Source organism: Thiothrix sp. UBA5583 (genome assembly GCA_002425225.1).
Taxonomy (GTDB): Bacteria; Pseudomonadota; Gammaproteobacteria; order Thiotrichales; family Thiotrichaceae; genus Thiothrix; species Thiothrix moscowensis.
The window spans coordinates 155,894-213,564 of record DILV01000031.1 but is presented as its reverse complement, the minus strand read 5'-3'; the positions used below and the strand labels follow the sequence as shown (position 1 = coordinate 213,564).

At 52.1% G+C, this 57,671-nt stretch carries 42 protein-coding genes, 1 pseudogene and 1 CRISPR repeat array (1 of these 44 cut by a window edge); of the genes and pseudogenes, 17 read left to right on the top strand and 26 right to left on the bottom strand.

Annotated features, from left to right (window positions below; translation table 11 throughout):
- Both glcF and B2U47_RS13630 read left to right on the top strand, forming a co-directional pair.
- On the top strand, positions 1 to 814 hold the 3' portion of the coding sequence (gene glcF / locus B2U47_RS13635; protein ID WP_296678120.1) for a glycolate oxidase subunit GlcF. 407 nt of this gene lie to the left of the window's left edge; 814 of the gene's 1,221 nt are visible here — the last part of the coding sequence; its start codon lies off the left edge, out of view; it ends in the stop codon at positions 812 to 814.
- Between the two features lie 145 nt (positions 815 to 959).
- A complete protein-coding gene (locus B2U47_RS13630; RefSeq protein WP_296678117.1) occupies positions 960 to 2,702 on the top strand; it encodes an ABC transporter ATP-binding protein in 1,743 nt (580 codons plus the stop codon).
- On the opposite strand, the gene B2U47_RS13625 is transcribed toward B2U47_RS13630, so the two are convergent.
- Positions 2,699 to 5,554, bottom strand: coding sequence for a response regulator (locus tag B2U47_RS13625; protein ID WP_296678115.1), 2,856 nt, complete (start codon positions 5,552 to 5,554; stop codon positions 2,699 to 2,701). The genes B2U47_RS13630 and B2U47_RS13625 overlap by 4 nt on opposite strands.
- 156 nt (positions 5,555 to 5,710) lie before the next feature.
- Here B2U47_RS13625 and B2U47_RS13620 point away from each other — a divergent pair, with 156 nt between their 5' ends.
- The 10 genes from B2U47_RS13620 (at position 5,711) to phoR (ending at position 15,387) form a co-directional block, all read left to right on the top strand.
- Positions 5,711 to 6,676, top strand: a complete 966-nt coding sequence (locus tag B2U47_RS13620; protein ID WP_296678111.1) for a hydrolase — start codon at positions 5,711 to 5,713, stop codon at positions 6,674 to 6,676.
- A 36-nt stretch (positions 6,677 to 6,712) separates the two neighbouring features.
- Positions 6,713 to 7,435, top strand: a complete 723-nt coding sequence (locus B2U47_RS13615) for a class I SAM-dependent methyltransferase (protein WP_296678108.1) — start codon at positions 6,713 to 6,715, stop codon at positions 7,433 to 7,435.
- Positions 7,436 to 7,469: 34 nt separating this feature from the next.
- Positions 7,470 to 8,036 (top strand): thermonuclease family protein, encoded by a 567-nt coding sequence (locus B2U47_RS13610; RefSeq protein ID WP_296678104.1) that lies wholly within the window; start codon positions 7,470 to 7,472, stop codon positions 8,034 to 8,036.
- Between the two features lie 131 nt (positions 8,037 to 8,167).
- Positions 8,168 to 8,968 carry a GNAT family N-acetyltransferase gene (locus B2U47_RS13605; RefSeq protein ID WP_296678102.1) on the top strand — a complete coding sequence of 267 codons (801 nt, stop codon included), beginning with the start codon at positions 8,168 to 8,170 and terminating at the stop codon, positions 8,966 to 8,968.
- A 125-nt stretch (positions 8,969 to 9,093) separates the two neighbouring features.
- Entirely contained in the window at positions 9,094 to 10,485 is a 1,392-nt protein-coding gene (gene pstC / locus B2U47_RS13600; RefSeq protein WP_296678099.1) for a phosphate ABC transporter permease subunit PstC, read from the top strand.
- An 11-nt stretch (positions 10,486 to 10,496) separates the two neighbouring features.
- The gene (gene pstA / locus B2U47_RS13595; protein WP_296678098.1) at positions 10,497 to 11,780 is read left to right on the top strand and encodes a phosphate ABC transporter permease PstA; all 1,284 of its coding nucleotides are present in this window, start codon (positions 10,497 to 10,499) and stop codon (positions 11,778 to 11,780) included.
- Between the two features lie 43 nt (positions 11,781 to 11,823).
- The gene (gene pstB, locus B2U47_RS13590) at positions 11,824 to 12,660 is read left to right on the top strand and encodes a phosphate ABC transporter ATP-binding protein PstB (RefSeq protein ID WP_296678095.1); all 837 of its coding nucleotides are present in this window, start codon (positions 11,824 to 11,826) and stop codon (positions 12,658 to 12,660) included.
- Positions 12,661 to 12,671: 11 nt separating this feature from the next.
- Positions 12,672 to 13,388 carry a phosphate signaling complex protein PhoU gene (gene phoU / locus B2U47_RS13585; RefSeq protein WP_296678093.1) on the top strand — a complete coding sequence of 239 codons (717 nt, stop codon included), beginning with the start codon at positions 12,672 to 12,674 and terminating at the stop codon, positions 13,386 to 13,388.
- A gap of 5 nt (positions 13,389 to 13,393) precedes the next feature.
- On the top strand, positions 13,394 to 14,095 hold the full coding sequence (gene phoB, locus B2U47_RS13580) for a phosphate regulon transcriptional regulator PhoB (protein WP_296678092.1): 702 nt from the start codon (positions 13,394 to 13,396) through the stop codon (positions 14,093 to 14,095).
- Complete coding sequence (phoR, locus tag B2U47_RS13575) at positions 14,095 to 15,387, top strand: phosphate regulon sensor histidine kinase PhoR (protein WP_296678089.1); 1,293 nt, start codon at positions 14,095 to 14,097, stop codon at positions 15,385 to 15,387. The genes phoB and phoR overlap by 1 nt, the downstream gene beginning before the upstream one ends.
- Here the strand turns inward: phoR and B2U47_RS13570 are convergent.
- The 5 genes from B2U47_RS13570 to B2U47_RS13550 form a co-directional block, all read right to left on the bottom strand.
- Positions 15,384 to 16,646 carry an inorganic phosphate transporter gene (locus B2U47_RS13570; RefSeq protein ID WP_296678088.1) on the bottom strand — a complete coding sequence of 421 codons (1,263 nt, stop codon included), beginning with the start codon at positions 16,644 to 16,646 and terminating at the stop codon, positions 15,384 to 15,386. The genes phoR and B2U47_RS13570 overlap by 4 nt on opposite strands.
- A gap of 11 nt (positions 16,647 to 16,657) precedes the next feature.
- Complete coding sequence (locus B2U47_RS13565) at positions 16,658 to 17,335, bottom strand: TIGR00153 family protein (protein WP_296678084.1); 678 nt, start codon at positions 17,333 to 17,335, stop codon at positions 16,658 to 16,660.
- Positions 17,336 to 17,419: 84 nt separating this feature from the next.
- Complete coding sequence (locus tag B2U47_RS13560; RefSeq protein ID WP_296678082.1) at positions 17,420 to 18,151, bottom strand: UDP-2,3-diacylglucosamine diphosphatase; 732 nt, start codon at positions 18,149 to 18,151, stop codon at positions 17,420 to 17,422.
- Between the two features lie 22 nt (positions 18,152 to 18,173).
- On the bottom strand, positions 18,174 to 20,498 hold the full coding sequence (locus B2U47_RS13555; protein ID WP_296678080.1) for a hypothetical protein: 2,325 nt from the start codon (positions 20,496 to 20,498) through the stop codon (positions 18,174 to 18,176).
- Between the two features lie 116 nt (positions 20,499 to 20,614).
- Complete coding sequence (locus B2U47_RS13550) at positions 20,615 to 22,909, bottom strand: DNA internalization-related competence protein ComEC/Rec2 (protein WP_296678076.1); 2,295 nt, start codon at positions 22,907 to 22,909, stop codon at positions 20,615 to 20,617.
- A 53-nt stretch (positions 22,910 to 22,962) separates the two neighbouring features.
- On the opposite strand from B2U47_RS13550, the gene B2U47_RS13545 reads away from it, so the two are divergent.
- Positions 22,963 to 23,493 (top strand): DUF2062 domain-containing protein, encoded by a 531-nt coding sequence (locus B2U47_RS13545; protein WP_296678073.1) that lies wholly within the window; start codon positions 22,963 to 22,965, stop codon positions 23,491 to 23,493.
- An 11-nt stretch (positions 23,494 to 23,504) separates the two neighbouring features.
- Here B2U47_RS13545 and pgl read toward each other — a convergent pair whose 3' ends face one another.
- The 11 genes from pgl to B2U47_RS13490 all read right to left on the bottom strand — a co-directional run bounded on the left by pgl (position 23,505) and on the right by B2U47_RS13490 (position 43,376).
- Positions 23,505 to 24,206 carry a 6-phosphogluconolactonase gene (pgl, locus tag B2U47_RS13540; RefSeq protein ID WP_296678070.1) on the bottom strand — a complete coding sequence of 234 codons (702 nt, stop codon included), beginning with the start codon at positions 24,204 to 24,206 and terminating at the stop codon, positions 23,505 to 23,507.
- 8 nt (positions 24,207 to 24,214) lie between these two features.
- A complete protein-coding gene (eda, locus tag B2U47_RS13535) occupies positions 24,215 to 24,847 on the bottom strand; it encodes a bifunctional 4-hydroxy-2-oxoglutarate aldolase/2-dehydro-3-deoxy-phosphogluconate aldolase (RefSeq protein ID WP_296678067.1) in 633 nt (210 codons plus the stop codon).
- Between the two features lie 2 nt (positions 24,848 to 24,849).
- Positions 24,850 to 26,673, bottom strand: a complete 1,824-nt coding sequence (gene edd / locus B2U47_RS13530; RefSeq protein WP_296678064.1) for a phosphogluconate dehydratase — start codon at positions 26,671 to 26,673, stop codon at positions 24,850 to 24,852.
- 15 nt (positions 26,674 to 26,688) lie between these two features.
- Positions 26,689 to 28,158 carry a glucose-6-phosphate dehydrogenase gene (zwf, locus tag B2U47_RS13525; RefSeq protein ID WP_296678061.1) on the bottom strand — a complete coding sequence of 490 codons (1,470 nt, stop codon included), beginning with the start codon at positions 28,156 to 28,158 and terminating at the stop codon, positions 26,689 to 26,691.
- A 15-nt stretch (positions 28,159 to 28,173) separates the two neighbouring features.
- A complete protein-coding gene (locus tag B2U47_RS13520; protein WP_296678058.1) occupies positions 28,174 to 31,671 on the bottom strand; it encodes a hypothetical protein in 3,498 nt (1,165 codons plus the stop codon).
- Between the two features lie 42 nt (positions 31,672 to 31,713).
- Positions 31,714 to 32,871, bottom strand: a complete 1,158-nt coding sequence (locus B2U47_RS13515; RefSeq protein WP_296678055.1) for a hypothetical protein — start codon at positions 32,869 to 32,871, stop codon at positions 31,714 to 31,716.
- 20 nt (positions 32,872 to 32,891) lie between these two features.
- Positions 32,892 to 35,915: a glycoside hydrolase family 2 TIM barrel-domain containing protein gene (locus B2U47_RS13510; protein WP_296678052.1), complete on the bottom strand. Its 3,024-nt coding sequence runs from the start codon at positions 35,913 to 35,915 to the stop codon at positions 32,892 to 32,894.
- A gap of 122 nt (positions 35,916 to 36,037) precedes the next feature.
- Complete coding sequence (locus B2U47_RS13505) at positions 36,038 to 37,060, bottom strand: hypothetical protein (protein WP_296678050.1); 1,023 nt, start codon at positions 37,058 to 37,060, stop codon at positions 36,038 to 36,040.
- A 6-nt stretch (positions 37,061 to 37,066) separates the two neighbouring features.
- Entirely contained in the window at positions 37,067 to 38,686 is a 1,620-nt protein-coding gene (locus B2U47_RS13500) for a glycoside hydrolase family 30 protein (protein ID WP_296678047.1), read from the bottom strand.
- Positions 38,687 to 38,700: 14 nt separating this feature from the next.
- Positions 38,701 to 40,176 (bottom strand): MFS transporter, encoded by a 1,476-nt coding sequence (locus tag B2U47_RS13495; RefSeq protein ID WP_296678044.1) that lies wholly within the window; start codon positions 40,174 to 40,176, stop codon positions 38,701 to 38,703.
- Between the two features lie 98 nt (positions 40,177 to 40,274).
- Positions 40,275 to 43,376 carry a glycoside hydrolase family 16 protein gene (locus B2U47_RS13490; protein ID WP_296678040.1) on the bottom strand — a complete coding sequence of 1,034 codons (3,102 nt, stop codon included), beginning with the start codon at positions 43,374 to 43,376 and terminating at the stop codon, positions 40,275 to 40,277.
- Positions 43,377 to 43,770: 394 nt separating this feature from the next.
- Between B2U47_RS13490 and B2U47_RS13485 the strand changes: the two genes are divergently transcribed.
- The gene (locus B2U47_RS13485; RefSeq protein WP_296678037.1) at positions 43,771 to 44,838 is read left to right on the top strand and encodes a GntR family transcriptional regulator; all 1,068 of its coding nucleotides are present in this window, start codon (positions 43,771 to 43,773) and stop codon (positions 44,836 to 44,838) included.
- A 23-nt stretch (positions 44,839 to 44,861) separates the two neighbouring features.
- On the opposite strand, the gene B2U47_RS13480 is transcribed toward B2U47_RS13485, so the two are convergent.
- The 5 genes from B2U47_RS13480 to B2U47_RS13460 form a co-directional block, all read right to left on the bottom strand.
- Complete coding sequence (locus tag B2U47_RS13480) at positions 44,862 to 46,286, bottom strand: MFS transporter (protein WP_296678034.1); 1,425 nt, start codon at positions 46,284 to 46,286, stop codon at positions 44,862 to 44,864.
- Positions 46,287 to 46,521: 235 nt separating this feature from the next.
- Positions 46,522 to 47,529, bottom strand: coding sequence for a glucokinase (locus B2U47_RS13475; RefSeq protein ID WP_296678032.1), 1,008 nt, complete (start codon positions 47,527 to 47,529; stop codon positions 46,522 to 46,524).
- An 88-nt stretch (positions 47,530 to 47,617) separates the two neighbouring features.
- Positions 47,618 to 48,298: a lipoprotein-releasing ABC transporter ATP-binding protein LolD gene (gene lolD / locus B2U47_RS13470; protein WP_296678029.1), complete on the bottom strand. Its 681-nt coding sequence runs from the start codon at positions 48,296 to 48,298 to the stop codon at positions 47,618 to 47,620.
- Entirely contained in the window at positions 48,291 to 49,556 is a 1,266-nt protein-coding gene (locus B2U47_RS13465) for a lipoprotein-releasing ABC transporter permease subunit (RefSeq protein ID WP_296678026.1), read from the bottom strand. Before B2U47_RS13465 ends, lolD begins: the two co-directional genes overlap by 8 nt.
- Complete coding sequence (locus tag B2U47_RS13460) at positions 49,549 to 50,796, bottom strand: lipoprotein-releasing ABC transporter permease subunit (RefSeq protein WP_296678023.1); 1,248 nt, start codon at positions 50,794 to 50,796, stop codon at positions 49,549 to 49,551. The genes B2U47_RS13465 and B2U47_RS13460 overlap by 8 nt, the downstream gene beginning before the upstream one ends.
- Positions 50,797 to 50,884: 88 nt before the next feature.
- On the opposite strand from B2U47_RS13460, the gene B2U47_RS13455 reads away from it, so the two are divergent.
- Positions 50,885 to 51,136, top strand: coding sequence for a hypothetical protein (locus tag B2U47_RS13455; protein ID WP_296678021.1), 252 nt, complete (start codon positions 50,885 to 50,887; stop codon positions 51,134 to 51,136).
- Here B2U47_RS13455 and B2U47_RS13450 read toward each other — a convergent pair whose 3' ends face one another.
- Entirely contained in the window at positions 51,137 to 52,015 is an 879-nt protein-coding gene (locus B2U47_RS13450; RefSeq protein WP_296678018.1) for a hypothetical protein, read from the bottom strand.
- A complete protein-coding gene (locus B2U47_RS13445) occupies positions 52,008 to 52,919 on the bottom strand; it encodes a DUF6174 domain-containing protein (RefSeq protein ID WP_296678015.1) in 912 nt (303 codons plus the stop codon). The genes B2U47_RS13450 and B2U47_RS13445 overlap by 8 nt, the downstream gene beginning before the upstream one ends.
- A gap of 154 nt (positions 52,920 to 53,073) precedes the next feature.
- On the opposite strand from B2U47_RS13445, the gene B2U47_RS13440 reads away from it, so the two are divergent.
- Both B2U47_RS13440 and B2U47_RS13435 read left to right on the top strand, forming a co-directional pair.
- A complete protein-coding gene (locus B2U47_RS13440; RefSeq protein WP_296678012.1) occupies positions 53,074 to 54,102 on the top strand; it encodes an agmatine deiminase family protein in 1,029 nt (342 codons plus the stop codon).
- Positions 54,099 to 54,986: a carbon-nitrogen hydrolase gene (locus tag B2U47_RS13435; protein ID WP_296678009.1), complete on the top strand. Its 888-nt coding sequence runs from the start codon at positions 54,099 to 54,101 to the stop codon at positions 54,984 to 54,986. The genes B2U47_RS13440 and B2U47_RS13435 overlap by 4 nt, the downstream gene beginning before the upstream one ends.
- A 13-nt stretch (positions 54,987 to 54,999) precedes the next feature.
- Here B2U47_RS13435 and B2U47_RS13430 read toward each other — a convergent pair whose 3' ends face one another.
- The gene (locus B2U47_RS13430) at positions 55,000 to 56,181 is read right to left on the bottom strand and encodes a DUF2130 domain-containing protein (RefSeq protein WP_296678006.1); all 1,182 of its coding nucleotides are present in this window, start codon (positions 56,179 to 56,181) and stop codon (positions 55,000 to 55,002) included.
- Positions 56,182 to 56,440: 259 nt separating this feature from the next.
- Positions 56,441 to 56,638 (bottom strand): annotated as a pseudogene (locus B2U47_RS17285) (DUF559 domain-containing protein); the annotation flags it as partial.
- A gap of 34 nt (positions 56,639 to 56,672) precedes the next feature.
- Positions 56,673 to 57,618: a CRISPR direct-repeat array (repeat unit 36 nt; unit sequence GTCTTAATCCCTTTTAAATCAGGGCAGTCTTCAGAA).
- Positions 57,619 to 57,671 lie beyond the last annotated feature (53 nt).

The window sequence follows — 57,671 nt, the reverse complement described above, 5'->3', positions numbered from 1 at the left end:
ACGAGCCTTCAAACCCTTGCTGCCCGACAAACTCGCCAGCAAAGTGACACCTGCCCGCCCAGCCGGTCAATGGCCTGCCCCGCGCCATGCCCGCAAAATGCTGGTACTGGATGGCTGTGTGCAACCCAGCCTTTCACCTGACATCAATGCAGCGACTGCCCGTGTGCTCGACCAACTGGGTATCAGCCTGATCAAGGCCGAAGGTGCGGGTTGTTGCGGGGCTGTCAGCCAGCACCTAGGAGCACCGGAAGATGCCCTTGCTCACATCAAGCGCAACATTGATGCCTGGTGGCCCCACTTGACTTCTAACGGGGTCGAGGCGGTAGTCATTACTGCCAGTGGCTGTGGCGCGATGGTCAAGGATTACAAATACCACTTGCGTGACGAACCGGACTATTTCATCAAGGCCGAGCGCATTTCTTATCTGGCAAAAGACATCGCCGAAATCATCAGCAAGGAAAACTACCAGAAACTGGCACCTGCCAAGGGTTCTCGCATTGCTTGGCATCCACCTTGCTCCCTGCAACACGGCATGAAAATCCGGGGCGTGGTGGAAAACATCCTGCAAGATTGCGGTTTTGTGCTGGTTCCGGTAACAGATGAACACTTGTGCTGTGGGTCGGCAGGAACCTATTCCCTGCTGCAACCCGAGCTGGCTCAGCAGTTGCGCGGCAACAAACTGGACAATCTTCTGGCACAACAACCGGAATACATCGTCACCGCCAATATCGGCTGCCAGACCCATTTGCAGGAAACCAGCCCTGTACCGGTCAAACACTGGATTCATGTGCTGGATCGGGCAATTTCAGGCTGACAAATACCAAAACTGTCCTATACTCAGAATGAGTTGAGGAAGCCCCTGTTATCAGGAAGATGTCGGTGAAGGTGACGTACACGAGCGTCATCGGGAAGGGGAAGCCCCGCGCAATGCGGGGCTTTTTATGTGCTACCATTCACGCATGGATATTATTTTTCGTGAATACGGCGCAATTATTCGCCGCAAATGGGGCTGGTTTCTGGTGGTTATGCTGGGCATTTCCGCCGGGGCAGGCATCGAAATCCTCGTGCCTCTCTATTACAAAGACATTGCCAATGGCCTGATACTGCCCTATTCCGCTACTACCCACACCCTGCTACTGCACAGCCTGCTGATCATTGCGGGTTTGTTCGGGTTGAAATGGTTGGGCTGGCGGGCGCTGGAACTGGGCATGATCATGTTTCAGAGCTGGGGTTTAAACCAGCTCGACAAACGCTGTTTCGATGTACTGATCAAACAGCGTTATGTATTTTTCGAGAACAACTTCGCGGGCAGTCTGGTCAAGCAAGCCAACCGTTTCATCAAGGCATTTGAAACCACCATCGACTGGCTGATCTTCGAGTTCTACGGCAATCTGCTGCAAGTCAGCATTGCCTTCGTCATTTTTTACCAGCAACAACCGCAGTTTGCGCTGTATTTCCTGCTGTGGGTCATTGTGTTTTTAGGCTTCAGCGGCGGCTATTTGGTGTGGAAACTGCGTTATGACGTACTGGTGGCGGAAATGGACTCCAAACTGGGCGGTGCATATGCCGACAACATCAGCAATATCTTTATCCTGAAAAGTTTTGCGCTGGAAAGCCGCGAAAGCGCGAATATTGGCACTATTGCCGATGAATCTTACCGCAAACGCAATATTGCCTGGCTACTGACCTTTGTGTTGTTTGCGGTACAAAGCCTGATGGTGTTTGGCATTGAGTTGTTGCTGCTGTACCTGATGATCGGCAAATGGCAGGACGGCACGTTTGAAATTGGCGAGTTTGTGCTGTTCCAAACGGTGCTGCTGATCCTGATCCGCCATCTGTGGGATTTTGGCATGAATTTCCGCCGTTTTTTCAATGTGCTGGCAGATGCCCGCGAAATGTCGGATGTTTTCCGGCAGGCCGATATTGAACAGGATCAAACCCGCACCCAAGCGCATACCATCAGCGCGGGTGACATCCGCATTGAAGATATGGGCTTTGCCTACGGTGGCTCCGGTTTGTTCAGTGGTTTCAACCTGCATATCCGGCCGGGGGAAAAAGTGGCATTGGTGGGGCATTCCGGTTCCGGCAAGACTTCGCTGACCAAACTGCTGTTCCGCTTCGTTGACCCTCAGGCAGGGCGTATCCTGTTCGATGGGGTGGATGCGCAGGATTTCACCCTGGCATCCTTGCGTGGACAGATTTCACTGGTTCCGCAACAGCCGGAACTGTTTCACCGCAGCATCCGCGACAACATTACGCTAGGCAAGGAAATCCCGGAAGAACGTCTGCGGGAAGTAGCACAACAAGCGCGGGCGCTGGCTTTCATCGACAAGTTGCCCAAGGGTTTTGATACGCTGGTAGGCGAACGCGGGGTGAAACTCTCCGGCGGGGAAAAGCAACGGGTGGCGATTGCCCGCGCCTTCCTTGAAGATGCGCCGATTGTGGTGCTGGATGAAGCCACTAGTGCGCTGGATTCACTCACCGAACAACAGATTCAGGTCGCCATTTTCGAGCTGATTGAAAACAAGACGGCGATTGTGATTGCCCACCGGCTGGCAACCATCCTACGCATGGATCGCATCATCGTGCTGGAAAATGGGCAGATTATCGAGCAGGGAACCCACGCCGAACTGCTGGCATTACGTGGTAAATACTACGACATGTGGCAACATCAGAGCGGCGAATTCCTAAACACGGATTAAGCCGGTTCAGCCACCTGCCCGGTACGCGGTTTGGCTCTTTTCAGCCACTTGTCCAGTTTTTGCTGTAATTCCTCACCACGTACCGGCTTGGAAAGGTAATCGTTCATGCCCGCCTCGAAACACTTGTCGTCATCGCCTTTCATGGTATGGGCGGTCAGTGCCACAATGGGTAATGCCTGATAACGGGCATCTTCCAGCTTGCGGATTTGGCGGGTGGCTTCGTAGCCATCCATCACCGGCATCTGGCAATCCATCAACACGATGTCATAACGCTGCCGTTGCACCACCTGTACGGCTTCTTCACCGTTAACGGCACAATCCACCTGGGTGTAACCCAGTTTTTTCAGCATCGCCAACGCGACTTTCTGGTTGACCAGATGATCTTCGGTCAGCAGGATACGAACCCCTTCCGCAGACACTTCTGACTGTACCTCGGTTTTCTCAGGTTCCACGACAACGGCTGGCAACTCACTTTCCCCCGCCAAGGAATGGTGCAAACGGTTAAGATAACGCAGAATAACGGAATGCTTGACCGGTTTGCCCAGCAACTGGATATGTCGCCCCAACCGGGAGGCTTCCAGCAGGACAATCTGCTTGCTGCTGCCGTAAATGACAATGGGTACTTTGGTGTACTCACGCACCGCCTTGATGACGGGCACGATGCCCAGCGGATGATCCGGTTTGTAGAAAAACATGTCAGCATCCAGCACAATCACGTCATAACTGCTGTTATCTTCCAACGTGATCATCAGACTGTTGAGGCTGTCCACTACCAGAGGATCCATACCCCATTGCTGCATCTGTCGCTCATAATGAGTATTCAACAAGGGTTTGGAACCCAGCATCAACACTCTGGTGAGATGGGCAGGGTGCTCGGGGTGTTGGCATTGCCCAGCTTCTGCTTGGATTGTCACCCAGAAACTGGAACCAACCCCCACCTTGCTCAGCAAGCCAATATCACCGCCCATCAATTGCGCCAGTTGCTTGCAAATGGCTAAGCCCAACCCTGTACCACCGTGCTGGCGGGTCACAGAACCATCCACTTGTGAAAAAGCGGTGAACAGTCTGGCTTGCGCATCGGCAGGGATGCCGCACCCAGTGTCAATCACATCAAAACGCAGTATCTGCTTGTCACCCGGCTGCTGCCAGATCTTGCCTACGGTACTGATTTTCAGCACAACATAGCCACGTCCGGTAAACTTGATAGCATTGTTCAGCAGATTGATCAGGATCTGGCGCAAACGCACCGGGTCACAAATCATGCTGGCAGGTACTTCCCGGTCGATGAAGAAAGCCAGCTCAATACCCTTGGCCTGGGCATGTTCTGCCAGCAAATCCATCACCCCTTCTACCAGTGGCAGTAACTCAAAACTGCTGGTGCTGATCGACAGCTTGCCCGCTTCAATCTTGGAAAAATCCAGAATGTCATTGATGATACGTAACAATGATTCGGCACTGTGTTGTACCGTGCGTACCTGATCGCGCTGCTCGCGGCTCAGCTTGCTATCCAGCAACAGTTCCGTCATGCCGATGACCCCGTTCATGGGGGTGCGGATTTCATGGCTCATGTTGGCAAGGAATTCAGACTTGAGACGGGCAGATTCCAAGGCTGCATCCCGTGCCTGTGCCAGTTCTTCCTGTACCTGAATACGGTGGCTGATGTCACGGATAATGCCGGTAAACACCACATTATCGCCGAAACGGGCTTCATTGACTGACAGATCAATTGGCAAAGTCGAGCCATCCTTGCGCCGTGCCATCAACTGACGAGGCTTGCCGATGATGTGTTGTTGCCCGGTTTGCAGGTAATCCTGGATATACCTGTCATGCTGCTGCTGATGTTCACCTTCCATCAGGAGATTGACATTTTTTCCCAGTAATTCTCCGGGCGTATAGCCTAATACCGGATGCACTGACTGGTTGGTTTCAATAATGATGCCTTTGGAATTGATGACAATGATGGCATCCAGTACCGAATCCACAATGGTACGGCTTTTGATCTGGCTGGCTTTGAGGTCTTCCGCCAATGTTTCACGTTCTTCGATCCCCAATACCAGTTTCTGGTTGGCAATGCGGGCAGCATCCACCGATTCCTGTGAGGTTTTCAGCGCTGAGCGCAAACCACGCAAGGCCAAGCCCAGCATCAACAACAAGGCAACGCCCAATCCCAGCAACATCAGGAACGATTCCATCATAGCTTGCCGGGTTGCCTTTTCAAAACCGCTGAGCGGACGGCTGATTTCCAGCACACCACGCACATCCCCTTCTTGCCAGTCGGTTTTGGGCGTCCCGGCATAGGTATTATGGCAATCGACGCAACTGCTGAGCAGCCGGTCAGCACGGGCATAACGCAATACCTGCTGTTCCCCAGCTCCTTCAAAACGCCACACGGCCTTTTCCGGGTTTTTGCGCAATTCTTCCAGTGCCCATTTTTCAAAATCATCACGTATCCCGCCATCCTTGCGCCAAGGGAACGGCATATCACTGTACAACCTGACGTTGTAATTGCTTTCCTTGCTGTCACCGATAAACTTTCCCAAATCCATCAGCATGGTGGCAGGCAGCGGCATCGCCTCCTTGGTTTCGTGATAGTCATGGGTAATTTTCAGACCATTTTCCTGCGCTCGGGGCACAATCTGGGTAGAATAAAAGGTGCGGAAACGGGCTACCGAAGACGCAAACTGGCTGGTTTCATAGACGGCAATTTCCTGATTGATGCTATGGCTCTTTTCGTAGCTGACCCAAAACACAGCGCCAGCTCCCAGCAACAGCAGGAAGGAGAGGATATAAACGATATAGCGGGTGAAAAAGCCATCGCCACGGCTATAATTTTTGTTTTGTTTATTTAACATGCTATAACCACATAGGTACGGGAGCCACACATTTTTATAAATTCAGATAATGCTCCATCAGTAATAACGTTAGGATACGCACATTTGCCAGCCTTGACTACTGATCATGACAAAGCGTCCTCTCCACCCTGAATCTTTGGCAAAACACTGACTGACATGAACAACAGCATCTCATCCAGCTTCCGCCCCGCCTGGTGGTTACGCTCACCCCACCTGCAAACCCTGTGGCCGGTATTTTTCCGCCAGCGCCCCCAACTGGAACTGCAACACGAGCGGGTAGAACTGGCAGATGGTGATTTCATCGACATTGCTAGCTACCCACGCCCGGCTTCACCACGGGTGCTGGTCATTCACGGTCTGGAAGGCTCAGTGCAATCACATTATGCCCAGACCTTGCTGCTGGCATTGCACAAAGCAGGGTTTACCAGTGTATTCATGCACCTGCGCGGATGCAGTGGCACACCCAATCGTCACTCCAGCAGCTACCATTCGGGGCGGACGGCAGATGTAGCTGAAGTGCTTGCTCACCTGCGCCAGACCGGCAGACCGGTGGATGCTGCTGTCGGCTTTTCCCTGGGGGGCAACCTGATCCTCAAATACGCCGGGGAAACAGGTGCTACGTCAGACTTGCAAGCCGTCGTCGCAGTTTCCGTGCCGTTTCAGCTTGAGGAGTGTGCCCACAAGCTGGAACAGGGTTTTGCCAAAGTATACGGTCAATATTTACTGACTAAACTGAAAGCAGCCTATCAACACAAATTCAAGCAACGGCAAGCACCCTTGCAGGTTGATCTCAGGCAGATACGTACTATTTTTGCCTTTGATGACCAGATCACCGCACCGCTGAACAACTTTGCCAGTGCAGAAGATTATTACCGCCGCAGCAGTTCTGCACAGTTTCTGCGCTATATCCAGACACCAACGCTGATTATCCATGCGCTGGATGACCCTTTCATGTACCCCAGCACTACCCCCAGTGCAGACTTGCTCAGCGCCGACGTGACTCTGGAACTGGCAAGCCACGGCGGGCATGTCGGTTTTGTCAGCGGCAATCTCCCGTGGCAGGCAGAATACTGGCTGGAACAACGTATTACTGCATGGTTAAAAGAGCATGTGCTGTATTAGAATCGCCGTATCCATTCATCAACAGACCTGAGCGCCATGCAACTGCAAAACCCGGATGCCAATACCCTGTGTAACGAACTCGACCTGATCGGTCAATACCTACCCCTCGCTGGAGCCAACGTACTGGAACTCGGCTGTGGCACAGCCCGCATGACCCGACTGCTTGCCGAACACTTTCCCGTCAAGCGTATCATCGCCACCGAAGTTGACCAAATCCAGCACGCCCGCAACCTTGTCAGCGAATATCCTGACACTATCGAATTCAAATCCGGCGGGGCACAGGCCATTGAGATGCCAGACAACAGTATTGACGTGGTGTTCATGTTCAAGTCGCTGCACCATGTGCCGCAAGCACTCATGGCAACTGGAATGCAGGAAATTGCCCGTGTTCTCAAACCCGGTGGACTAGCGTGGATTTCTGAACCCGTGTACGCAGGCGCTTTCAACGACATTCTGCGCCTGTTTCATGACGAAAAAGTGGTACGTGAACTGGCTTTCCAGGCCGTTTGTGAAGCAGTGCAAAGTGGCACGCTGGAACTGGTGGAACAGGTTTTCTGCAATACTGAATCACGCTTTGCCGGTTTCGACGAATTCGATCAGCGTATCCTGCAAGTCACGCATACCAACCACCGACTGGATAATACGTTGTATCAAGAGGTAAAAAACCGTTTCAACGCGCATGTTGGCTCCGAGGGGGCACGCTTTGCAAACCCAATGCGCTTTGACATCCTGCGCAAACCTCTGCTGCCCCAGCAATAACGTCAAAGCAAGTGACCCGGAAGCCATGCACCCCATGAGACAATACCTGCTTTTCGCCCTGTTGCCACTGAGCCTTGCTGGCTGTATTGACAAGTTTGACACCAAGACCCATGACAAGCTGCAAGCCAAACTGCCACCGGATGCCACCGTTTCTGCCACGGGAACCTTGCTAGCAAGCGGACGTGTCGTTGGAGTAAGCGATGGTGACACCCTGACCGTGCTGGCAAGCGACAAAAAAAGTTACAAAATTCGCCTGCAAGGCATAGACGCACCGGAAAAAGACCAGCCATTCGGGCAAGTCTGCAAGGAAGCCCTGATGATGCAGACCGTCAACCTGACAGTCGCAGTGGAAGCCTACAAAGTCGACCGCTACGGGCGCGTTATCGCCAAAGTCACCGCAGAAGGCAAGGATGCAGCGCTGGAACAAATCCGTAACGGTTGCGGCTGGCATTATGCTGCCTACGCCAAGGAACAAAGCAACACTGACCAACAAAGCTACGCCGATGCCGAGAAACAGGCACGCAAAACACGCAAAGGCTTGTGGAAAGACAAGCAACCTGTCGCGCCGTGGGATTTCCGTCAGAAAAACCAGCAGAAATAAGGCAAGGACGAAAACCTTATTCCAGCGACATTAGCCGGACACAGTTTCGTAACCTCCCTGCAAAATAACCGTCACACCTGCGTCATACTTGCCCCCTAAGCTGTCGGGATAACTTCCGAAGGAGTGCATCCATGACCGCAACACCACAAGACCACCATGCCCACACAACCATGCCGCAACTGCGGGTAGAGCTTGCCGCCACCCCTGCCGACGTTTACGCATCCCAGTGCCTGCGTTATGCCATTTTCGCCAAGGAACAGGGCGCACACCTGGAAAGCGCTGCCGAGGGCATCGACCGTGACCATTACGACGACTACTGCCACCACTTGCTGGTGCGTCGTACTGATAATAATGCAGTGGTCGGCTCCACCCGCATTCTCACCACGCCGAATGCGCGGAAAGCAGGCAGTTTCTATTCCGAAAACGAATTTGACCTGCGCGGGCTGTTCCCCCAACTCAAGGGTAATGCGATTGAAATCGGGCGCACATGCATTCACCCGGAGTTCCGCAACGGTGCAGGCATCGGCATGTTATGGCTAGGGTTGGCACAGTTCATGGAAATGCACAAGGTTGACTACATGTTCGGCTGTGCCAGCATCAGCATGAGTGACGGCGGTGCGCAAGCCTCTGCCATCATGCAGGAAGCCCGTGCCAATAACCTCGCCCCCGCAACAATGCGGGTCAAGCCGTTGATGCACTTATTGCCTGCGCAACCGGCTGCCAAGCTCAATATGCCGCCATTGCTGAAAGCCTACCTGAAACTGGGTGCATGGGTAGCAGGTGAACCGTGCCTTGATCCCGATTTCAACGTGGCGGACATTTTCATCCTGTTGGATGTCAATAACCTCAACACCCGCTATCATCGCCATTTCGTGCAAGGCAGTTTGCAACGTCGCCCGGTCAGCGAAGCTGGTCTGGCACAAGCTGCCTGAATTAGCCGCAAAGATGCACATGCAGCAAAAAGTTTAATCGTCTGTAACATTGTTGTCATATTTCGCGCCTACAATGCGAGGCGCGAATCATCCACCTGACCCAACAGCCCTAATCAGGAGTTTTCATGAGTACCTTGGGTATCTTGCTGACGCTGACGGTGTTAGCTGCCTTCAGCTATTACATCGGACGCAAGCGTTCACTCGCGCTAGCCACCCCGGTTAAGCGTGGTGGTAATAATCTGCATTCCCTGCCCAGCTATTATGGCTATCTGGTCATGATCTGGGTGCTAATCCCGGCGCTGTTAGTGTTTGCCCTGTGGTCAGCACTGGAAAAACCCCTGCTAACTTCAACGATGATTTCTCATCTGCCAGCAGAAATCCAAAACAAATCACCGGATGAAATCAGTCTGACCACCAACCGCGTACTTTCGTTGGCAGCGGATGATGCAGCACGCACCAGTGCAGAGCCCGTCATGCAAGCAGCGGCTGAAGACTACCGGCAGATGCAGCAGACCAGCAGCATGATCAAAACCTTGCTGGTATTGGCGCTGGCGATTGCAGGCGGTTTCATTGGCTGGCGTTACATCAAACCAGAAACCCGCGCCCGTAATCAGGTGGAACGGGTGGTGCAATTCATCATGATTACCTGTGCGTCGATTGCGATCCTGACTACGGTGGGGATTGTGTTCTCGGTGCTGTTTGAATCCATCCGCTTTTTCGGGCATGTCAACATTTTTGACTTCCTGTTTGGAACCCACTGGAGCCCGCAAACTGCCTTGCGAGCCGATCAGGCAGGCAGCTCCGGCGCATTCGGGGCAATCCCGCTGTTTGTTGGTACATTACTGATTTCGTTTATCGCTTTGCTGATTGCCGTGCCATTAGGCTTGATGTCAGCGATTTACCTGTCAGAGTATGCCAGTACCACCATGCGGGCTTATGCCAAACCAGCAATGGAAATTTTGGCAGGTATTCCCACCGTGGTTTACGGTTTCTTTGCTGCCCTGACAGTTGCCCCGTTTATCCGCGACCTTGGCTCGATGGTAGGGTTGAGTGTCGCATCAGAAAGTGCGCTCGCGGCAGGTATTGTCATGGGGGTAATGATCATCCCTTTCATGTCGTCACTATCTGACGATGTGATCAACGCTGTCCCACAGTCCATGCGTGACGGCTCTTACGGTTTGGGTGCAACCAAGTCGGAAACCATCAAGCAAGTCTTGTTGCCAGCAGCACTACCGGGGATTGTTGGTGCGTTCCTGCTGGCGGCTTCCCGCGCTATCGGTGAAACCATGATCGTGGTGATGGCAGCAGGCTTGATGGCAAATCTCACCGTCAACCCGCTGGATGCAGTGACTACCATTACGGTGCAAATTGTCACCTTGCTGAAAGGCGACCAGGAATTTGACAGCGCCAAGACTCTGGCAGCCTTTGCCTTGGGCTTGAGCCTGTTTATTGTCACCCTGATTCTCAACGTGGTTGCGTTACATATTGTGCGCAAATACCGTGAACAGTACGATTAAGCGGAGGCTGTATGAGTAGTACCACCACTGAAAAAGTCAAAGCCACTTTGGCAAAGCGGTACGCACGGGAAAAACGTTTCCGCGCCTACGGTTTTATCTCCATTGCCTTGAGTATCCTGTTCTTGGCGATCCTGCTGCTGGATATTTTCAGCAAAGGTTTACCCGCATTCACCAGTACCTACATCAAGCTGGATGTTGTGCTGGATGCCCCGACCCTTGGTCTGGAAACCAACCCATCGCAGGAACAATTAAAAGTAGCCAATTACAACAAGGCGATTCAAACCAGTCTGGAAACGATGTTCCCTGGAGTGGAAGATCGCAAGCAAAAGAAAGCCCTCAAAGCACTGGTCAGTGATGATGCCCAGTACAGCTTGCGTGATCAGGTAATGGCAAACCCCAGTCTGATTGGCACAACGCAATCACTGTGGTTACTGGCGGATGATGACATTGACGTATTTCACAAAGGCGGGATAGACCGTGCCACGCCAGAGGCTGACCGCCGCATCAAGGATTTCCAGTTGGTATGGCTGGACAAACTGGAAGCCGAAGAGCGAATCGAAAGCCAGTTCAATACCAATTTCTTTACCCGTGGCGACTCGCGTGAGCCGGAACAGGCCGGGATTCTCAGTGCCTTGATCGGCTCGTTCTACACAATGCTGGTGACATTGCTGCTCTCCTTCCCGATCGGGGTGGCTGCGGCGATTTATCTGGAAGAGTTCGCCCCCAAAAACAATTTCTGGGTAGACCTGATCGAGGTCAATATCAACAACCTCGCGGCTGTACCTTCAATTGTGTTCGGTTTGCTGGGGCTGGCAGTGTTTATCCAGTTCTTTGGTACACCGCGATCTGCACCACTGACGGGTGGTTTGGTTATGACCCTGCTGGTGTTACCGACCATTATCATTGCATCACGTGCTGCACTGCGGGCTGTACCACCCTCCATCCGCGAGGGGGCATTGGGTCTGGGGGCATCCAAAACCCAAGCAGTCTTCCAGAACGTGCTGCCACTAGCGATGCCAGGCATCCTCACCGGCGCTATCATCGGCATGGCACATGCACTGGGCGAAACTGCCCCGCTGCTGATGATCGGCATGGTGGCTTTCATCATGGACGTGCCCAACGGGGTAACTTCCCCCGCAGCGGCATTGCCGGTACAGATTTTTCTTTGGTCAGACAGCCCGGAACGTGCCTTTATTGAACGCACCTCGGCTGCCATTATCGTGCTGCTTGCTTTCCTGATTCTGATGAATCTGCTGGCAGTCATTCTCCGCAAGAAATTTGAGAGACGTTGGTGATACCATGACAGATACAACCCTTGATATGAGCTTAAAAGGCACTATGACCAAACCTAAAGAACGCTCCGAGTTTGCCCATACCATTGATGGTACAGTCGGCAAACCGTTTCTTGATGGCAAAGACACCAAGTTCCATTGCCGTGGGGTCAATGTCTTCTATAACGGTACTAAACAGGCAATCTTTGATACCAGCGTTGATATTGGCAAAAATGAAGTGATTGCCATGATCGGCCCGTCCGGTTGCGGCAAATCCACGTTCCTGCGTTGTTTGAATCGCATGAACGACACCATTGACGGTTGTCTGGTAACGGGCACGATCAACCTTGACGGTGAAGACATTCACGCCAAGGCACAAGACCCGGTGCTGCTCCGCGCCCGTGTGGGAATGGTGTTCCAGAAACCAAATCCGTTCCCCAAATCCATCTACGACAACGTAGCCTATGGCCCGCGCCTGCACGGTCTGGCAGCCAACCGCGCCGAGCTGGATGAAATTGTGGAAAGCAGCCTGCGTAAAGCCGGTTTGTTCAATGAAGTCAAAGACCGCTTGCAAGCACCGGGTACAGGTCTGTCTGGTGGTCAGCAGCAACGCTTGTGCATTGCCCGCACCATCGCTGTCAGCCCGGAGGTGATCCTGATGGATGAGCCGACTTCCGCGCTTGACCCGATTGCTACCGCAACCATCGAAGAGCTGATTGACGAACTGCGTCAGAGCTTTACCATTTGCATTGTGACGCACTCGATGCAACAGGCAGCACGTATTTCACAGCGTACTGCCTACTTCCATCTGGGGTATCTGGTTGAAGTGAATGACACAAAAACCGTTTTCACCAATCCTCAGCACCAGTTAACCGAGAACTACATTACAGGCCGCTTCGGCTAAGGGGGATACTTATGCCAATGAATACCAATCAGCACACCTCCCACCAATACAATGCCGAGCTGGAAGCAGCCCGCAACAAGCTGATGACCATGGCGGGTCTGGTTGAAGCCCAAGTCAGCAATGCCATTAAAGCTCTGCTGGAACGCGACAGTGCACTCGGCGAAAAAGTCGCGTTTTCCGACTACGAAATCAACACGCTGGAAGTGGCGATTGACGAGCAATGTGCTGAAATCATCGCCCGCCGCCAGCCTGCTGCCAGCGACTTGCGCCTGCTGATTACCATCATCAAGGTTATTACCGATCTGGAACGCATTGGTGACGAAGCCGAGAAAGTAGGCCGCTATGCAGTAGAAATGAGCGAATCTGCTACTTCTGGAGAACTGCACGGCTCCTTGCGCCATCTGGGTGAACACGTCAAGGCCATGCTGCGCGACACCCTTGATGCACTAGCACGCATGGACATCAAGCAGGCCATGCAGGTAGTCGACAATGACCACCAGGTAGATGCCGAATTCGACTCCATTTCCCGCCAGTTGTTTACCCGGATGCTGGAAGACCCGCGCAACATCAAGGATAGCCTCAACGTCACCTGGTGCGCCCGCTCGCTGGAACGCATTGGCGACCACTGCAAAAACATCTGCGAATACGTGATCTATTTGGTGAAAGGCAAGGACGTGCGCCACACCAACCTTGAGAAAGTGCGCAGTGAAATTCTCGGCAACAACTGACCTGCATGAAAAAACGCATCCTGTGTGTTGAGGACGAAGCAGCCATCCGTTCCATGATCCGGTTTTCACTGGAACGGGAAGGCTATGTGGTGGAAGAAGCCGCCGATGCCCGTAGTGCCCGTGATCTGGCAGCCACCCAGTTACCCGACCTGTTGCTGGTGGATTGGATGCTGCCGGATCTGTCCGGGCCGGAACTAATCCGCCGCTTCCGCCGCGACCCGCTGACGGCTGACACTCCCATCATCATGCTTACTGCCAAAACCGAAGAAGAGGACATGATCCACGGTCTGGATGCGGGCGCGGATGATTACCTCAGTAAGCCGGTGTCCCTCAAGGCATTGAGCGCACGCATCAAGGCACTGTTACGCCGTTCCGAAGGTTTTGGTGAACAGCGCATTATCAATGCAGGCCGTCTGCAACTGAATCAGGATGCCCATCAACTACGCATTGATGGCACACCTGTCCATTTGGGGACTACCGAATACCGGCTGCTGGAATTTTTCATGCAGCACCAGGACAAGGTGTATTCCCGCGCCCAGTTACTTGACTTCGTTTGGGGTCAAAGTACTTACATTGAAGAACGTACAGTGGATGTACACGTTTTGCGCCTGCGCAAAACCCTCAAAGCCCATGCTGCCGAGAATGTCATTCAGACCATCCGGGGCGCGGGCTACCTGTTCAGTGCCACCGAAACAACGGGGGATTAATGGCTACGGATTACTGGAGTGTGGAGCGTTACCGCTTCGGTCTGGTTATTGGTTGCGGTTTGCTGGTGGCGTGGTTTACCCCTTTCCCGCTACCAGTGGTCATCATCGTGTTGCTGGGGTATATCGTCTGGATGCTCTCCAAACTACGCCAGTTGCAGAACTGGCTGACCAATGGTTACAAGCCCAACGAAATGCCCGACAGTGATGGAGCATGGGAACAGATTGCCTACCTGTTCCACAAAGCGCAGCAAAAAAGTGCCGAACGCAAGCGCAAGCAACAAGAAGTGCTGATCCGCTTCAACCAAATCATGTCCGTATTGCCGGATGCCGCCATTTTGCTGGATGCAGACAATCACATCGAATGGTCTAACAAGGCGGCAGCCAAACTGCTGGGTATCCATAGCAGTGATCAGGGACAACGCATCGAAACCCTGTTGCGCAACCCGGATTTACACAAGTTTCTGGAAGCCAACAGTGACGGTAAGGTGAAATTCCCTTCCCCGCGTGACAGCAACATGAGCCTGCGGGCACGGCTGTTGCCGATGCCGGGCGGAGCACGGGTACTGAACGTGCGCGACATCAGCGAACGTATCCAGTTGCAGCAAACCCGCAAGATGTTCATTGCCAACGCATCCCACGAATTGCGCACCCCGCTGACCGTACTGATGGGCTACATGGAACTGTTTGAAAATGACCCGGAACTACCTGAACACCTGCAAGCCCCCTTGCAGCAATCCCGCGAACAGGCTAACCGGATGCAGCAGATCATCAGTGACATGCTCGCCCTGTCACGGCTGGAAAGCCAGGAAACCACCCCGCTGATGGGCAACAAGGTGGATTTGCCGCAATTGCTGAACCAGGGCATTCAGGTACTGCGTGACACACTAGCTAGCAACACCCACACCATTGAGACCATGATTGAACCAGACCTGTGCGTATGCGGTTCGGAAAAAGACATTACCAGCGTTGTCACCAACCTGCTGACCAATGCCGTCCGGCATACCCCTGCGGGTACACGCATCCGGGTACGCTGGGAGAGTGATGATGAAAGCAAGGCGTGCCTGAGTGTGGAAGATAATGGCCCCGGCATCCCGGAAAAACATTTGCCACACCTGACCGAACGCTTCTACCGGGTAGACGAAGGCCGTTCCCGTGCCAGTGGCGGTACAGGTTTGGGGCTAGCGATTGTGAAACACGTCATGCAATGGCATGGCGGCAAACTGATGATGGAAAGCAAACCCGGACGCACCGTGTTCCGGGCTTGCTTTCCGGCAGAGCGGGTACTGGATTAAACAAAGATTCCGCGCAACAGATAGAAGAACAGCACCGACAGGAACGCACCCGCAGGCAGTGTCACCACCCATGACATGAAGATGCCACCGACCACCCGCAGGTCAATCGCAGCAATCCCTCGAGCGAACCCAACCCCGAGGATTGCGCCGACCAAGGTATGGGTAGTGGATACAGGAATCCCGGTATAAGATGCCATCACCACGGTCATGGCTGTGGAAATTTCCGCCGAAAAACCACGACTGGGGGTCAATTCGGTAATGTCATGCCCAACAGTATCAATGACCTTGTAACCATAAGTCGCCAGACCCACCACAATACCGATTGCACCAACCAGCAACACCCAGGAAGGCACATTGGCCTTTGCCGCCATCGCCCCGCTTTGCGCCACGTCGATGACCGCAGCCATTGGTCCGACCGCATTCGCCACATCGTTGGAACCATGCGCAAACGCCATAGCCGAAGCGGTGAATACCATCAACACGGCAAAGATTTTTTCCACATTGGCAAAATGGAAACGCTTTTCTGCCTGTTGGTCAAATTTCACCTTGCCGATCAGTACCCGCCCGACCAAAGCAATCACGATACCGATAAGCACCGCCAGCAGGAACTCCATACTCTCATTCAATTCCAGCCCCACATGCTTCAAGCCTTTTTTGGTGGTTAGCAGCGACAGCACGAACCCAACCATGAACAGATAAAACGGCCCATACTTGATGGCATTTTGCAGAGGATTTTTGGTATTCAGCACCAGTTTCTGGATACTCATGAAGATCAGGAAAGCGACCACACCGGCAATCACGGGCGAAAACACCCAGCTTACTGCGGTTGTACCCACCGTGCCCCAATTTACAGCATCAACCCCAACCCCAACGGCGGCAAAACCGACAATGGCTCCCACGATACTGTGGGTAGTTGAAACTGGCCAACCGCGCATGGAAGCAATCAGCAACCACGTACCCGCTGCCAGCAAGGAGGCCAACATCCCCCACACCAGCATATCCGGGTTAGTACCGAAGGCATCCATATCCACCAAACCTTTACGGATGGTTTCAGTCACTTGCCCACCAGCAAGGTATGCACCCGCAAACTCAAACACAGCCGCCAGAATCAGAGCCTGCTTGATGGTAATGGCTTTTGAGCCAACCGACGTTGCCATCGCATTGGCTACATCGTTCGCCCCAATCCCCCATGCCATGAAAATGCCGAAAATCGCCGCCAACGCGATGTAAATCATCGTCGTATCAGTAAAAAACTCCATGTATTACCCCCTTATCGCGCCAGCATCAGTTGTAAACGGCTACCCACGCGCTGGGAGTCATCCGCGACCCGTCCCATCCACTCAATCAGGCGGTAAGTAAACATCACATCGGTAGGACGCAAGGCATCTTCGAGGGTAAACAGGATTTTGCGCAGTTCCACCTGACATTCATCTGTCTGGCGTTCGATCCGGCTTAGTTCCTTGAGCATTTCTTCCACGGTTTCCACTTCAATACCACGGAAGCCGGTTTCCACCAGTTCATCCAGTTCATTAATCACTTGCAATGCCTGTTTGACGGCAGATACACAACGCTCGGTATACTGCTGAAACAAGGTACTCATACTGTCATGCAAACGCATTTTGCGCCCAACCACCATCCCGGCAATATCCTTGGCCTGATTGATGATCTGATCCTGCATCCACAACACGTCCAGCAAGTCACGCCGGTCAACCGGCATGAAAAAGCCGCGCGGCAGGTTATGACGCAGATCCTTTTTCATGTCGTCTGCCAGATGTTCGCTCTCGACAATGGCCTGATGGGCAGCAGTGATTTGCTGTTCATCATCATTGTTCATTCCTTCCACCAGCATGATCAAGTGCTTGACCCCCTTGTACACACAGTACATGTGTTCCTGAAGGGGGCGTATGGGCGACTTGCCGAACAGTCCCGCGATATGGCTCTTGGGCATGATACTCACCTTAAACAAAGCTTAAAAAACCGCGATAGTATGAACAGCTTGCAGGCTTAGTCAAAGCGAAATGTTAAGGTTACGTTAAAATTCCAGCAGCATGTTTTCAGCATCCACCCTCAGGTAACTGCCCCGGTTTTCATGCCAGTCACCCAGCACAATCCGCTGCACCGGTTGGCCTGCCAGCATGAAATCATGCACTGCCGGGCGGTGGGTATGCCCGTGAATCAGGCGACTGACACCCACAGCCTGCATAACTTCTGCCACGGTCTGTTTGCTGACATCCATGATGTCATCATCTCGTTTGCCCTGCATCGCAGCACGGCTTTGCGCCCGCATCGCTTCCGCCTGACGGATACGTTCCACTATCGGCAACGCCAGAAACTGCTGTTGCCATATCAGGTCGCGTAACACCTTGCGTATCTGTTGGTAGGCAATATCATCAGTACAGAGTGTGTCACCATGCAACAGCAAGGTAGGTACGCCATAAAGGTCAAACAGATACTGTTCTGGCAGCAATGCGCAGCCCGTGGCGGCGGCGAACCTTTCCCCTACCAGAAAATCCCGGTTGCCGTGCTGAAAATACAGTTTCACGCCACTGTCACTGAGCTGGTGCAAACCTTCCACCACTGGCAGAAAAGCCGCAAATTCGGGGGCTTCCAGTGCATCATCCCCCACCCAGTATTCAAAAAAATCCCCCAGAATATAGAGCGCCTCAGCTTTGCCCTGGATGTCCTCCAGCAAAGCCAGCAACTGGCGGGTGATGGCGGGGCGGGTTGCATCCAAATGCAGGTCGGAAATAAACCAAGTTGTCATACAGCCCTTTGCATGATGGTGTTCAGATCAGTGCCAACAGTTTCAAGCCCCAGAAGAACACAAAGCCTGCCAACAAACCCGATACCACCCCTTTGATGAATACACTTTGGGCACTGGCGCTGTATTTCGCTACACTCTGGCTGAGCTTGTCGATCTGCCTGTCACGCTGCACAAGGATAAGGTCACGCTGACGCAGGGTTTCGTCACGGTTTTGCAACTGCTGGCGCTGGTCTTTCAAGTCATTGTCCAGATGCTGGATATGCAGGGTCAACTCCTGGATACGGTCATCTCGGCGGCGGATATGCGCTTCCCGTGCCACAATTGCCTGATCCCGATCCAGAATCGTCTGGTCACGCAGCTTGAGCTGGGTATCGCGTTCCTTCAACTGCTGGTCACGTTCCGCAATCGTGGTATCGCGCACCCGCAAGGTGGCATCGCGGGTAGCCAGCTCGGTATCACGGGTATGGATCTGCTGGTCACGTTCCTGTAGGGCTTCTTCTTTTTTCTGGATTTGCAGGTCACGCTGTTCAAGCTGGGCATCACGCTCGGCAATGGTTGCATCGCGTTCTGACAGGGTTTCTTCACGCTCACCCAACAATTCATCCCGATCCTGCACAGTCTGGTCACGCAGTTGCAATTGCACGTCGCGCTCGGCAATGCTCTGGTCACGCAAGTGGACTTCGAGTTGCAGGTTGCGCGTCTGCTCGTCACGCGCAGCGATTTCCTTGTCACGCTGTTGCAGGCTCAGATCACGTTCGTGAATCTGCCCACTCAGAGTTTCAATGGTGACATCGCGTTGTTGCAGGCTGAGGTCACGTTCCTGCAAGTTGTTGTCACGTAGGCTGATTTGCAGATCACGCTCACGGATGGTGTCATCACGGGTCTGGATAACAGCATTGCGCTCCGTCAGCAGGGAATCGCGCTCGTGGATGGTTTCGTCACGTTCCTGCATCTGCCCGTTGATCTGGGCAACATGGGCATCACGTTCCTTGATGCTGTGGTCACGTTCACCGATGGTGACATCCCGGCTTTGCAACTGGCTGTCACGCAACTGGAGCTGCTTGTCACGTTCACGCAGTTGCAGATCCTGCCCACTGATACGGGTATCGCGCTCGCGCAGGGAAACATCACGATCCTTAACGGTTCGGTCGCGTTCGCTGATGCGGGTATCACGTTCCTCAATGGACTGGTCACGCAAACCTAGGCGCAGATCGCGTTCACGCAGGTCTTCATCCGCCTTGTTGATGCGTTCGTCACGCAGGCGCAACTGGCGGTCGCGTTCCCCCACATGATGGTCGCGCTCCTGTAACTGATTTTCCAGATCGCGGATGGTTTGCAGGAAATCCAACCCCTGCTGGTCACGGTTGCGGATGGCTTCTTCGCGGGCACGCAGTTCAGCGTCACGGTCGGCGATAGTCTGGTCGCGTTCAGTCAGGTGACGGTCACGTTCTCCCAGTGCCTGGTCACGTTTCTCGATTTGTTGCTGCTGGGTTCCAATGCGCTGGTCACGTTCTTGCAACAACAGGGCTTTTTCTGCCAGCAACTGTTCACGGCTCTGGATTTGCTGGTCACGTTCATCAAGCTGGGAATCCCGGTTTTGCAAATGCCGGTTGGCAAGGTCGATGTGTTCGTCACGCGCTGCCAACTGGCGGTCACGCTCGGCAAGCTGGCTATCGCGTTCACTGATGTGCTTGTCGCGTTCCTTAAGCATCCGTTCCTGCTCAAGGGTCTGGCGGGTACGTTCCTGAAGCAGGGCTTCGCGTTCCACCAGTTGCTGATCTTTTTTGCTGATGCTGTCATCGCGGCTTTGCAGCAGCTTATCCTTGCTCTGGATAGCCTGATCAATACGCAACAGGGAACGATCCTTGTCTTCCATACTGCGGTCACGTGTCTGGATCTGGAGTTCCTTTTCCTGAAGCAGCTTTTCGTAATTAACCAGATTTTGTTCAACCACCTTGATGCGAGCATCACGTTCTGCCAGGGCAGCATCGCGCTGATGCAAGGCTTTGTCTTTGTTGATGAGGTGTTCATCACGCAAGCGCAAGGTTGCTTCCCTGCCTGCGGTATCCTGACTGAGTTGGGCAAGAATTTGTTCTTTTTCTGCCAATAAGCGTGCCAGTGCTTCGATTCGCTTGTCGCGTTCGTCAATACGGGCATCCCGCACGCGAATATGACCATCTTTTTCCAATAGCACACCGGAGACTTCCTGCAAACGGCGGTCTCGCTCCTGCAAACGGCGGTCAAGTTCATCCAGACCCGTTTTCAACGCCTGCTTGTCGTTGAAGGTCAAATAAACATTTGAATCCAGTTTCTTGAAGATTTCGAGATCCTTTTCTTCCAGCTTCATGGTGGTTCCTGCGATTTGTTCTGATTTTCCTGACACTGCGACAAACAGGGATTAACAAGGCTGCATGGATTCTGGCATAAATGGCAGTATTTCGCCACGCACACAAAGTAATAAACCTACCAGAAGTGCTTTTTTGCCTGACGCCATTCACGGATACGCAAACCTGCCTCTGTTGCCGGGAAATCCAGCCGTAATTCACCACTATCCACCGTACCCAGCAATTTTATATGGCGCTGGGCATAGCGTTCCACCACCTCGGGATGCGGATGGTTGAAACGGTTGCGATAGCCGCTGGTAACGATCCCTAGGCTCGGGTCCACCCGGTTAAGGAAGGCCGCACTGGAGGAAGTCTTGCTGCCATGATGCGGAACCAGCAACACCTCGCTAGCCAGATTCTCTTGCTGTCTGAGCAGGAAGGATTCCGCCACCCGCTCAATATCCGCCGTCAGCAACACACTGTGGTGGGCATTGCCAACCCGCAGCACGCAGGAACGGTTATTGTCCTTGGGTTCTCGGAAAGTTTCATCCGGGTGCAATACCGTGAATTCCACCCCATCCCATGACCATTGCTGCCCGCGCTGGCACAAGAGTGGTTGGTAAGCAGGCAGCATATCGGTACTGCCCACCATGACTTGTTCCACCGGCATATCCGCCAGCAAAGCCTCCGCTCCCCCACTGTGGTCATTATCCGCATGGGAAACCACCAACCGGTCAACATGGCTGATTCCCTGCCCATGCAGCCACGGCAGCAGCACCAGCATTCCGGTATCGAAACTGTCGGATACTTTCGGCCCCGCATCAAACACCAGCACATGGTTTTGCGTTTGCACCACACTGGACAAACCTTGCCCCACATCCAGCACACTGAGCCGGAAACTGCCAGCCTGCGGCCTGTCCGGCTGGTAAAGCGCCAGTGGCAGCATCAACAGCATACCCAGCCAGCGCCCCGGCAACCCACGCGGCGACCACAGCAACAGGAAACCCAACCCTGCCAACACCAGCCAAACCAGCGGCAGAGTTGGCAGATAGATTGCCGACAAGGGCAGTTCAGCCAACCATGCCAGCACCCACATCAGCCACTCTAGCAACCACGCAGCCGCTTGCCACAACCCGGCGGCAAGCGTATCCCACCAACCTGCAAACACAATTCCCAGCAATACTAATGGCGTTACCACAAACGTTACCAGCGGAATCGCCAGCAGGTTTGCCAGCGGCGAACTCAGCGACACCATGCCGAAAAAACCTGCCACCAGCGGCACGGTTCCCAATGACAACAGAAGCTGCATCCAGACAAACGCACCTTTGCCCACCCGTCGTTGCCGCCCTGCCAGAAACACCAGCAGACCTACCGTCAGGAACGACAACCAGAACCCCACCGACAGACTGGCAAACGGATCAAGCAACAACACCAGCAACAAGGCCAGACAAAACACCACACTGAATGGCACGGAACGCCGCCACACCAGCCCCGCCAACATCACCAGCAACATCAGCAAGGTACGCTGGGTTGGAATATTCATGCCTGCCAACAACCCATAGCCAATTGCCAACACCCCGCCTGCCAACCCGGCAGCAATCCGCAGCGGCAAGCGCAAATACAGGCCGGGAAACAGTCGCCACACCAGCCACACCGGAATAATGCCCAACCCCGCCACCATCGTAATGTGCAAGCCTGAAATCGCCAGCAAATGAATCGTGCCCGTCTTACGCAGCACATCCCACTGCGCCTGCCCGATGTTTTCGGTGTAAGCAATAGCCAGCCCCTGCACCAGCCCGGTCATGGCTGAATCAGTCAATGCAAGGCTAATCCGGTCTTTCAGGTGCTGACGCAGGTTGTTGGCAGACCACCAAGGTGCGTCTGCCAACAGCTGGTTTTCTACTGACGGGCGCACATAGCCGTTACCGCCAATCCGCTGGGCAAACAGCCACTGGGCATAATCAAACCCGCCGGGATTAGCAAAACCACGCGGGCGCTTGCCCCGCACCCGCAACTGCCAGCGTTCCCCTGCCCTGATGGCTGGCACGTCATCTGTATACCAGGCCAGCCGCAAACGCCCCTGATACACCTCACTGTCAGCATCCAGTAGGAAACGCACCCCGCCCTCGACCGGTTCCGGCACATCGGCGACCACCCCTGATACCAGCAAATCTTCGCCTTCCAGAGTTTCCGGCAACCAGCTTGCCTGCATCTGTACAGCAGCCAGCAAGGCATACAGGCAACCTGCCCCGACCCCACCCACAAGCACCGACAACCACCTAGATCGCAGCCAATAATCTTGAAAAAACCAGCCAAAAATCAGTAACAATAACCAGCCTGTTGCCGCACCCGCCAGGGTCTGTACATCCGGCAATACTGGCATAATCAGCAAAATTAACGTGCCTAGAAAAAAACTTACTGAAAAGGTGCGCATGATGAAAAAACCGTGGATAATGCCGCACGTCCAAACCGTGCCGAACTGGATTTATGCCCAAAAAGTTTCTGCGCAGACTTGCTCCTGACCACGAAAAGCTTAAACAGCACAAACACCTTCAATTTCTTGGGGACGCACTACATTTACCCTGCCTGTGGCATCTGAACCGGCGCAATGTGGCATCTGCTTTTGCCATCGGGTTGTTTGCCATGTGGCTCCCTGTTCCTTTCCAGTCGGTGATTGCTGCGTTGCTATCGGTATATTTCCGCGCAAATCTGCCAATAGCGGTTTCTCTGGTGTTTGTGAGCAACCCTTTCACCATGCCACCCATGCTTTATTTTGCTTATGAAGTAGGAGCGGCTGTAGTCGGGCATCCACCCGCAGGCTTCAATTTTGAACCCAGTATTGAATGGTTGCAACACGGATTTCTGCTGATCTGGAAACCGTTGGGGCTGGGCATTTTTATGATGGCGGTGCTGTCAGCCTTGTTGGGTTATTACGGTATTCACTGGCTGTGGCGTCTGCATATCCTGCAACACCTCAAAGAACGCAGCAAGCGCCACAAACACCCGCAAGACAAGTAAACACGCCATTTTCAAGCACCAGCAGCGGCTTTATCCAGCAGGATGTCTGTTTGCTGGTATGAAGTAATGCGTGCCACGGGCAAATCATGCCCCGCCTGCCACTGTTTTACCGCATCATGCTTGCCGACGCCTGTCACCAGTACAAGCAGACGTTGAGTCTGGCTCAGACAATACTGGCTAAGGGAAACACGCTCCGGCGGTGGTTTCGGTGCATTGTGCACTGCATGTACCAATTCCTGCTGGTTATGCACATGACCGGGAAACAAACTGGCGGTATGACCATCCTCCCCCATGCCCAACATGACCAGATGAAACGGCAATTTGTCGGTAAACTGTGCGGCATATGTGGCAGCGGCGGCTTCTGCCCCCAGTTCTGCGGGAATGAAATGAATGTTTTCCGGCGGAATACCTACCTTGTCCAACAGACACTGGCGGATCATGACGCTGTTGCGTTCCGGGTCATCTTGCGCCAAACATCGCTCATCGCCCAGATAGAGCTGCCAGCGCTGCCAGTCACATGCCTGCCCGACCAGCAAGCGGTAAACCTTTTCCGGTGTCGTACCTCCTGCCAGCACGATACGGAATATACCCTCGCTGGCAATGGCTTGTTCCGCTGCTTGCAGAATGAGGTGGAGGGCTGCCTTGGCTACTGCCTCGGCATCGGGGAAAATCTGCCAGTTGCCTGCCTTGTCCTCAGATAACATGGCACTCATGATTTCCTTCACTTGGCGTTATAAAGACTCATTGCCTCGATTGTCAGCCGGGTAATGTCAGCAAACCTTCCCGTGTTGACCAGCTCAAGTGGAGCAATCCAGCTACCCCCAATACAAGGGACGTTTGGCAACTGCAAATAACCCAGAAAGTTGTCAGCGTTGATACCGCCTGTTGGACAAAAACGCACACCCTGAAAAGGCCCAGCAAATGCTCGCAACGCTCCGATACCTCCAGCGATACTGGCAGGAAAAAGTTTGAAATGCTGATAGCCCAGCTCCAGCCCCTGCATGATCTCGGAAGCGGTAGCAACACCGGGCAACAAGGGAAATGCCATATTTCTGGCGGCCTCCAGCAGGGCTGGAGTACTGCCGGGGCTAATGGCGAATTGCGCCCCCGCATCCCTGACAGATTGCAAATGCCGGGAATTGATGACCGTTCCTGCACCCACGACAACAGCTGGCAGGTTTTCTGCTACAGCGTCAATGGCAGCCAGTGCCGCTGGAGTACGCAAGGTCACTTCGATAATGCGCACTCCACCCTCTGACAGAGCATGAGCCAGCTCAACGGCTTTGCCTGCATCATCAATGGCAATCACCGGAATGATGGGTGAAACCCGCATGATGTCTTCCGTTGTTAACATCTCTATACCTCCTGCCCCGGCAAAGTGAATAGGCTTGCACCCTGTTCCGCCCCGGAGACAATGTTCCGAAACATGCCGAACAATTCCCGCCCCATCGCGAATTGATGGTGGGACAAGTCCGACGGGCTTGTTTCACGCTGCGCCAGCGTTTCCGCATCCAGCAACAATTCAACTGTACCACGGGCAATATCCATGCGGATCGGATCACCTGTCCTGATTTTTGCCAATACCCCGCCTTCACTGGCTTCCGGCGTCATGTGAATGGCAGAGGCCACCTTGCCGGATGCGCCTGACATGCGTCCATCAGTAATGATGGCAACCCGAAAGCCTTCATCCTGTAAAGCTCCCAAAGCTGGCAACAAACCGTGCAGTTCCGGCATTCCGTTGGCTTTGGGTCCCTGATAACGGATCACGGCAATAAAGTCCTTGTTGAGCAAACCCTGTTTGTAGGCAATCTGCAAGGCTTCCTGTGAGTCAAATACCTCGGCAGGTGCTTCGATAAAATAATGTTCCGGCTTGAGTGCTGACGTTTTGATGACGCTTTTGCCGATATTCCCCCCCAGAATGCTTAAACCACCGTGTGTGGAAAAAGGCCTCGCAACACTACTGACGATATGCCTGCATGAGTCCTGCATGGCAGCTTCCACCCAAACCAGTTGACCATTTTCCAGCAGCGGCAAGCGGGTGTAGTGTTCCAGCCCTTTACCCATAATGGTATCCACATCCTGGTGTAACAGGCCGTTTTCCAGCAATTCCCTGATCACGACCGGCATCCCGCCTGCTGCGTGAAAGTGGTTTACATCAGCGTCACCATTGGGGTACATGCGGGTCAGCAGCGGAATCACTTCAGACAGGTCATGAAAATCCTGCCAGTTGATGACAATGCCCGCAGCGCGCGCCATCGCCACCAGATGCAGGGTATGGTTGCTAGAGCCACCAGTCGCCAGTAACCCGATGATGGCATTGACCAGACTTTTTTCATCCAGCATCCTGCCAACCCCGATTTTGCTGTCATTGCTCACCAGCACATGTAACTGTTTGGCCGCTGCACGGGTCAGCGATTCACGCAGTGAGGTTCCAGCATTGACGAACGACGAGCCAGGCAAGTGTAGCCCCATGATTTCCATGAGCATCTGGTTACTATTGGCCGTACCGTAGAAAGTGCATGTTCCGGGACTATGGTAGGAAGCCGCCTCGGAGCGCAGCAATGCCTGAGTACCGACGAGTCCTCTGGCAAAATCCTGCCTTACCCTCGCTTTCTCAGCATTGCTGATACCAGAAAGCATCGGCCCGGCGGGAATGAACACCGCAGGCAAGTGCCCGAAACTGAGTGCACCAATCAGCAAACCGGGCACAATCTTGTCACATACGCCGAGATAAGCCGCACCATCAAACATATTGTGCGCTAGGGCAATAGCGGTGGACTGGGCAATACAGTCACGACTGAACAGACTCAGCTCCATACCTGGCTGCGACTGGGTAACACCGTCACACATGGCAGGAACACCACCGGCAAACTGGGCGCAGGCTCCCGCTTCCCGCAGGGTCTGCTTGATTATCTCAGGGTATGCCTGCAATGGCTGGTGAGCAGACAGCATGTCATTGTAAGCCGAGATAATCGCAATATTGGGGGCATCCGCTGCCGCCAGTACTGCCTTGTCGGTATTGGGGCAGGCGGCAAAACCGTGCGCAAGGTTGCTGCACCCCAGTACTCGCCGTTGCACACCTTTTGATGCGGCTTCATCCAGACGTTGCAGGTAAACTTGCCGGTAGGGTTTACTGCGCTCAATAATGCGTTGGGTAACGCTGCTGATCACACTGTTCATGATGCCTGCCAACCTTCAACCATGTTCATGCCAACTGCGTCCGTCGCGTTCTATCAGTGCTACCGCAGCGCTGGGACCGTCAGTACCGGCGGTATAGCCTTTTACCCGGATGCTGTCTTCTTCCCAGTGATTAAGGATGTAGTCAGCCCATTCCCAGGCGGCCTCGACTTCATCGCGACGCATGAACAGGGTCGGGTCATTGTTGATCACATCCAGCAGCAACCGTTCATAGGCAGTGGGCGAACGCGGGTCATCTTCGGCGACATTCAGTTCCAGTTCCACCGGGCGCAAGCTCATACCATTGGTTAACCCCGGTTTTTTGTTCATCAGCAACAATTTGATGCTTTCTTCCGGTTGCAGGTGGATAACCAACTTGTTGGGTTCAACCGGTTTGCCATTATCAGGAAATACCGAATGTGGAATTTTTTTGAACTGGATAATAATTTCGGAAAAACGCTCTGACATCCGCTTGCCGGTACGCAGGTAGAAAGGCACTCCGCTCCACGTCCAGTTGTCTATATCGGCACGGATTGCCACAAAGGTTTCGGTATCACTGACATGCGGTTCAGTGTCATCTTCCAGATAACCGGGAACAGGCAAACCGTTGCTCGCACCTTTTCGGTATTGACCACGCACGGTTTTCTCGGCAATTTCCCGTTTGTCCATTTTGCGCAGGGCTTTTAACACCTTGACTTTCTCATTGCGCACACTGTCACTGTCCAGATGGCCAGGTGGCTCCATCGCAATCAGGCAGAGAAGCTGCATGAGGTGGTTTTGCACCATATCCCGCATGGCACCGTAACGCTCGTAGTATCCCCAGCGTCCTTCAACCCCAACCGTTTCCGCTACCGTAATCTGTACATGGTCAATATTCTGGCTATTCCACAACGGTTTGAAAATGGCGTTGGAAAAGCGTAGAGCCAGTATGTTCTGCACGGTATCCTTGCCCAGATAATGATCAATACGGAATATCTGACTTTCATGAAAAACGGCTGTCACCAGATCATCAATCTGCCGGAAAGATGCCATGTCATGGCCTATCGGTTTTTCCAGTACAACTCGACTATCAGGTGTCACCAGCCCTGTCTGTTCAAGCGCAGTGCAAATATTGCCGAACAGGGAAGACGGCGTGGACAAATAATAAATGCGTGCCCGTTCTGGAAATTTCTGTAATAACCCTGCCAGTTCGGTGTAACTGCCCGCATCAGTAATATCCATGCTGATGCAGGTCAGGCGTGCCGAAAAAGACTGCCAGTACGCTTCTGAACAATGTCCGGGCGGCAAGTATTCATGCAGTTTCTGATGAACCAGATTGCGGTGCTCAGTCTGACTGAACGGATGCCGCACCGTTGAAATGATGCGACTTTCAACACCAATGTATTTCTGGGAAAACAGGAAATACAGGGCAGGCATGATTTTACGCAATGCCAGATCACCATGCCCCCCGAAAATGACAATATCCACCACAGGTGGCTGTTTGGACATAAAAATGAACTCTTGTTATACCGTTGTAAGCGAATCTTTATATATCTGCTGGCGATTCAGCACGACAGTGAGTTGATGGATATTGCCGGTACGCCGGACAATTTCACTACTGATTTCAGCAGACAGTTCCAAGCTATTGGTCAGATAGGTATGACTATCTGACCATTGCACTTTCACATAGGACATCACATCGTCATCTAACAGATAAACGATCGGCACCTGACACCAAGTAAAGGCAAGCCCCTGCGCTGGTACGAGCAGTTCCTGCCAGCGACCAGACACATCCAGGTAACGGAAGTGCCTCGCCTGTCCGATAAATTCCCGTGCACGCAACAGACCGGGCTGGAAAGACACCTTGCCCTCACCAATGCGCAACCCCAGCTCGCCAAAGCGCGTCAGAATCTCCTCTTTGACCTGCCCGGTCATGCCTGGTTGCTGCGCACCAGCATGTTTGGGCGTATGCGAGTAGGGGTCGGTCGGGAATGCACCGTATTCCGCCGGGGATTTATTGAAGCCGATACCTTCACGCACCCGGTAGTAAAGCTGACCCAGACGACTGACGACACTCACCTCTGCCTGCTGCTCCAGTGCTGTAAAGAACATTTCCTGGGTTGCCAACAACAGTTTGGACACCATGTGCCAGTAAATACAACCCAGCCCTTCAAAACCGAACATACCGCCAGAACGACCGGTAAATTCTTTATGCCGGAAAACCTGTTCGTAGATGGTGTGTAATGGTGCACGCAACTCGCCAATATCAGCGTATCTGTCTGCCAGTTTATCCAGACGCGCATCCAGCGCTGCCCGGTTAATCAGGTTGGCATTGAAACGGTAGACACCATCCGCATCGCGCAACAGGAGGGTTTCATCCCCGTCATCCAGTAGCTGCTGCAAGGCAGGCAGCCCTTGCACCTGCGCAGCTTCGATACGGTTCTTTGCCAGAAAACCTGGCAATTGCCGATCCGGGTACAGCATGAATGTTTGCTGGTCTGCACGATAAATTGACGAGGCGAACAGGGATTCCAGCATGTCGACCGCTGAAGCAGGGTCAATAGCACCGGAACTCAGCACGGCAACCTGACCTTCCAGCATCGGGTACAAATAATCGACATCCAGCCTATCAGCGTGAATTTCCAGCAGATTGTAGGCATGATACAGGCCATCCTGCCGACGATTGCTGCGGATGCTATCGTCAATCAGATGCAGGGCATTGCTCAACAGTTGCATAACCGCCACGGTTTCCTGGGAAACCATATCCTTGAAACAACTCTGTCGATAAACTGTTTCACGGTAGCGGCTAGCCGCCATGCCAAGACTTTCTAGCATGAGTAAACGTTGCCGGGGAGTGTTGAGGCTTTCCGGCGGAAGCAGGACAGCTTCGCCCACAATTGCGGCAGTATCTGCCAACCAGACACTGACTTCAGCCGATAGCTGAAAAGCAGCAGAGTTGGTATGGAACAGGTCTTGCAGAAACAATACATAGCGACGCAGATAATACAGCGTCACCATCGACAGCCCCTGCCCTACCAGCGCATTGTTTGCATCGTTCCATTCGGGTCGTTGCGTGTTCAGCCAGATACCGCCACCGGGTATCAGATTACCCAGCTTGCTGAGTAACGGTACCAGCAGCTTTTCCGCCAGATTGACCAGATAGACCTTATCATTTTCGTCCAGCAACAATTTGCCATCAGCACCGATAGCAGTCACCCGCTGCCCGATCCGTTGTTCCAGCGCACCATCATAGACAACCGTGTCTTTGGGATTTTTCAGCAAATCTGCAAATGGCTTGATGCGATACGGAACATTGGCGTAACAAAAAATCTGGTGGCGCAGCAGACTGGCGAGCCTGCCGGGGTGTACATTTCTGGAAAGCTCCAGCAACTTGAGCAGGTAAATGATCTGGTGGTCGCCCCAGTAACCGATATAACTCCAAGGATCTTCCGGGTCTTCGATTTCCCAGTCGATCCCTTCTTTAGTAATGCGGTAGGGATTGTAACCATCAATGGTGCTGGCATTCACAAAACGGGCGATACTGTTTTCCACAAATTCGGGGTAACTGAACAGTAGTGCCTCCCAATTCTGAAAAATGTCCCGCCAGTTGCCCTGATAAGAAAGCAGGCGTTTGCCCTCTTCATTGCGTAAGCGGATGGCAAACTCATTCCACGGACGACTAGGGTCGCCATGTCGCCGCCCGAACGTGAGTGGCAAATATTCATGGCACAGACGTTCCAGTTGGGCATCGCCCGTTGCCTGTATTAGAGCAAACAACTCATGGAATGCCAGTCTCGGCGGCAAACCCGATAACAACGGAGCATGTGCGTGATAAGCCTCCTGATTAAAATGCCTGACTGTTGCGCTGAAATCTGCCGTATCGATACGATACTGGTCATCGAAAACGCCCCCCCTCATCCCATTGAACAGGACATTGGCATAATGATGGACGCTAACATTTTCTTCAGCCGTTGTCTGGAAAGCATCCATTCCCGCCATGATGCGTTGCAGCTCATCCGAACCACGTCTGACCGAATCAAGCAAAGCACGTGCCATTGATTCCCGGTCGGATAAGGCGTGACACAAATTGACAACCTGTGCCTGACTTTGCTGTACATTGGCGACCAATTGCCAGCGCTTACCCTCATAGGCAGGCAGCCGCAGCGTACTATTGACGAAATAAGCACCGCGTATTCCGCGCGTGTGTTCCTCCTGCTGTAATGGCCTGCCTTGCCTGAAATGATCCAGTTGCCGGTTGGAAAGCAGAATGACCGACTGTTCCAGCCCCAAGCTAAACACCGTGTTGGCATGAAGCGATTCGCATGGTTCCGGCTTGTCAGTAATACAGGAATACAGGGAATAGCAAGCAACTCCGCTGCTACTATCCAGCTCTGTCCATTTATAGGCATCCACCAGATTGCTGGCGCTGGTCTGCACCTGACGCGGCAACCCGGCAGGCATCAGGTTCTGCAAACCGTCCAGCATCTGCACCTGAATCGGCTTGCCAGACAGGTTAAGCAACTCGCACTGACGCACAAATCCGTAACGGTCACTGACCATCCAAGTGTAACGGAACGTCAGTTGCAGATCGTCATTGGTTTCCTCAAAACACAGTTTGTTACCGAGAGTATTTTTGTAAAGGCTGCGCTGTACACTGTAAATTCCATCATGCTCGCGGTTAAACGGTTCCCAGACAGCCATTGAATGACCATGGAACACGCGCAGCAGGGTTTTGCTACCGGTATGGGTAACACTGTCCTGCACCTTGTCTGCCGCGACATAGGGGAATAACGCCAGTTCAGGGGAAACACGCCCTGCCGTCACTCCCCCATTGGATGAAACAAACAACCAATGGTCACTATGGGACACCACGCTGATAAGAAAGGGAGGCATCCTGTCAATATTGCGTATGACATAAAAACGTTCGTTCTCATGATCCACAAATGAACCGGCAACCTCATTGCCTGTTTCATCACTTATCAACCTGATCAGATCATCGGGGCGTGAAAACAGCATGTTCATCAGGACAGAATCTCCCATCACAACAGCACGACACAATTAAAATCAAAGACGTTCGACAGTTTTTGAAGCTGGATCGTATTTATAACCCCAACTAGTCAGTGCACTCATTGCCTCAGTCTGATCAGAATACAACTGTGTCAAACCCTGGCCGACCGGACTATGCAGATTGAGACCGACCAGATTTCTCAAATCAAGGCTGTACAGTTGAGTGCCTGACCGGTAAAGGTAAACAGTGCCATTGCCATCCACATCATTAACCAACCCACCACCAGTTGAATCACCCGTGAAACCAACGTCGGTCAGAAGAAAGGTTCCACCATTTCCCCAGCCAGAGTGAATCCCGAACTCTGTGTAAGCAGTTAGACCCGCATAACCAGAGAGAGGAATTGTGACCTGTTTCCAACCAGTCGTTCCGGGGATATCCGTCGCATACGTTGCTAAATCAAAATTGAGTTCCTGTTCAGGCCCTCCACCACTGGCAAACTTGACCCAAACATTGCCAGTTGGCAGGTTTTTTACCTTGAACACCAGATTCTGATAATTGCCCGCGAAACCGGCAGAAAACTGATAGAAAGCCAGCGTAGCCGTTGGCGCACCCCAACCACTACCTGACGGCAGATACCACACCGGCGTAAAATCGACATCTCCGGTATAGCCTCCCTCCCAACCCGCATTGGCAGTGCCTGAACCCCAGTCAGAATAACGGAAGTTGGTATCAGGAATAAAATCCAGTTTAGGCGCACCTTCATAATACGTGAGTGAGGTAAAGTAATTATCCAGCAAGGACTGATACGCTTTCTTTGCCTGTTCCTTGGCTAACTCACTCCCGCCTTGCGTATACAGTTTATGTAACGACAACGCTGTATAATACTGGTTTTCCCCAGTAGGATTTTTCGCCAAAGCCGTAGCCCACAGGTAGAACTCTGCCTTTGGGGAAGACAGTGCATCGGCCAGATCCCATTTGGTGTCATCCGTGATCGCAGCCCGCGCAAAAGGGTTTTCAGGATCAAACAGGATACATTCCTCAGCAGCAATACCGACATTCGGACAATACAAATCAAGGTAAGAACTCTGCGGTAGCTCTATGGTATTAACCACCTGACCACCGCCACCACCGCAGCCTGTCAAGGCAGACAGTAAAACAAGTTGCAGCATTACCGGGCGTAAACATTTTTCAAAGATATGTTGTTTCAAAATCATCTCCCCATGCCTCCCACAGACTAGAAGTTGTATTCAAAGAATGTTTTTACTTCAAACATATCTTTATTTTTTCCGTCCTGATAAAACTCGTTATTTGAGTTCTTGTCCAGGGTTCTATAAGCAGCCTTGACACCTATCTTGCTAGACTTCTTCTCACTCTTGCCTTTATCAAGCAAATTGACATAACCCAATTCCACTTGTTCAGGATATTTAAGATCAAATTGACGCTCAAAGTCATACGGTCCCCAAGCGTCTTTCTTGTAACCGGCAGTGAATATATGCTTGTTATCCAGTACCAGTTTACCTTCCACGCTTGCATACTGGGTTGCTGCCGCTGGTTTGCCTGTTGGCTGTTGCTTACCAATCTCGCCTTTTACCACTGCTTTCACGCCAGGTTTGGGGTTGAAGACCATTTTACTTTTGAGTGTGCCAACCGTTTCTTTTGACAAACCCGCGCCAAATGCAGCATTCCGTTTGCCTTCCTCGTAATAAAACAGGTTGGCATCGGTCGCGGTGGGATAATGTGTCACATTCAAGCCAACATTATAGGCAAATTTCGCATCCTCCCTGGCATCATTATCCCAGGCATAAAATGGCGTAGCAGGCGTAGGATCATAGGTCAGGGTCACTTCTGCCGATCTCGCCGCCCGGTTGCCCAGAACGGCAAACGGATCATTATCAAGATTTCTTGGCTCAATACCGGGAGTTAGTGTCGTCCCGGAAATACTCGGATTGATCAATGGATTAGCGTCAACAATATTATCGCGATACAACAAACGCGGGGAAATGGTGTAGTCACCTTTGCTTATATCCAAACCCAGTTCAACTTCTTTTTTATTGCCCTGTTCCGAATAAGGTAGCTGAGTACCCAACTCTTTCAATGGCGCACCAGCGTCCGCTACCAGCCCCGCATAGTTAACCGTGGCATGAGCCTTGACATTAGCAGAAAGATTGGTGGAAACCTTCGCTTTGACACCCACGGTATCTTCCGACTTGATTTTATTCTCAATGACATTGCCACCTTTCATGCGATCATACTTTTCGCCCACCTTGTGGCTATTGGCAACAATCGCCCCAACTTCCAGATTTACCCCAGGTTTGGGTTCAAATTTTCCTTGCAGGGTTGTCTGCGCAGAACGCTTGCCAATAGCCGTCCCACCGCCTGAGGAATCAGTCCGCTGATCATAGTCTTCGGCGTGCATGAAGGTATACTGCTTGTCTTTGCCAAACTGGTATTTGAGGATCGCCTTGGGGTTGGCTCCCCAATAAACCTCCGGCCCTGCAACTACATTCAGACCGTCAAGTGCGCCTTTGCCGACAAACTCCATCCCATAAGGAGCCTTGGAATTCCAGATGTCCTGCCCTTCCATATCGGTTGTTTCACGTAGTAAACCGAAGAAATCCCCTTTATAGCCCCAGTGATAACGCGGCACATGATAGAAACCTAGCAGGTCAAATGCCTTGCCTTCATAAGATGCCTGAAAGTCATACAATTCAAGCTTTCTGGCATCACTGCCGGTTTTGTCGTGTATGCGATCACCATATTTGAACTCGAAATTACTGTCTGAAGCGTCTGCAATCGCATTCACGGTAAAGTCGCCCTTCAGTTGTGGCGTAGCTTCAAATTCAAAATCGAAAAAGCCCATCAAGCCTTTTTCGTTAGAATCCGTATCATTTCCCACTCCCTTAACCAAGGCATCCCCACGGATACTACCCCCTGCAAACCGGAAGGCTTCCTCATCCTTGACTTCATGACTTGGGCGGGTTGCCTTTGGCTCAATCTTGCTAAGTTTCTGGTTAATGGATGACTTGCTATCTGCATAAGGGTCGATTGACCATACTTCTGACAACACGTCATAAGCAATACGAGGTTCAGCGGCATAAACCCCTTTGGAATCAGGTTTACCAAGACGGTTAATACCCCACCATTCTTCATTCATATTGTTCTGGCCTTCTACGTGGTCAAATTTGTAACCACCATTTGCCCAAGATGCAGTACGGTCATGCTTGTCCAGATTTTCGGTTTGCTTGTACTTCCACCACTCATCACGCCACTCGAACACAAAACCACCGATGGAGTTACCTTCTTCACCTTTGCCATAACTCTTGCGGTACATTTCTTCCCATTGGCTTTTCAAGTATTTGGCCTGCGAAACCTGGTCTTCCTTCCTGTCTTTTGAGTTGAACGCATCACTACCGAATTCAAAAAAGGCTACCGGCAAACCTAGTTTATTTTTTACATCTTTCCATAATCCGGTAAAACTTTCTCCCCGATAGGCATTTACCCCCAACAAATCCCAGTCCTTACCGTATTCGGCAATCAAGTCGATATATTGAATATCGCCATTAACGATGGTGAATGGGTAATTGGGTGCTATTTTTTTACCTTCATCAATCACCTCATCAAATAGACTGTAAAGATGTCTGGCTTTCGCTTGATCCTTCTCCCCAACCGGCAGATTTTCTATTTCAAAACTTTTCCAGGATAGACCATAGTTGCTTTCATTACCCAAGGCAAACATCAGGACACCCGGTACATCCTTGAATTTTTCAACGGTTTCCCTGACTTCTTTTTTGAGAACTTCACGGGTCGCCGGATCAGAGTAATTGGTATTCTCCATCCATTTGCCGCCGACATTGACACCATAACGCCCCATCAACGGATTTACCGCCGTCATGATGCCGTATTTTTCATAAATATAAGTGACCCATTTGGGGGGAATACTGGAGAAAGTACGAATAGCGTTGACACCCGCATCACGCATCAGGGTAAAGTCATGATCAAGGATATCCTTGACTACCTCATCCTTTTGCCCCCAAAGGTTATAGGTATAGTTTTCATCTTGTGGTGAATACCCCCAGACCACACCTTTGATGTAGAAATCCTTTCCATCAACTTGCAGCTTCCAGCCTTTACTATCCTTGTAAGTTGCAACATGGCTGGCGTTTTTTGCCAAAACCGCCGTACTTGAAAAAGTTATTACCGAACCAATCAGCAGAACAGTAATTACCTTTGTGGAAAAAACATCATTTAAAGAAACCATGAACTCTTCTCCTCCCTAGATCAGCGCCCCAAGAAGCTACTAACAACCCCCATTAAATGCTATATAGCAGTCTGCACAATAAACGGAATATTGTCAAGATAAACACATTTATCTTGAGTCAACTACTTTTGCATCACCTGTTTGGGGGTACGATCCACAAAGAACAGACCCCAGTGCTTCTCTGCCCCCTGAGCATTATCTGGATTACCCTTCCACGGCTCATCAAATGCCTCAAAGAAGAACACAGTGGTATTGGTTTTTTCCGCCCAGTCTTTGACCTCTTTGTAGTAGCGAACCTGGTTGGCTTCATTGGCTCGCCCGCCAAACTCACTGGCAGTGGTCGCCCAACCGGTTTCAAGAATGGCGATGGAGCTATTGGGTAGGGCAGCACGTACATCCTCAATATTCCTGAGCATGTAAGCCAGACCATCATCAATATCTTTCTCTTCCCAGACCGGATAAGTATGAACACCGACAAAATCCAGTTCCTGAGCCAATGCCTTACCCTGCTCGATCCACCAAACATAGTTTTCCGCAACGGTAACAGGTTGCTTGATTGCCGCTTTAACCTGCCGGACGTAAGCAATCAGGCTATCAACCTCAACCAGGTGATCAGTCCAGTTGATCAGTGCTTCATTGCCAACGTTTACTGCTACCACCACATCCGGGAAAGCATTTGCCAGCCCAATCCCTCGCACGACTTCTTCCTGATTGGCTATCTTGTTCGCTGCCAGTTTCGCGGCAGGAATTGGCTTGTCCAGCCATGGGCAACCCTCGTGATTGCTGAGTTCTGCGTCAATCCACATCCCCAGCATGACTTTAAGCGGTAGCTTGTGTTCCCGAATCAGCTCAAGGGTAAGTTTTGAGTTTTCCCTGGCATCATACACACGAATCAGCTTGAAACCTTCACGCACAAGGATTCGCAAGTCTTCAAGGATTTGTTCACGATCAGGATTGACTGCCCCCTCCCCTCTGTCCGGGTGCTGACCTTCACGATAGCCGGAGTAGGCAACAGCCATGACTTCACCGGTCAGCAGTGCTTCTTTGGGTTGCTGGAATGGGCTTTCGGTAGGCTTGAGCATCGAACAGGACACTGTGCAACACAGTAACAGCATGGCAAATGCCAAAAACTTTATTGTTTTCATAGTAACTCATCTCCTTGGAAATTGTATTCGCAGGGTTTGTAAAGCATTTGCGGCAAGCCTGACCTGCGCATATTGCGCTCCGACCTGTAATGCATAAACGAGTGGCTGTCCATAGGTGTTCAGAACCTGTACGCTCAACATCCCCTCCGCATTCATGGAAGCACAGGCATAAACATGCTGCGCCTGATCATCAAGTAGCATACTGGTTTGCACTACCCGATCACCGGGGCGGATTGTCCTGCTGAATTGCGCAAGAACATGGAAAACCGGCGTGTAATACACCTGCCCCGACACCAGGTCGACCATGATTGGCGCACCACAATAATTGCCGACATGATTGGGGCCGCCGCGTTGATCGAGCACGCAATTCCAGTCGATCCAGCCATTCAGCCAGTGATTCAGGCTGACAATGATATTACGGGCATAGCGGTGTACGGGCGTGTAAATAGGGTGGTCTGCGGCATTGACTCCTGACCAGATGACTGAATAGCCCCAATCGGTGGCGTTATCATTCCACCAGAAGTCATCGTTGCCAAACCAGCCTGATTCTTTGAAACGCACTGGGTCTGTTACACCCTCGGGTGCATCCTTGCCCAGATCGTCAATACAACCCTCGGTATGGATGATGAAATAGTCAGGATACTTGGCATGAACCCGTTCAAACACATCCTCATAGACCCTGAAGGTGCTTTCATACCAATGTACTGCCGCACCAGCAACGTAGCAGGCTGCTTCTGTATCGCCGTAAATGCTGTCTGCCCATTGCTCCAGTTGATCGCGTGCATGATCGTAAATCAGCAATTGAACATCTTTGGCACGCTTACGTAATAACGGCCCCAAATGATCCCTGACAAACAGACGTTGGGAATCTGGTGTGAAGTGCATACTTTCCCACTGACCATTATTACCCAAAGGCTCATTGACCGGCGTTATCCCCCAGGTCTGCACGCCTCGCTGCCGGTAAGACTCCAGATACCTGATGATATATTCGGCAAAAACAGGCTGGCATTCCGCCTTTAATACCCCACCCGTACCGTTAAAACCATTGGCTGGAGTACCCGGCTGATACCAGGTTTCAATATCTTTCATCCAGGCTGGAGCAGTCCAGGCGGAAGCGACAATCCTCAGGTCAGCATCTTGCTGTGCAGCCTTGATAGCCTGTGCTTCCTGGATCATCGGCAACAGGTCATATTGCGGATCCCGGATGCCGGGGTAATCCGCAACCGCAAAACCATCTTCATCCGGCACGACAGAGAAATGTTGCAGTTCCATATCACCCGGTACGTCAGCGTAGGAATAGTTGCCGTTGACGCAAAAATCGCAGGAACCAATCGGTGTTCTGCCCAGACTGAAATTTGCCCCTTGCGCTGAGAACAGGTTTGCCATCACTTCAGCCCTGCACTCAGGTGCAAGATGCGCCAGAACAAACGCTGCCGACTCGGTGAAGGATGTACCAATCCCCAGCAGGGACTGTTTGAGTACATCAGGTCTGACCTCAATTACATTCCTGTCAGCAATACCATCATGGAAGTGGATATTCTCCACTTGCGCCATTTTGTCACCTTGCGCCGATGTCAGTAACACTTCCACCGAAGCACTCAGACCATAGTGAACACGGGTTTCCACGCTCGGAGCTCCACTCAGGCAGGATTCAACTTGCCACGCCGCGCTTCCAGTTGCTGCCTGATTTCATGTGCCTTCTCCTCGGTCAACGGGAACAAGGCAATCGCCCACATTGCCAGTGCTGTTGCGACAAGAGGCACCAGGACATCAAAAAACCGCATCCAGAACAAGGCACTCTCAGACTGGTTGCCTTTCAGCTCAACATCAAAACCGGTCGCATTCAGGAGCAAGCCACCGCCAGCAATTGCCACCGACATCCCCAGTTTGACGACCCACCAGAAAATCGAGCCGAACATACCCTCGCGCCGTTCATGGGTTTGCAGTTCATCCAGGTCGCAGACATCGGCAACCATCGCCCCCATGAGCGTAAACAAGCCCGCCAAGCCAAATGTCATCAACGGGGCTGGTAACAAAACAAGCCAAGGGTAATCCGGGTTATAGCAAAACCATTTCAATGCATAACCCAGCATGGAAATACTCATGGCGATAAAGAATGCACGGCGTTTACCCCATCGGCTGGACATCCAGGTGACAAGAACAATCACCAGGAAACTCGAAATGCTGCCAACAGTACCCGACCAGCCAACGTATTCCGCCCCCAGCTCCGTATTACCGCCAAACACATAATAAATAATGACATAAGACTGGAAGGCAGAAATCAGAATGAAGCCGTTAAACACTAGGAATGTGGCAATACACAACAGGAGAAACGGGCGAACTTTCAACGTCGCCACAAACCCCTTGAAGAAATCAGTAACATTACGTTTCATACCCTCCCATACAGAAACCCTCACTTCCCCCTGAGTCTCTGCGACCAATACTTGCACAAACCGCTCCCGCAAAAACAGGGCGGGCAAAATGCCCAAAGCAATCACAACGACACCAATCACTATCGCCAGATAAGACGCACCCTCAACCATATCGTCAAACAGGGATGCCTGCATCATCACCAGAAACCAGGGGGAAATAATAAAGGCAAACTGGCTAAAAAAATTCTGTGTTCCCATCAAACGGGTGCGCTCGTGATAATCGGGTGTAAGCTCATAACCCAGTGCCACCCAAGGTGTCGCAAAAATCGTGTACCCCAGATAAAAAATGATTGAGCCAATCATGAAAAACCAGAAATAGAAATTTTCCGACATACCGCTCGGCAATTGCCATAACGCCATAAAGGTAAGCCCTGCAAGAATGGCTCCAATAAAAATATAAGGTCGCCGCCGCCCCCATCGGGTGTGGGTATTATCCGAAATATACCCCATTAATGGATCAGTCAATGCATCCGTCAGCCGGGGTATCGCACCCAGCAAACCCACCACTGCCGGATTCATCCCCAATCCCAGGTTCAGCACAATCATCATACTGCCAATAGCCGCACCCAGCAGGTTATTGACGAAACCACCGATACCATAAATCACTTTGTGGACAAACGAAATCCGGTCTTCTGGGGCCGTTTTATAATGCGTGTGCTGCGTAGAAACGCCAGACTTGTCCATACAATAACCCCATCAGTATATTCTTTAACCAGTTTTGAAACAGTTCCAAAGAGTAAGTGGCTGGTGAATCCATGAATGCACCAGCCACCCATTTCTATTTATTTTTCAAAGTAAATATTATCGAAGTAAACTTTACCCGTAATATTTTGAACACCCAGGGTCGTCGTCGCCTCAGGATTCCACAAGCCAATGCTTTTCAAGATCGTCTTGTCTGGCGTTGCAAACGCACTTAACGGGATCGTGTAGGTTTTCCAGTCTCCACTAGTAACAACGTTCCCCGTATGGTTGGACAGATAGGCAATATGACCACTTGCCCCTCCGGTAGAATCCTCCAGTTTTACATGCAAATCACCAAAATTGCTTATCTGGCTAGTATTCACTGAAAGTTTCAGCTTGGTGTAGGCAGATACATCGGTAGCAGCCGTGAAATTCAACACGACGCCCCCCCATGTAGTGCTCAAAGGTGACTGCCAATCAACCTCCAGTGAAGCAGAACCATCAGCGGCACTTACTGCGGAACTTGAGGCATTAAAGGCAACCGGATTACTACCCCAACCTTGCTCGCTTGATGAAAGTACCGCATGAGCAATACTGCCTGTCGTGTGCGTCTCGGAATACACACCCAGAGTTGTCGCAGTATTACCGCCACCAGAACCGCTATGGAAGTAAACGTTGTCTACAAACATCGTAGCGTCATCAACAATGTCGACCAACACCTGGTCTATCCTGCCTTTAGCAGTGGCATCCCATATACCCTGTGCTTGGGTAAATGAACTCAACGGGATCTCAATACTGTTCCACTGACCTGCCTTGAGGCTGGACATCGGATGGGTGTAATTACCTTCATGTGGGCCATTTGCAGCATCGAGCATCTTGATCAACAACCCCGCTCCTGCACTTGGAAGCTGTGCCAACCAGACATCAACATGCAAGGTCGTCTTTGACGTAATGTCAATCGGAGCACTGAGCTGGAAAGGTAAGAAGTTGGTCGTTCTCTTGACGCTGTTACTGGCATACGTTGCATCAGTGACAACTTCACCCCATCCCGGTGTCGTGTTACTCCCAACACTGGTATAAGCATCGCTGTAGAGCGAGATTACACCCGAAGCATCTGCTGTTGGTGCTGCTGGGGCATTCGTTGGTTCCGTTGCAGAACCACCACTGTCTTGCGTACTAAAGTAAATGTTGTCCAGATAGATTGTATTCAAACCATCTGCCCCAGAAATAACCAGTTGCGCAACAGCCGTCTTATTCGTCATGCCAGTAAAACTGGATAGCGGTATGGCGAAACTCGACCAATTGCCAGCTATTAACTTCGGTGTCGTTGATACGGTAAAGGTCAGCTCATGTTCAGAGTCATCACCCCCCTGATAAACCCGATCCGTACCAAAATTAACCAGTTTGACCTTGAACTTTGCTCCTGCGGCCAGGTTAACCGGCGTCCATACGTCCAGATGCAGGGTCTTCATCGCCGACAAATCTTGTGGATTTGCCGCGAAATCAGTGCCCTGATAATTCAGGCTCGCATATTTCAGCATGTTGTTGCCCAGCACACTCTCGTTGCTGACCACGGTAGACTGCCCCCACGACGGATTGGTATTGACCTCAGCAATACTGGTATAAGCATCGCTAAAAATGGAAATGACATTCGACGCAGACAGGGTTGGAGCAGGTGCAGCCGTAGTTGGTGCATCACCACCACCCGTTCCGCCTTGGTTACTGAAGTAAATGTTATCCAGATAGACCGTACTCAAACCATCAGCGCCAGAGAACACCAACTGAGCCATATGCGCCTTGGCAGCAAGATCTGAAAACTGAGTCAGCGGAATTTCAAAATTGACCCAACCACCTTTAGTCAAAGCTGGAGAGCTATTAGCATCAAAGACGAGTTCATGCTCAGAATCATCCCCACCTTGGTAGACACCATTTGCACCAAAATCAACCAGCTTCACCTTGAACTTTGCACCAGTGGAAACTTCATCTGGTGTCCAGAAATCCATATGCAAGGTTGTCATTGCTGACAAATCCTGAACATTCTTCGAGAAATCAAGTCCCTGATAATTCAGACTGGTCAGCTTGATCGTATCATTGCTTTCAATGGATAACGTACTGTATACGGTAGACTGCCCCCACTGCGGGTTATAATCGACATCACCAATAGGGCTATAAGTATTGCTGAAGATTGAAATAACATCAGAGGCAGGAAGCGTAGGCGCTGGAGCTGCTGTAGCAGGAACATTCGGGTCAGTTTCACCCCCGCCACTATTGCCACCACCAGCATCAGGATCCTGATAAACCCTTACCCAATCAACCAGCATTTCCTGGGGAGTGGTCTGTATCGGATCACCTGCTGTTACATCAGCCCCCAAAGTACCAGCGACTGCAACATTCAGGATCATATAAAACGGCTTCTGGAATTCGTCCATGGTCGCTGCATCAATGGTTTTCCTGAAATACTCTACCCCGTCAATCCTGCCAATGAGCCACGCCTTATCCCACTCCATTTCATAGATATGGAAATCATCCGACAAAGGAGACCCCAGCGTCTTGTGCTGCGTGAATTGTTGCCACTCAGAGTTATACCAGTGAGCAGCACTATGCGTGGTCTTTATGTCGGAATTACGCTGATGCACTTCCATGACATCTATTTCACCGGACTGGGGCCATGGTGTGTCGGGGTAATCAGCACCCAGCATCCAGAATGCCGACCAGGTTGACTTGCCCGCAGGCACTTTTATCCTTGCCTGCACCTTGCCGTATTTGAATTCAAACTTGTCTTTTGTATTGATTCTGGCTGAAGTAATAGAACCATCACGGGAAGCACATGCCCCTGAACAACGCGCCTTGATGGACAGGAATCCATTGGCGGAATCGGATGAATCCGCCACCAAAGCCAGATTGTCCGCTGAATCCGTATACAATTGCCATTCATTATTTCCCCATCCATCACCGTTCGGACCATAACCCGTTTCTATATTCCAACGGATCGAACTGGATGTTTTTGCACTTGCTCTACCCGCTACCTCGTTAAATTCATCTGACCAAACCAGTTCATAGTTTGCTGATGAATTAACCACTGTATCACGAATGATGTTTTTGCCTTCATTATCAGCATTACCCCCTCCACCACAGCCTGCCAGCACAACGGCGCAAACCATGAACAGTGAGGATATCCTCCTCGTAAAACCTTGCGGCAACATAACCTCTCCTCCATTTTGGATCAACTCAGACAGCCCCGCCTCGCCAGTCATCAATAACGGACGCTTATGCGCCTCTGTACAAACAGGTTTATGCGCAATTCCACAACAACCTATATTGCTATATAGCACTTTTATCACTCATGCATCGCACTGTCAAGAAGTTGTATACCTTATAAATTTTTCTGAAGTATTTGAAACAGGAGGAAGAACACGGCAAAATACGTACTGGTCACATATAACCAAAACCTTTACATTACTTGCTATGTAGCTTACTGGAAGCTATAATTGCGCGTTTTTAGAGCAAGTCCACCAGACTAAATACACCGAAGAATATGTTTGGAGCAATGCGCATATCTGCTGTGGTGGAACCCAACTTCGCCGAGGTAGGTAGTTTATGAGTGAGTCAGTACCAAAATACGTTTTTGTTGAGAATTACATCAAGGAAGCCATCCGCAAGAAACAGCTTGTGGATAAATTACCGGGTGAACGGGTATTGGCGCAGCAACTGGGTGTGTCTTACATGACTGTCCGCAAGTCCATCGACAACCTTGTCAATGACGGTGTTCTGTATAAAGTACCAACGCAAGGTACATTTGTTAACCCCGACAAAGCCAATCGCAAAAAAACCCGAACTATTGGTTATTTTCTTGACAGCAGCATCGTTGCTGGAATCTCAAGCCCTTATTACTCACTGATTTTTAACGCCATTGAAAAATACGCCGCCAAAGAAAACTATTCCCTTGTCTATTTTTCTGATGCCGACAAGGAAAGTTTCAAAAAGACGCTGCAAAAACTGGATGGTGTTATCGCAACCTGTTTCCCCAGAATAGAAATCACCATACTTGAAATCAAACAAACTGTACCAGTTGTTGTCATCGACAACAGTGCAGCCGATAAAACCATACCCTCCATTATCATTGACAACTTCAATGCTGATGTACAATCCGTCGATTATATTTGCTCACTGGGACACAGGCGGATTGGTTTCATGACCGGCCTGGAAGATTCGGATGTCGGCAAAAGCCGTTTTGCGGGCTACCAGTACGGGTTGAGCAAAAATGCCATTCCGTTTGATAGTACACTGGTATATCGAGGCAACTATTCCTACGAAGCAGGCATTGAAGGAGCCGAGTATTTTCTTTCACTGGAAACCATGCCGACCGCCATTATCTGTGCGAATGACTCCATGGCGTTGGGCGCGATACAAAAACTCACTCAAAACGGGTTTGATATTCCCAACGACATTAGCATTGTTGGTTTCGATGACATTGAAGTTGCCTCTCAAATTGTCCCTGCCCTGACAACCGTGGCAGCCCCCATCAATGACATTGCCCAACATGCCTTCAACAGCCTCAAAAAACTGATCAACAATGAACCCGTAGAGCACCAACACATCGCATTACCGGCGCGACTCGTCATCAGGCAAAGCTGCACAAAAACTCAGGAAGTCAAAGCGGCATAGAGGGAATACACAAAACCCGATCTTCAGGCAGCTCTTTTATCATCCAGTCGACGACGAATCTCATAAGCTTTTTGCTCTGACAGGTCATAATCTTTCATTACCCATATAGCCAGCAATGTCCCTGTCATAGGAACCAAAATATAGGCGAAGCGCAAACCGGACAAAGCCGCCTCCGTCTGCACCGGAACACTTTGATCAAAACCCACTAGAGTAAGGATCAATCCACTCAGCAACCCGGCAACAGCAAAACCAACCTTCACCATCCACCAGTAGATGGCGCCAAACAAGCCTTCACGGCGCGAGCCGGTTTCCAGTTCATCCAGATCACAAACATCAGCCGTCATGGACATCATCAGGGTAAACAAGCCACCTATACCAAAAGCAAACAGCGGCAAAGGCAAGAACATCAACAAAGGGTTTTCTGGTTGAAAACACCACCAGAACATCGCATAACCGAGCAGTGAAACACCTTGCGAAACGATAAAAGTATTTTTCTTGCCCAACCGCTGGGATAACCAAGTAATAATCGGTATGACCAGAAAACAGGTCGAAAGCGCACTGATCGTACCAAACCACGCAGGCCAGGTTCCTGCTGCTCCCGGATCGCCATTATTCATATAATAAACAATGATGAACCACGAAAACCCTGCCACTGTGTTGAAAGCATTAAACACCAAAAAGGTTGCCAGACAGAGCCTGCGGAAAGGTTTGTTTTTCAAGGTGTCGCTCACACCAACAAACAACGTCCTGACATTCTTGCTCAGTGTGTCGCGGGCAATGACTTCCAGATTTTCAGGTGTTGGCTGGGTTTTGCCAAACAGGGCGGGAACCATACACAAGCCCAGGCAAACCAGCCCCACCCAAATGGAAAGATGACGTGCACCGGCATCCGCCCCATCAAACAGAGCCGGGTCATAAATAATGACCCAGAACCACGGCACAATAACCCACGCCCATTGACCTATCCACTGAGCCACCCCCATCAACCGGGTGCGCTCATGAAAGTCATTACTCATTTCATATCCCATCGCCACATACGGCGTGGAAAATATGGTCAAACCCAGATAAAAAACCAGTGACAGTAACAAGAAATAGACGAAGTTGTAGACCTCGCCATTTTCAGGATAAATCTGCCACATGGCGATGAAACTGAGACCGGTCATAATCGCCCCGATAAAAATATAGGGTCGACGCCTGCCCCAGCGTGAGCGAGTATTGTCGGAAACAAATCCCATAACAGGGTCAGTCAGCGCATCAAACAGGCGAGGTAGAAAAAACAATATTCCCCACAGCAGGGGGTTCATCCCTAACCCTTCTACCAACACAACCATAAAAATTGACAGGGCTGCCGGAAACATCTGGTTCCCCAGCATTCCCACACCAAAAATCACTTTCTGGCTAAATGGAATTTTGTCTTCCGGCGCAGTTTGATAATGTTGCTCATTCATGAAAATCCCCTGTGCATCAAGCTCACGCATGACCTGTTCCGATTAGCGTTTTACCATGAATAATCCCCATGTTTTTCTGACTCATCCTGCTGGATTTGCACTGAATCTTGACAAAACCAGAAAATAATCACAGTAATTTTTGGAGATAAGCGACCATCACAGCACCAGAATCATATAGCTATATAGCATACATAAGCCAGTAACGACTGTAAAGAGACAATATTTATGGCTTCGCCTAACCACCACAAGTTTCATCAGCCAGACTGTTAATCCCAACATCGCGATATACTGGCTTTAGCGCCAACGCCGCACCAGTCAATGCCGGGTAAGGAGCCGTAATGACGTAAACAGGAATATCCTGCAAATACACTGAAAATCTGCCGTGATCCTGGAAACGCTGCCGAAAACCTGACCTAGAAAAATAGTCAAGAATACGCGGCACGATGCCACCACCAATATATACCCCCCCGGTTGCCCCCAGCGTTAAAGCCAAATTGCCAGCCAAACTGCCCAGAATGCAGCAAAACATCTCTAGCGCTGCCAAGGCTACAGGACAAGCCGCTTCAACAGCTTGCTGGACAACTCGCTCGGGTTCAACCCTGACAGGCTCGCCATGTTCCAGTTGGTAAAGAGTCTGGTACAACAGGCTCAAGCCTGCGCCTGAAACCAGCGACTCCGCCGAAACGTGCCCCATGTCCTGGCGAATACAGTGAATGACCTGACTTTCAGCATCATTAAGCGGCCCATAGGAAACGTGCCCCCCCTCGCCCTGCAAAGGAATCCAGTTACCTCCACAAGGGATAGCACCGGAAACACCCAGCCCCGTTCCCGCGCCGAGCAACGCCTTGGCCTGCCCGGCTTTTGCCTCGCCACCACCACACTGGCACAAATATTCCGGGGTTAAATAAGGCAAAGCCAAGGCAAGAGCCGTAAAATCATTCAGCACTTTCAGTCGCCGTAAGCCTAACGCTCGCCGGACTTCGCCAACAGCAAAGCCCCAGGAATGGTTGGTCATATACAAACGGTCTTGTACCACAGGTGCAGCAACAGCAATTGCAGCATCGACAGGTTGTGTAACAGATACTGCCCCAAGATAAGCGCTGATCGCGTCAACAATTGAAGGATAATCCCGACAAACCAGTGTGGTGGGTTCCAGCAATACATGACCATCTTGCCTTACCAAGGCAAAACGTGCGTTGGTACCGCCAATATCGGCAACCAAATTGAAGTTGTTTGAATACATACACGCTGACATCACCCATTAATATAATGCTATATAGCATAAAAGATAGGAAGAGGATGTCAAGAGACAGACAAACAGCCTGACAGACTTACGCTTTACTCAGCACACCTGCGTGCAGGCGATAAACCGTATCCATCCGGCTCGCCAGTTGCAGGTCGTGCGTTACCACCACAAACGCCGTTTGCAGGGCATCGTTCAAACCCTGCATCAGGTTAAACACATTGTCAGCCGTATGCTGGTCAAGATTGCCGGTCGGCTCATCCGCCAGCACAGCCTGCGGGCGTGTCACCAAGGCGCGGGCAATTGCTGCACGCTGACGCTCCCCCCCGGAAAGCTGCGCCGGTTTGTGGTCAACCCGCTCTTTCAAACCCACCTTGTCCAATATGTCAGCCGCTTGCGCCCGTGCTTCTGGCACTTTCACACCCCGGATCAGCAAAGGCATCGCCACATTTTCCAGCGCAGTGAATTCCGGCAACAAATGATGGAACTGGTAAATGAAGCCCAGCGACTGGTTGCGCAACAGGCCACGGTCATTGTCGGAAAGCTGATCCATGCGCTTGCCCATGACTTCGACATGCCCGCTGCTGGGCAAATCCAGCCCGCCCATCAGGTGCAGCAGGGTGCTTTTGCCACTGCCGGAACTGCCCAGAATCGCAATTTTCTCACCCGCCCTGACCTGCAAATCCACTCCGCGCAATACCTGCACATCAAGCCGCCCTTCCTGAAAACGCTTGCCCAGTTGTTGGCAGGAAATAATCACATTACTCATAACGAAGTGCCTCGGCAGGTTGGACTTTGGATGCACGCCAGGCAGGATACAGCGTTGCCAGCATGGACATCAGCAAGGAACTGAATGCAATCAGGATGACATCGCCGACATCCACCCGCGATTCCAGCTCACTGATGAAATAAACTTCCGAATTGATGAAATGGGTATCAAACAGGCGCTCCAGCAAGGGCACAATCACATCCAGATTGGAAGCCAGCAACACCCCCAGCGCCACACCAGCTAATGTGCCAATGACACCGATCAGAGTCCCCTGCACCATAAAAATCTTCATGATGCGCCCGGATGACAGCCCCAGCGTGCGCAGGATGGCAATATCACCTTCCTTGTCCGTCACCACCATCACCAGCGTGGAAACCAGATTGAAAGCCGCCACCGCAATGATCAGCAACAAGATGATGAACATCACCGCTTTCTGCATCTGGATGGCCTTGAAGAAATTCTCGTTTTGGCGAGTCCAGTCACTGACCCACAAATCCGGGTTATCCAGCCCCATGCGCTGGAGGATTTCCTGCCCAACCCGAGGAGCCAGATCCAGATCAGCCAGTTTCAAACGCAAGCCAGTGATCCGCTCAGCCATCTGGAAAGCTTCGGCAGCATCCTGCAAATGCACATAGGCAAAGGAGGAATCATAATTCTGCATGTCCACCCGGAACACTGCCACAATATTGAAACGTTGCAACACCGGCAGTTCACCGTTTTCCAGCGCCCCCTCTGACGGGCTGATCAGCATCAGGGAATCCCCCACCCCAACCTTCAGTTCCTTGGCTAGGGTTGCACCGATGGCAATATTGAAACTGCCCGGCATCAGTTGGCGCATGTCACCGCTGGTCACGTGTTCAAAAACTGAACCGATTTCGCTTTCCATCTCCGGCACAATTCCCTGCAACAACACCCCGCGAGCCTCGTCCCCCTGATTCAACATAATCGCTTTTTCAATAAAGGGGGAAGCAGCTCGTACTTGCGGAAAACCGAGCAACTTGTCACGCATGGCTTGCCAGTTGTCAATTTCGGTATCGTTTTCTGACACGGTGACATGCGCCAGCATCCCGAGAATGCGCTCACGCATGGCCTGCTCGAAACCGTTCATCACTGACAGCACCGTGATCAGCACCAGCACACCAATGGCAATGCCGATGATGGAAGCCAGCGAAATGAAGGAAATGAAATGCTTTTGCCGCCGTGAACGGGTGTAACGCAGCCCAATAAACAGCGCCAGCGGGTGGAACAAGTTATTCATAGCGTAACGACTCCGCAGGCTGGATTTGTGCCGCCCGCCAGGCCGGATACAGCGTCGCCAGTACCGAAGCAATGATGGAAGCAATGCCGATCTTGATCACATCATCCCAATGCATGTCGGAGGGGATAGTGCTGATGTAAAACACGTCTTCCGGGAAGATCTTGCGCCCGATCAGCGACTCGATCACCGGCACAACCGTATCCACGTTCTGCGACAGCAACACGCCCAGAATCACGCCCACAATCGTGCCAAACACGCCGATGATGCTACCCTGGATCATGAACACCCGCATGATGCGCTTGCCCGCCATGCCGAAGGTACGCAGGATGGCAATATCTGCCTCCTTGTCATTTACCGCCATCATCAGGGAAGCGACCAGATTGAACAGCGCCACCCCGACCACCAGGAACAGAATCAGTGACATGGCAATCTTTTCGGTTTTGACGGCACGGAAGAAACTGCCATGTTCCTCACTCCAGTCCGTCACCTTGTATTCATCCCCTAGTTGCTGCTGCAACTCATGCCCAACCGACTGGGCTGCAAACAGGTCATCCAGTTTCAGGCGAATACCACTGACATCCTCTCCCAGCCGGAACAGGCGCGAAGCATCACTCAACTCGATGAAAGCCGTCATGCCATCGTATTCCTGCAACCCGACCTGATGGATACCCACCACAGTAAACCGGCGCACACGCGGCAAAACTCCGGCAGGCGTTACCTGTACCTGTGGCACAATCACCGTCACCTTGTCACCGGGGAACACGCCCAGTGCCGAAGCCACTTCTACCCCCAGCACAATGCCGTATTCGCGCGGAACCAGATTGCTGAAACTGCCGTCCAGCATCTTGAAATTCACCTCGCTGACCTTGCTTTGATGTGCCGGGTCTATCCCCTGCAACAACACGCCGCGAATCTGCGAACCGTTGACCAGCATCACCTGTTTTTGCACGTAGGGAGCCGCCCCGACAACATGGTCGGCATCCTTCAGTCGCCCCAGTTGCTCCGTCCAGCCAGCCAGTTGCCCATTCGTCCCTGAAACCGTGACATGCGCCACAACCCCCAGTATTCTGCTCCTGAGTTCCTTTTCAAAACCGTTCATGATCGACAAAACCGTGATCAGCACCATGACTCCCAGCATGATGCCAAGCATCGAGGCAAACGAAATGAACGAGATGAAACGGTTGCGCCGCCGTGAATGCGTGTAACGCTGACCGATGAATAATTCGAGTGGTGTAAACATGGCTGGCGATTGTACCGTGCTGACTGCAAAAACACAGCATTAACTGATGAGTGTCGTTCAAATAGAAAAACAATTCGGAGACTAAGACATGCGTCTGTCCAAATGGTTAGCAACCCTGCTACTTTGTATCCCCTTTTTTGCCATGACTGCCCATGCTGACTACCCGACTCGCGGCATGAAAATGAGCACCGTCAAGACCCAATACGGCGCACCCCAGTCTGTGCGGGTATCCACCGGCAAAGTCAAAAAACAATGGCCCAGAATCACCGTCTGGAATTACGGCAAGTTTTCCGTGTACTTTGAAAGAAAGACCGTGCTGCACACGGTCGTGCACCAGTAATCATGCCAGCAACCAGGCCAGCATGGCGCGGCATACCGCGCCGCTGACAACCTGATCAAACCCGGCAAACATCGGGCTGGTATTGATTTCCAGAAACTGGAGCCGCCCGCTGGCGGGGTCAGTCTTGAAATCGGCAGCAGCAAAATCCAGCCCCAAATGGTCGGTCAGCAACCCCATTTTTTCGCGCAAATCACCTGGTACAGGTGCAGTCACCACTTGGGTTGATGAAGAAACACGGTAGTCCAGTTCCGGGGAAGACACATGGAAACCAAACCATTCCTCCCCAACCCGGAATACCCGCAACTCGGGCTGTTGCAGTTTGCGTTGCACAATCTGCGGGTATGACAGGGCGCATGACCAGCCGGAAACCGCCAGTTCCTGACAATGTGCCCCGCCTGAAACCGGCTTGCTGACCCATGCCTGAGTGAATGCCAGCTCATCCATCTGTCTGCCATCATTGGTGATAAAGGTATCGGCGATTTCCAGCCCGAATTGCAAAGCAAGGTGCAGCATATGCGGCTTGTTGACCGGCCCACGCCCGAGAAAAGCACGATTGAACACTTTCACATCAGGATTACACAGCAGCCAGCCTGCCACCGCGTTATACCATTCACGCGCCACCGCCTGATCCTGCGGCTTGTTACTTTGCAGGAAGGTAAACACGTCCTGCCGGATAAAAGCGGCGTGCGGTTGCAACACCTGACCTTCATCCAGCAGACGGTTTGCCCGGACATCCCAGCAAAAACGCGGAATGCCGGACTGCCCCGCTAACATGGCATGAACCGCAACACCCTGCCGCGTTGCCTGTTTGAGCAAACGCAGCAGTTGCGGGTCAACATCACCGCCAGCCAGCAGCAACATGCCAGATGGCTTATTCACGGTAAACGCCACCGTCTTCTTCACCCAGCGCCAGTGTCGTTACTGTTGGGGGTTCAGGTCTGGGCTTAGGCAAGGTACCAATCCCACCGCCATTGTCTTCTTCACCATAAGCCATAGTCGTAACAGTAGGCGGCTCAGGTCTGGGCAAAGGGCGACCACCACCGCCACCATCTTCCTCACCCAGCGCCAGCGTGGTAGCGATGGGTGGCTCAGGCTTTGGCAAGGGCTGACCAGCGCCGCCGCCATCTTCTTCACCCACTGCCAATGTGGTAAAGGTTGGTTTGTCATTACGCTGGAAATTGCTGATAGTAAAACCGACTTCCTCATCGGCAATCTGGCTGCTGCGATCAATATAAATAGAAGTCGGGAAGCCGTATTTCGGGTCATATTTGACATCAACCCGCTCCGCCCCGGATGACAGCGCCTCACCCACCTGTTTGAACAGGTCATTGACGGTCAGCTTGTTGAAATCGGTATCGGCAGGCAATGGCTCACCGGTATCGGCAAACGTGGCGGATGCAATCTTGCCATCCTGTACCTCGATATTGACCGGGCGGGTCGCATCACCCCGGCAGAAGCAATTGCGCTGCAAGGTAAACGAGTAATCATCAATCCCGGCCTTTTGCCATTTTTGCTGGTTGGTTTGCAATTCCCGCTGCGCGGCCTTGTTGGCATTGCTACCTGTACCCTGCCCTGAGCCACTAGCGCCCGTGGAAGGTTTGCCTGGTTTAAACAGGCGCAGCAACTGGTTAATCAGGTTCTGCAAGGCATCAGTCTGACCTCTGAACAGGTCTGTGGTGAGTTTGCTGCCCTGTGCTGTCTGGCTATTGCCAATTTGCGCCTTGCTAGCAGTCTGCACCTGACTGGCTGCGCTGCTGGCACTTCCTTGTGAAATAATCGTCATGGTGGTTCTCCTCTGAACGAAATACCACCTCTCACCTTAGTTCAGGCGCACTGGGCAACCCGCAAATAATCGACAACTGCGACCGCTTTTCTTACTAACGGCACAAACGGATTCGCTATAATCGCCGCTTTCACAGCACTGGCGAATCACACGCATGGATACACGCACTTTCCTCCCTGAATGGCATCCCCAATGGGGTGTACTGCTGGCCTGGCCACACCCGGACACTGATTGGGCTGACAACCTGACTGACGCGGAAACCTGTTACGCGCACATCGTTACCGCTATCAGCCAGCGGGAAAACGTGTTGTTGCTATGCCATGATGCGCAACACCAGGCACATATCGAAACGGTGTTGGGCGATACCACTCGTGTGCATTTTGTGCAGATGCCCTACAACGACACCTGGGCGCGGGATTTTGGTTTCATCACCGTCATGCACGCTGACAAGCCGCTGTTGCTGGATTTCACCTTCAACGCCTGGGGTGGCAAGTTTGATGCCAGTCTCGACAACGCAGTCAACGGCAAACTGCAAGCATTGCCACTGCTCGCCCACAACACACTGGCAGCCTACCCGCTAGTGATGGAAGGTGGCAGCCTCGAAACCGATGGTCAGGGCACATTGCTGACCACCGAAATCTGCCTACTCAACCCCAACCGCAACCCCACGCTGGAACGTGACGCGATTGAGGCACAATTGCGTGCTGCTTTGGGGGTGGAACGCATCCTGTGGCTGGTCAACGGTCATCTGGAAGGCGACGACACCGATGCCCACATTGACACTCTTGCTCGCTTTGCCGACCCGCAAACCCTCGTCTACATGAGCTGTGACGACCCGACCGATTCACACTACCCTGCCCTGCAAGCGATGGAAACCGAACTCCAGGCATTGCGCCAAGCTGACGGCACACCTTACCGACTGTTCCCGATCCCGCTGCCTGCCGGAATTTACGACGAAGAGCGCCGTCTGCCCGCCAGTTACGTCAATTTCCTGATCATCAACGGTGCGGTACTGTTGCCAGTTTATGCTGATGAACGCTGCGACCCCATCGCCATCAGCCAGATGCAGGCGGCTTTCCCGCAACACGAGATCATCCCGATTGATTGCCGGGCGCTGATTGCGCAGAATGGCAGCCTCCATTGTGTCACCATGCAGATTCCACAGGAGGTTGTGACCGCATGAGCCGCCCATTGAAAGTTGCCGTTGTCCAGCACGGCAATTCCGACGACTACCACAGCAATCTGGCAAAAAGCATCGCGGGTATCCGCCGTGCCGCCGCCCAGGGTGCGCAACTGGTGATGTTGCAGGAGCTGCATACCGGCCTGTATTTCTGTCAGGTGGAAAACACCGATTATTTTGATCTGGCGGAAACCATTCCCGGCCCCAGTACCGACACCCTCGGCAAACTGGCAGCGGAACTGGGGATCGTGATCGTGTGCTCACTGTTTGAAAAACGTGCCACCGGCCTGTACCACAACACTGCTGTGGTGCTGGATACCGATGGCAGCATTGCCGGGCGCTACCGCAAGATGCACATCCCCGACGACCCCGGTTATTACGAGAAATTCTATTTCACCCCCGGCGACCTCGGTTTCACCCCGATCAAAACCAGTCTGGCGACCCTGGGCGTGCTGGTATGCTGGGATCAGTGGTATCCCGAAGCGGCACGACTGATGGCACTGGCAGGCGCAGAACTGCTGCTTTACCCCACCGCCATCGGCTGGAACCCGCAAGATACTGCTGAAGAACAAGCCCGCCAGCGTGAGGCGTGGATTACGGTGCAACGCTCCCACGCGGTTGCCAACAACATTCCGGTACTGAGTGCCAACCGGGTGGGATTTGAAGGCGACCCCAGCGGGCAGACCGCCGGTAGCCAGTTCTGGGGCAGCAGCATGATCGTCGGCTGGCAGGGCGAATTGCTGGCACAAGCCGATACCAGCAGTGAAACCGAACTGGTGGTGGAGCTGGACATGAGCCGCACCGAACAGGTACGCCGCTGGTGGCCTTACCTGCGTGACCGACGCATTGATGCGTATGGAGACATTACCCGGCGCTACCGGGATTGAAATATCCGGCCTGTCAGTCGTGTTCGAGGGTCAGGCCAGCATCGAAATCCAGCGCGGCAACACTCGGCAGCGACTGACCGATAATGCCGCGCAACGCCCCATACATGCCGGTTGTGCCGCCCAGTACCCGCTGCAACTGCTTTTCGCGTTCCTTCCAGTGGCTTTCCATCGCACGGCGCTCCTTCTGGATTTGCGCCTGCATCGCGTCGAAAGCGTCGATAATGCTTTCCACCTGCTGGCGGAATTCCTCGCCTGACAGGTAGCGGTAAAGCAGTTCCATTTTCGCATCCAGCCCTTCACTGGCAGCCCGCGCAAAGCTGACGGCAATCAGTTGTTCGCGCAGCACTGCCGCCAGCGGTTGCCAGCTTTTCAGGTCTGCCACCCATACCCCGTCAATGCGCCCGAAGCCGCGCAAGCCTTCCGGCACAACCGCTGACACCAGTACCGCCACGGCTGCACCGGCTGTGCGCTGGTCTTCCTTGAGCTTGTCGAGCCAGGCAGGTTGCCATGCCTTGGTGTTTTTCGATTCCCAGATGAGCGTGCCGCATTCCTGCAACTGCGGGTTGATGACGTGCTGCATGATGTCTGCCCCGCGCATTCCTTTGGGTACGGGCACAATGCGGTCATGCGGGAAAGCGTGTTGCAGGATGCCCTGCATGTCGAGTTCCAGTACTTCGCCCTGCAACTCCTGCGAGCCGAGTTCGCTGCGGCGTTTGGCGTCGTCCAGTGCCTTGCGCAGGTCGTCGATCTGCTTTTCCTTTTCCTTGAGCTTGAGGTTTTGTTCTTCGGCAAACTGGTTGCGCAGGGCTTCTTCCAGTTGGCGCTTCCCGGCATCCAGCCGCCGCTGTATTTCCAGCTCCATTGCTTGGGCGCGGGCTTCGAGTTCCGCCTTTTCCTTACGCAGGGCAAGCTCGGCTTGTTGGGCATCCGCCACCCGTTGCTGGCTGCTGTCGAGTTGCCCCTTGAGTAGACCGATTTCACGCAAGGCGGCACTGTGTTGTTCTGCCGCTTGCTGTTGGGCTGCCTGTAATGCCTGCTGGAGACGTACCTGCATCTGTTGTTCGGCACGTTCCTGCACTTCGCGGATCACCTGTTGCTGACTGGCGGCAAGCTCTTCCTGCATTTTCAGACGCAAGGCATCGGAAACGGCAATCGCCGCACCGCATTGGTGGCAGTGGATGGTGGTGTCGTGCATGGTTTTCCTTTGTGATTACAGGCGTCGGGCGGCGTATTCTTCCAGATGTGCGTTAAGTTTTAGCAATTATTGCCCATCAGGTTCGGCTGGTTGCGTGAAGTCTACCCCTTCGTAAAGATCAGCCAGTGTCAAGCTTCCGCAATTTTCTCACTTTCCAGATACTCCGCCTCGGTGATGTAAGCCGGATTTTCGCTCGTTATTTTCACTGCCCGCATGAGGTTGCTCCTGTCGTCACCTGAGCTTTGATCATAGAGCAAGCCTAGCATTGCGGCAACGCAGAAGAAACCCCTCCCAACCTCCCCTTATCAGGGGAGGAGCCGAGCATCTGTTGTCTACTGCTGATCTCTGTTACGAGATGCTGGTAAATGCCCGCCGGGTTGGAAAGGACTTCCCTGTTAGTGCAGCGGATGACCTGTAAACCATAGGCATTCAAAATACGTGTGCGTTCCGCATCATATTCTGTCTTGTCTGCGTGGCTGTCACCATCACTGGTCTTAATCCCTTTTAAATCAGGGCAGTCTTCAGAAAATTTGGTTGGAATGGCAATGGTCATAGCTGCGGTGTCTTAATCCCTTTTAAATCAGGGCAGTCTTCAGAATTTTCCTGTTTTTGGCAGGTGAGCTGGCATACGCCGTCTTAATCCCTTTTAAATCAGGGCAGTCTTCAGAAGCAGCAGGAGCAGCAACCCCAGCTATCCACGTCTTAATCCCTTTTAAATCAGGGCAGTCTTCAGAATTTTCCTGTTTTTGGCAGGTGAGCTGGCATACGCCGTCTTAATCCCTTTTAAATCAGGGCAGTCTTCAGAACGCCAATGGCGCGAGTTTTCCTACCTGCCATCCGTCTTAATCCCTTTTAAATCAGGGCAGTCTTCAGAAAGCCTATATCATGCAAACGCATGGAAGGCACTTAGTCTTAATCCCTTTTAAATCAGGGCAGTCTTCAGAAAAGGCATGGGGCAGACCAAGAACGCCCAGTTTGTCTTAATCCCTTTTAAATCAGGGCAGTCTTCAGAAGCTGGCAAGTCGTCAGAAATGGAAAGACGCAGGGGTCTTAATCCCTTTTAAATCAGGGCAGTCTTCAGAAGATACTGGGGCAGGGATTAGCGCCAGTTATTAAGTCTTAATCCCTTTTAAATCAGGGCAGTCTTCAGAACACGCTGCATCGACCGGGTGCGCCTAATCGCTACAGTCTTAATCCCTTTTAAATCAGGGCAGTCTTCAGAAACCCCTCCGTGTAAAACCCGCCTAGCTGCGGAAGTGTCTTAATCCCTTTTAAATCAGGGCAGTCTTCAGAACATACCCATTTATAGGAGAGACACCAATGAAAGCAAGTCTTAATCCCTTTTAAATCAGGGCAGTCTTCAGAAGAAGGCATCCACCATGATTCAGTGTGGCACGACAGGTCTTAATCCCTTTTAAATCAGGGCAGTCTTCAGAAGGTCTATGTGGGAAGACGCGATGCGCTGGAAAGTCTTAATCCCTTTTAAATCA

Excerpts from the sequence above, each read along its gene's own strand:
- B2U47_RS13630 (WP_296678117.1), top strand. The coding sequence starts at position 960 with ATGGATATTATTTTTCGTGAATACGGCGCAATTATTCGCCGCAAATGG.
- B2U47_RS13625 (WP_296678115.1), bottom strand. The coding sequence starts at position 5,554 with ATGTTAAATAAACAAAACAAAAATTATAGCCGTGGCGATGGCTTTTTC.
- B2U47_RS13620 (WP_296678111.1), top strand. The coding sequence starts at position 5,711 with ATGAACAACAGCATCTCATCCAGCTTCCGCCCCGCCTGGTGGTTACGC.
- B2U47_RS13615 (WP_296678108.1), top strand. The coding sequence starts at position 6,713 with ATGCAACTGCAAAACCCGGATGCCAATACCCTGTGTAACGAACTCGAC.
- B2U47_RS13610 (WP_296678104.1), top strand. The coding sequence starts at position 7,470 with ATGAGACAATACCTGCTTTTCGCCCTGTTGCCACTGAGCCTTGCTGGC.
- B2U47_RS13605 (WP_296678102.1), top strand. The coding sequence starts at position 8,168 with ATGACCGCAACACCACAAGACCACCATGCCCACACAACCATGCCGCAA.
- pstC (WP_296678099.1), top strand. The coding sequence starts at position 9,094 with ATGAGTACCTTGGGTATCTTGCTGACGCTGACGGTGTTAGCTGCCTTC.
- pstA (WP_296678098.1), top strand. The coding sequence starts at position 10,497 with ATGAGTAGTACCACCACTGAAAAAGTCAAAGCCACTTTGGCAAAGCGG.
- pstB (WP_296678095.1), top strand. The coding sequence starts at position 11,824 with ATGACCAAACCTAAAGAACGCTCCGAGTTTGCCCATACCATTGATGGT.
- phoU (WP_296678093.1), top strand. The coding sequence starts at position 12,672 with ATGCCAATGAATACCAATCAGCACACCTCCCACCAATACAATGCCGAG.
- phoB (WP_296678092.1), top strand. The coding sequence starts at position 13,394 with ATGAAAAAACGCATCCTGTGTGTTGAGGACGAAGCAGCCATCCGTTCC.
- phoR (WP_296678089.1), top strand. The coding sequence starts at position 14,095 with ATGGCTACGGATTACTGGAGTGTGGAGCGTTACCGCTTCGGTCTGGTT.
- B2U47_RS13570 (WP_296678088.1), bottom strand. The coding sequence starts at position 16,646 with ATGGAGTTTTTTACTGATACGACGATGATTTACATCGCGTTGGCGGCG.
- B2U47_RS13565 (WP_296678084.1), bottom strand. The coding sequence starts at position 17,335 with ATGCCCAAGAGCCATATCGCGGGACTGTTCGGCAAGTCGCCCATACGC.
- B2U47_RS13560 (WP_296678082.1), bottom strand. The coding sequence starts at position 18,151 with ATGACAACTTGGTTTATTTCCGACCTGCATTTGGATGCAACCCGCCCC.
- B2U47_RS13555 (WP_296678080.1), bottom strand. The coding sequence starts at position 20,498 with ATGAAGCTGGAAGAAAAGGATCTCGAAATCTTCAAGAAACTGGATTCA.
- B2U47_RS13550 (WP_296678076.1), bottom strand. The coding sequence starts at position 22,909 with ATGCGCACCTTTTCAGTAAGTTTTTTTCTAGGCACGTTAATTTTGCTG.
- B2U47_RS13545 (WP_296678073.1), top strand. The coding sequence starts at position 22,963 with ATGCCCAAAAAGTTTCTGCGCAGACTTGCTCCTGACCACGAAAAGCTT.
- pgl (WP_296678070.1), bottom strand. The coding sequence starts at position 24,206 with ATGAGTGCCATGTTATCTGAGGACAAGGCAGGCAACTGGCAGATTTTC.
- eda (WP_296678067.1), bottom strand. The coding sequence starts at position 24,847 with ATGTTAACAACGGAAGACATCATGCGGGTTTCACCCATCATTCCGGTG.
- edd (WP_296678064.1), bottom strand. The coding sequence starts at position 26,673 with ATGAACAGTGTGATCAGCAGCGTTACCCAACGCATTATTGAGCGCAGT.
- zwf (WP_296678061.1), bottom strand. The coding sequence starts at position 28,158 with ATGTCCAAACAGCCACCTGTGGTGGATATTGTCATTTTCGGGGGGCAT.
- B2U47_RS13520 (WP_296678058.1), bottom strand. The coding sequence starts at position 31,671 with ATGAACATGCTGTTTTCACGCCCCGATGATCTGATCAGGTTGATAAGT.
- B2U47_RS13515 (WP_296678055.1), bottom strand. The coding sequence starts at position 32,871 with ATGATTTTGAAACAACATATCTTTGAAAAATGTTTACGCCCGGTAATG.
- B2U47_RS13510 (WP_296678052.1), bottom strand. The coding sequence starts at position 35,915 with ATGGTTTCTTTAAATGATGTTTTTTCCACAAAGGTAATTACTGTTCTG.
- B2U47_RS13505 (WP_296678050.1), bottom strand. The coding sequence starts at position 37,060 with ATGAAAACAATAAAGTTTTTGGCATTTGCCATGCTGTTACTGTGTTGC.
- B2U47_RS13495 (WP_296678044.1), bottom strand. The coding sequence starts at position 40,176 with ATGGACAAGTCTGGCGTTTCTACGCAGCACACGCATTATAAAACGGCC.
- B2U47_RS13490 (WP_296678040.1), bottom strand. The coding sequence starts at position 43,376 with ATGTTGCCGCAAGGTTTTACGAGGAGGATATCCTCACTGTTCATGGTT.
- B2U47_RS13485 (WP_296678037.1), top strand. The coding sequence starts at position 43,771 with ATGAGTGAGTCAGTACCAAAATACGTTTTTGTTGAGAATTACATCAAG.
- B2U47_RS13480 (WP_296678034.1), bottom strand. The coding sequence starts at position 46,286 with ATGAATGAGCAACATTATCAAACTGCGCCGGAAGACAAAATTCCATTT.
- B2U47_RS13475 (WP_296678032.1), bottom strand. The coding sequence starts at position 47,529 with ATGTATTCAAACAACTTCAATTTGGTTGCCGATATTGGCGGTACCAAC.
- lolD (WP_296678029.1), bottom strand. The coding sequence starts at position 48,298 with ATGAGTAATGTGATTATTTCCTGCCAACAACTGGGCAAGCGTTTTCAG.
- B2U47_RS13465 (WP_296678026.1), bottom strand. The coding sequence starts at position 49,556 with ATGAATAACTTGTTCCACCCGCTGGCGCTGTTTATTGGGCTGCGTTAC.
- B2U47_RS13460 (WP_296678023.1), bottom strand. The coding sequence starts at position 50,796 with ATGTTTACACCACTCGAATTATTCATCGGTCAGCGTTACACGCATTCA.
- B2U47_RS13455 (WP_296678021.1), top strand. The coding sequence starts at position 50,885 with ATGCGTCTGTCCAAATGGTTAGCAACCCTGCTACTTTGTATCCCCTTT.
- B2U47_RS13445 (WP_296678015.1), bottom strand. The coding sequence starts at position 52,919 with ATGACGATTATTTCACAAGGAAGTGCCAGCAGCGCAGCCAGTCAGGTG.
- B2U47_RS13440 (WP_296678012.1), top strand. The coding sequence starts at position 53,074 with ATGGATACACGCACTTTCCTCCCTGAATGGCATCCCCAATGGGGTGTA.
- B2U47_RS13435 (WP_296678009.1), top strand. The coding sequence starts at position 54,099 with ATGAGCCGCCCATTGAAAGTTGCCGTTGTCCAGCACGGCAATTCCGAC.
- B2U47_RS13430 (WP_296678006.1), bottom strand. The coding sequence starts at position 56,181 with ATGCACGACACCACCATCCACTGCCACCAATGCGGTGCGGCGATTGCC.